This window comes from Mesorhizobium sp. B2-5-11 (assembly GCF_006440835.1).
Taxonomy (GTDB): domain Bacteria; phylum Pseudomonadota; class Alphaproteobacteria; order Rhizobiales; family Rhizobiaceae; genus Mesorhizobium.
The window spans coordinates 719,999-766,614 of the sequence record NZ_VFUK01000002.1 but is presented as its reverse complement, the minus strand read 5'-3'; the positions used below and the strand labels follow the sequence as shown (position 1 = coordinate 766,614).

General features: G+C 64.4%; 46 protein-coding genes (1 of these 46 cut by a window edge). 32 read left to right on the top strand and 14 right to left on the bottom strand.

The annotated features are described in order from the left end of the window. Positions 1 to 129 precede the first annotated feature (129 nt). The 8 genes from FJ490_RS11020 (at position 130) to FJ490_RS10985 (ending at position 5,054) form a co-directional block, all read left to right on the top strand. On the top strand, positions 130 to 618 hold the full coding sequence (locus tag FJ490_RS11020) for a DUF29 domain-containing protein (RefSeq protein WP_140491324.1): 489 nt from the start codon (positions 130 to 132) through the stop codon (positions 616 to 618). Between the two features lie 50 nt (positions 619 to 668). Continuing rightward, on the top strand, positions 669 to 1,262 hold the full coding sequence (locus FJ490_RS11015) for a hypothetical protein (protein ID WP_140491326.1): 594 nt from the start codon (positions 669 to 671) through the stop codon (positions 1,260 to 1,262). A 45-nt stretch (positions 1,263 to 1,307) separates the two neighbouring features. Beyond that, on the top strand, positions 1,308 to 1,913 hold the full coding sequence (locus tag FJ490_RS11010; protein ID WP_140729571.1) for a glutathione S-transferase family protein: 606 nt from the start codon (positions 1,308 to 1,310) through the stop codon (positions 1,911 to 1,913). Continuing rightward, the gene (locus tag FJ490_RS11005) at positions 1,910 to 2,470 is read left to right on the top strand and encodes an urease accessory protein UreE (RefSeq protein WP_140729570.1); all 561 of its coding nucleotides are present in this window, start codon (positions 1,910 to 1,912) and stop codon (positions 2,468 to 2,470) included. The genes FJ490_RS11010 and FJ490_RS11005 overlap by 4 nt, the downstream gene beginning before the upstream one ends. Further along, positions 2,463 to 3,134 carry an urease accessory protein UreF gene (locus FJ490_RS11000; RefSeq protein WP_140514382.1) on the top strand — a complete coding sequence of 224 codons (672 nt, stop codon included), beginning with the start codon at positions 2,463 to 2,465 and terminating at the stop codon, positions 3,132 to 3,134. The genes FJ490_RS11005 and FJ490_RS11000 overlap by 8 nt, the downstream gene beginning before the upstream one ends. Continuing rightward, positions 3,131 to 3,571: a DUF3995 domain-containing protein gene (locus FJ490_RS10995; RefSeq protein ID WP_140514380.1), complete on the top strand. Its 441-nt coding sequence runs from the start codon at positions 3,131 to 3,133 to the stop codon at positions 3,569 to 3,571. Before FJ490_RS11000 ends, FJ490_RS10995 begins: the two co-directional genes overlap by 4 nt. Then, entirely contained in the window at positions 3,568 to 4,209 is a 642-nt protein-coding gene (ureG, locus tag FJ490_RS10990; protein WP_140491334.1) for an urease accessory protein UreG, read from the top strand. Before FJ490_RS10995 ends, ureG begins: the two co-directional genes overlap by 4 nt. A gap of 77 nt (positions 4,210 to 4,286) precedes the next feature. After that, the gene (locus FJ490_RS10985) at positions 4,287 to 5,054 is read left to right on the top strand and encodes a class II aldolase and adducin N-terminal domain-containing protein (RefSeq protein ID WP_140491336.1); all 768 of its coding nucleotides are present in this window, start codon (positions 4,287 to 4,289) and stop codon (positions 5,052 to 5,054) included. A 3-nt stretch (positions 5,055 to 5,057) separates the two neighbouring features. Here the strand turns inward: FJ490_RS10985 and FJ490_RS10980 are convergent, their stop codons facing one another. Beyond that, positions 5,058 to 5,690, bottom strand: coding sequence for an HAD family phosphatase (locus FJ490_RS10980; protein ID WP_140491338.1), 633 nt, complete (start codon positions 5,688 to 5,690; stop codon positions 5,058 to 5,060). 255 nt (positions 5,691 to 5,945) lie between these two features. On the opposite strand from FJ490_RS10980, the gene FJ490_RS10975 reads away from it, so the two are divergent. Beyond that, a complete protein-coding gene (locus FJ490_RS10975; protein ID WP_140491340.1) occupies positions 5,946 to 6,905 on the top strand; it encodes a sugar-binding transcriptional regulator in 960 nt (319 codons plus the stop codon). Positions 6,906 to 6,952: 47 nt separating this feature from the next. Here FJ490_RS10975 and FJ490_RS10970 read toward each other — a convergent pair whose 3' ends face one another. Then, on the bottom strand, positions 6,953 to 7,138 hold the full coding sequence (locus FJ490_RS10970) for a hypothetical protein (RefSeq protein ID WP_140493424.1): 186 nt from the start codon (positions 7,136 to 7,138) through the stop codon (positions 6,953 to 6,955). A gap of 110 nt (positions 7,139 to 7,248) precedes the next feature. Between FJ490_RS10970 and gcvA the strand changes: the two genes are divergently transcribed. From gcvA to FJ490_RS10925, 9 genes are all read left to right on the top strand, one after another. Next, complete coding sequence (gcvA, locus tag FJ490_RS10965; protein ID WP_140491342.1) at positions 7,249 to 8,154, top strand: transcriptional regulator GcvA; 906 nt, start codon at positions 7,249 to 7,251, stop codon at positions 8,152 to 8,154. A gap of 212 nt (positions 8,155 to 8,366) precedes the next feature. Then, on the top strand, positions 8,367 to 9,677 hold the full coding sequence (locus tag FJ490_RS10960) for a sugar ABC transporter substrate-binding protein (RefSeq protein WP_140491344.1): 1,311 nt from the start codon (positions 8,367 to 8,369) through the stop codon (positions 9,675 to 9,677). 125 nt (positions 9,678 to 9,802) lie between these two features. Further along, complete coding sequence (locus FJ490_RS10955; protein ID WP_140491346.1) at positions 9,803 to 10,675, top strand: sugar ABC transporter permease; 873 nt, start codon at positions 9,803 to 9,805, stop codon at positions 10,673 to 10,675. An 11-nt stretch (positions 10,676 to 10,686) separates the two neighbouring features. Beyond that, the gene (locus tag FJ490_RS10950) at positions 10,687 to 11,511 is read left to right on the top strand and encodes a carbohydrate ABC transporter permease (RefSeq protein ID WP_140491348.1); all 825 of its coding nucleotides are present in this window, start codon (positions 10,687 to 10,689) and stop codon (positions 11,509 to 11,511) included. Positions 11,512 to 11,574: 63 nt separating this feature from the next. Next, a complete protein-coding gene (locus FJ490_RS10945) occupies positions 11,575 to 12,579 on the top strand; it encodes an ABC transporter ATP-binding protein (protein ID WP_140514369.1) in 1,005 nt (334 codons plus the stop codon). Further along, positions 12,576 to 13,346, top strand: coding sequence for an L-iditol 2-dehydrogenase (locus tag FJ490_RS10940; RefSeq protein WP_140729569.1), 771 nt, complete (start codon positions 12,576 to 12,578; stop codon positions 13,344 to 13,346). The genes FJ490_RS10945 and FJ490_RS10940 overlap by 4 nt, the downstream gene beginning before the upstream one ends. Positions 13,347 to 13,506: 160 nt before the next feature. Continuing rightward, positions 13,507 to 14,985: a mannitol dehydrogenase family protein gene (locus FJ490_RS10935; protein ID WP_140729568.1), complete on the top strand. Its 1,479-nt coding sequence runs from the start codon at positions 13,507 to 13,509 to the stop codon at positions 14,983 to 14,985. 9 nt (positions 14,986 to 14,994) lie between these two features. After that, positions 14,995 to 15,678: an HAD family hydrolase gene (locus FJ490_RS10930; protein ID WP_140729567.1), complete on the top strand. Its 684-nt coding sequence runs from the start codon at positions 14,995 to 14,997 to the stop codon at positions 15,676 to 15,678. Further along, complete coding sequence (locus FJ490_RS10925; RefSeq protein WP_140729566.1) at positions 15,675 to 17,261, top strand: FGGY-family carbohydrate kinase; 1,587 nt, start codon at positions 15,675 to 15,677, stop codon at positions 17,259 to 17,261. The genes FJ490_RS10930 and FJ490_RS10925 overlap by 4 nt, the downstream gene beginning before the upstream one ends. An 8-nt stretch (positions 17,262 to 17,269) precedes the next feature. On the opposite strand, the gene ugpC is transcribed toward FJ490_RS10925, so the two are convergent. The 6 genes from ugpC to FJ490_RS10895 form a co-directional block, all read right to left on the bottom strand. Further along, positions 17,270 to 18,358: a sn-glycerol-3-phosphate ABC transporter ATP-binding protein UgpC gene (gene ugpC, locus FJ490_RS10920; RefSeq protein WP_140671580.1), complete on the bottom strand. Its 1,089-nt coding sequence runs from the start codon at positions 18,356 to 18,358 to the stop codon at positions 17,270 to 17,272. 2 nt (positions 18,359 to 18,360) lie between these two features. Continuing rightward, positions 18,361 to 19,407, bottom strand: a complete 1,047-nt coding sequence (locus FJ490_RS10915; RefSeq protein WP_140671579.1) for an NAD(P)-dependent alcohol dehydrogenase — start codon at positions 19,405 to 19,407, stop codon at positions 18,361 to 18,363. A gap of 15 nt (positions 19,408 to 19,422) precedes the next feature. Further along, positions 19,423 to 20,235 carry a carbohydrate ABC transporter permease gene (locus FJ490_RS10910; protein WP_140729565.1) on the bottom strand — a complete coding sequence of 271 codons (813 nt, stop codon included), beginning with the start codon at positions 20,233 to 20,235 and terminating at the stop codon, positions 19,423 to 19,425. Between the two features lie 11 nt (positions 20,236 to 20,246). After that, positions 20,247 to 21,113, bottom strand: a complete 867-nt coding sequence (locus FJ490_RS10905; protein ID WP_140671577.1) for a sugar ABC transporter permease — start codon at positions 21,111 to 21,113, stop codon at positions 20,247 to 20,249. 98 nt (positions 21,114 to 21,211) lie between these two features. Continuing rightward, entirely contained in the window at positions 21,212 to 22,483 is a 1,272-nt protein-coding gene (locus FJ490_RS10900) for an extracellular solute-binding protein (RefSeq protein ID WP_140729564.1), read from the bottom strand. A 242-nt stretch (positions 22,484 to 22,725) separates the two neighbouring features. Continuing rightward, positions 22,726 to 23,643: an AraC family transcriptional regulator gene (locus FJ490_RS10895; protein ID WP_140524196.1), complete on the bottom strand. Its 918-nt coding sequence runs from the start codon at positions 23,641 to 23,643 to the stop codon at positions 22,726 to 22,728. A 284-nt stretch (positions 23,644 to 23,927) separates the two neighbouring features. On the opposite strand from FJ490_RS10895, the gene FJ490_RS10890 reads away from it, so the two are divergent. Then, on the top strand, positions 23,928 to 25,331 hold the full coding sequence (locus FJ490_RS10890; protein WP_140524197.1) for an MATE family efflux transporter: 1,404 nt from the start codon (positions 23,928 to 23,930) through the stop codon (positions 25,329 to 25,331). Between the two features lie 48 nt (positions 25,332 to 25,379). On the opposite strand, the gene speB is transcribed toward FJ490_RS10890, so the two are convergent. Then, complete coding sequence (gene speB, locus FJ490_RS10885; protein WP_140491375.1) at positions 25,380 to 26,435, bottom strand: agmatinase; 1,056 nt, start codon at positions 26,433 to 26,435, stop codon at positions 25,380 to 25,382. Positions 26,436 to 26,629: 194 nt separating this feature from the next. Between speB and pncB the strand changes: the two genes are divergently transcribed. From pncB to FJ490_RS10845, 7 genes are all read left to right on the top strand, one after another. After that, on the top strand, positions 26,630 to 27,934 hold the full coding sequence (gene pncB, locus FJ490_RS10880) for a nicotinate phosphoribosyltransferase (protein ID WP_140554616.1): 1,305 nt from the start codon (positions 26,630 to 26,632) through the stop codon (positions 27,932 to 27,934). A 200-nt stretch (positions 27,935 to 28,134) separates the two neighbouring features. After that, entirely contained in the window at positions 28,135 to 29,574 is a 1,440-nt protein-coding gene (locus tag FJ490_RS10870) for a hypothetical protein (protein ID WP_140729563.1), read from the top strand. A 156-nt stretch (positions 29,575 to 29,730) separates the two neighbouring features. Further along, positions 29,731 to 31,035, top strand: a complete 1,305-nt coding sequence (locus tag FJ490_RS10865) for an ABC transporter substrate-binding protein (protein ID WP_140514345.1) — start codon at positions 29,731 to 29,733, stop codon at positions 31,033 to 31,035. Between the two features lie 184 nt (positions 31,036 to 31,219). Then, on the top strand, positions 31,220 to 32,101 hold the full coding sequence (locus FJ490_RS10860) for a branched-chain amino acid ABC transporter permease (RefSeq protein ID WP_140662403.1): 882 nt from the start codon (positions 31,220 to 31,222) through the stop codon (positions 32,099 to 32,101). Next, the gene (locus FJ490_RS10855; RefSeq protein ID WP_140582854.1) at positions 32,098 to 33,060 is read left to right on the top strand and encodes a branched-chain amino acid ABC transporter permease; all 963 of its coding nucleotides are present in this window, start codon (positions 32,098 to 32,100) and stop codon (positions 33,058 to 33,060) included. Before FJ490_RS10860 ends, FJ490_RS10855 begins: the two co-directional genes overlap by 4 nt. Continuing rightward, positions 33,057 to 33,782: an ABC transporter ATP-binding protein gene (locus FJ490_RS10850; RefSeq protein ID WP_140582852.1), complete on the top strand. Its 726-nt coding sequence runs from the start codon at positions 33,057 to 33,059 to the stop codon at positions 33,780 to 33,782. The genes FJ490_RS10855 and FJ490_RS10850 overlap by 4 nt, the downstream gene beginning before the upstream one ends. Next, positions 33,779 to 34,501, top strand: coding sequence for an ABC transporter ATP-binding protein (locus tag FJ490_RS10845; protein WP_140582849.1), 723 nt, complete (start codon positions 33,779 to 33,781; stop codon positions 34,499 to 34,501). The genes FJ490_RS10850 and FJ490_RS10845 overlap by 4 nt, the downstream gene beginning before the upstream one ends. A 49-nt stretch (positions 34,502 to 34,550) precedes the next feature. Here the strand turns inward: FJ490_RS10845 and FJ490_RS10840 are convergent, their stop codons facing one another. After that, a complete protein-coding gene (locus FJ490_RS10840) occupies positions 34,551 to 35,933 on the bottom strand; it encodes a sodium:proton antiporter (RefSeq protein ID WP_140493430.1) in 1,383 nt (460 codons plus the stop codon). A gap of 73 nt (positions 35,934 to 36,006) precedes the next feature. Beyond that, positions 36,007 to 36,621, bottom strand: a complete 615-nt coding sequence (gene pncA / locus FJ490_RS10835; protein ID WP_140729562.1) for a bifunctional nicotinamidase/pyrazinamidase — start codon at positions 36,619 to 36,621, stop codon at positions 36,007 to 36,009. 332 nt (positions 36,622 to 36,953) lie between these two features. Between pncA and FJ490_RS10830 the strand changes: the two genes are divergently transcribed. From FJ490_RS10830 to FJ490_RS10805, 6 genes are read left to right on the top strand one after another with little or no spacing between them, the layout of a single operon-like run. After that, positions 36,954 to 37,817 carry a xanthine dehydrogenase family protein subunit M gene (locus tag FJ490_RS10830; protein ID WP_140554622.1) on the top strand — a complete coding sequence of 288 codons (864 nt, stop codon included), beginning with the start codon at positions 36,954 to 36,956 and terminating at the stop codon, positions 37,815 to 37,817. Beyond that, positions 37,814 to 40,639 carry a molybdopterin-dependent oxidoreductase gene (locus tag FJ490_RS10825; protein ID WP_140729561.1) on the top strand — a complete coding sequence of 942 codons (2,826 nt, stop codon included), beginning with the start codon at positions 37,814 to 37,816 and terminating at the stop codon, positions 40,637 to 40,639. Before FJ490_RS10830 ends, FJ490_RS10825 begins: the two co-directional genes overlap by 4 nt. Next, the gene (locus tag FJ490_RS10820; RefSeq protein ID WP_140729560.1) at positions 40,636 to 42,177 is read left to right on the top strand and encodes a 6-hydroxynicotinate reductase; all 1,542 of its coding nucleotides are present in this window, start codon (positions 40,636 to 40,638) and stop codon (positions 42,175 to 42,177) included. The genes FJ490_RS10825 and FJ490_RS10820 overlap by 4 nt, the downstream gene beginning before the upstream one ends. Before the next feature lie 2 nt (positions 42,178 to 42,179). After that, positions 42,180 to 43,061 (top strand): UPF0280 family protein, encoded by an 882-nt coding sequence (locus FJ490_RS10815; protein WP_140628833.1) that lies wholly within the window; start codon positions 42,180 to 42,182, stop codon positions 43,059 to 43,061. After that, on the top strand, positions 43,054 to 43,638 hold the full coding sequence (locus FJ490_RS10810; protein WP_140554625.1) for an amino acid synthesis family protein: 585 nt from the start codon (positions 43,054 to 43,056) through the stop codon (positions 43,636 to 43,638). Before FJ490_RS10815 ends, FJ490_RS10810 begins: the two co-directional genes overlap by 8 nt. Beyond that, positions 43,635 to 44,096, top strand: coding sequence for a MarR family transcriptional regulator (locus FJ490_RS10805; protein WP_140493433.1), 462 nt, complete (start codon positions 43,635 to 43,637; stop codon positions 44,094 to 44,096). Before FJ490_RS10810 ends, FJ490_RS10805 begins: the two co-directional genes overlap by 4 nt. 200 nt (positions 44,097 to 44,296) lie before the next feature. Here FJ490_RS10805 and FJ490_RS10800 read toward each other — a convergent pair whose 3' ends face one another. The 3 genes in view from FJ490_RS10800 to FJ490_RS10790 are tightly spaced (each overlapping or abutting the next) and all read right to left on the bottom strand, a layout consistent with a single transcriptional unit that may run on beyond the window. Further along, positions 44,297 to 45,265, bottom strand: a complete 969-nt coding sequence (locus FJ490_RS10800) for a substrate-binding domain-containing protein (protein ID WP_140491405.1) — start codon at positions 45,263 to 45,265, stop codon at positions 44,297 to 44,299. Beyond that, complete coding sequence (locus tag FJ490_RS10795) at positions 45,262 to 46,572, bottom strand: ABC transporter permease (protein WP_140554626.1); 1,311 nt, start codon at positions 46,570 to 46,572, stop codon at positions 45,262 to 45,264. The genes FJ490_RS10800 and FJ490_RS10795 overlap by 4 nt, the downstream gene beginning before the upstream one ends. Next, positions 46,569 to 46,616: the end of a sugar ABC transporter ATP-binding protein gene (locus FJ490_RS10790; RefSeq protein WP_140655302.1), read on the bottom strand. 1,536 nt of this gene lie beyond the right edge of the window; 48 of the gene's 1,584 nt are visible here — the last part of the coding sequence; the start codon falls outside the window, past its right edge — the gene reads right to left on this strand; it ends in the stop codon at positions 46,569 to 46,571. The genes FJ490_RS10795 and FJ490_RS10790 overlap by 4 nt, the downstream gene beginning before the upstream one ends.

Here is a 46,616-nt window from a genome sequence, read left to right as displayed (position 1 = left end):
CCCAGCCTCCATCCGCTGGCGATAAAACCGGACAACTCACGTGCTACCTAATCCGGACAACTCATCTGCTTACGACACTCGTTCTCCGCGGGCTTGGAAATTGTGCACTTTGGGAGCAATATCTCCTCAATGAACAAGATATTTCGCAAACAGCAATTGACGCCCTACGAGGCCGACTATGCTCAGTGGTGCGCCGAGCAGGGCGCGTTGCTGCGCGAAGGTCGTCTTTCCGACCTCGATCGTGAGAATGTTGCCGAGGAGATCGAGAGCTTGGGGCGGAGCGACAAAAGGGAAATTGCGAGCAGGCTTGGCACTTTGGTCCTTCACTTGCTAAAATGGGAGTTTCAGTCTGAGCAGCGCAAAACGGGCTGGTTGCTGACAATTCGGGAGCAACGGCTTCGGATTGAGGGCCTGCTTGATGAAAGTCCGAGCCTCAAAAAATATCCTGCGCAGGTGCTCGATCGAGAGTTCAAGATAGCAAGATTAAAGGCCTTGGACGAAACAGGCCTGAGAGATCGGGATTTCCCTGTCCATTGCCCCTATGGGATCAAGGAAATCTTGGACGATGATTATTTCCCAGGATCACCGTGGTCTTCAGACAACCTTATGCGCGAATAGACTGATAGTGGTGTGTTGACGGACGTTCCATCACCTGGCGAGCATTCGGCATGGCCACCGAAATAGCTTCGCCCCACGACATCTTCCCGCATATCCGCATCGTCATGGGCATGGTGATCGGGCTCGGCGTCGCGCGCCTGTTGTCGGGGGTGGCGCGCATCGTCCAGCATCCCGGCCAGTACCGGCTCTATACGGTGCATCTGGCCTGGGTCGCTTCGGTGCTGTTGATGCTGGTGCATTTCTGGTGGTGGGAGTTCGGCCTCTACGCCATCGAAACATGGACCTTCGGCAAGTACCTGTTCATCATCTTCTACGCCATCACCCTGTTCCTGCTCTGCGCGCTGCTGTTTCCGGATTCGATGCTCGACTACACCAGCTATGAGGATTTCTTCTATTCGCGCCGCGCCTGGTTCTTCGGCCTGCTGGCCGCGACCTACGTGCTCGACGTGATCGACACGCTGCTGAAGGGGCCGGAGCATTTCGCCCGCTTCGGCAACGAATATCTGTTCCGCACGCCGGTCTTCGTCGCGCTGTGCATCGCCGCGATCCTGGTGCGCGACCGCCGCTTTCACATCGCCTTCGTCGCCGCGGCGCTGATCTATCAGATATCGTTCATCCTGCGGCTGTTCGACACGATCGTATGACGGCCGCGGATGCTCTAGGCTGACCGGGAAAGGCAGGGTTCAACCATGTACAAGGCCGTCGGATCGCGTGGATCCCGGGTCAGCCGTGTTCTGTGGATGCTCGAAGAACTCGGGCAGGCCTATGAATTCGTCGAAATTCCCCTGCGCTCGCCCGAAGCCTATGCGCTCAACCCCTCGGGCAAGGTGCCGATCCTGATCGACGGCGAGCTGACGCTGACGGATTCGGCGGCGATCTGCGTCTATCTCGCCGATAAGCACGCGGACAAGGGCATGGGCGCCAGTCCCGGTCTCGCAGGCCGCGCCGAAATGGATTCCTGGATGCATTTTGCCCAGAGCGAGTTCGAGGCGCCGCTGTGGAACAAATTGCGCCACCGCTTCCTGCTGCCCAGGGAAGTCCGGGTCGACGTCGGCCCCGCGGCCGCTTACGATTTCGCCTCCGAGGTCAAGGCGCTGGAGCGCCGGCTTGGCGACAAGCCTTTCGCGCTCGGCGACCGGTTCTCGGCTGTCGACGTGCTGCTCGGCGACATGGGCGGCTGGGCGCGCGCCGGCCGGTTCCCGGTCGAATCCGACCGCGTCAACGCCTATTTCGACCGCGTGCTTTCACGCCCTGCCCGTGCCCGGGCGCAAGCCAATGGCGGAGCCATGAAATGAAGCTCAACCTCAACACCGACTTCACGAAGTTCCCGCGCGCCATCTCGGTGCTGACCTCCGGCAATGCCGGCACCACGGCGCCATCCGGTCGTGCTGTTCTTGCCCATGACGAGCGGCATCTGCGCCGCCGGGCGATCGAATTGTCCGACGGCAGCAAGGTGCTGGTCGACCTGTCGGAGCCCGTCGCACTCAACGACGGCGACCGGCTGGTGCTGGAAGACGGCCGCCACGTCGAGATCATCGCGGCGCCGGAGGAGGTCTATGATATCCGCGCCCGCGACGCCGTGCATCTGGCGGAACTGGCCTGGCATATCGGCAACCGCCATCTCGCGGCGGCGATAGAGGCGGAGCGCATCCTCATCCTGCGCGATCATGTCATCAAGGCGATGCTGGAGGGGCTCGGGGCCACGGTGCGCGAGGTCTCCGAGCCGTTCAAACCGGTGCGGGGCGCCTATTCCGGCGGCCATGACCACGGCCATGCGCACGCCCACAGCCACGCCGAAGCGCATTCGCACAGCCATTCGCATTCGCACGACCATCACGATCATCATGACTGACCAGCCATCCGGGGTCGCCCTGCTGCGATTGATGGCGTGGCTGTCGCCGGTCTTTCCGGTCGGCGGCTTTTCCTACAGCCATGGCCTCGAGCGCGCCGCGCATGATGGGCTGGTGACCGATGCGGCGAGCCTCGCCGCTTGGCTTGAAACGCTGGTCGAGATGGGCTCCGCCTGGAACGATGCCGTGCTGTTCGCGGAGAGCTGGCGCAACGCCCGCGACGGCGGCGATCCGGCCGAAGTCGCCACACTGGCGGAGGCGTTGGCCGGGTCGCGTGAGCGCCATGCCGAGACCATGCTGCAAGGTGCGGCTTTCCTCAAAGCGGCCGCCGCCTGGCCCACTCCCGTGCTGGAGCGCTTGCCCGCCGATTGTGCGTACTGCGTCGCCGTCGGCGCTGTTGCCGGCGGCAATGGTATCGCGCTTCAGGACGCGCTGTCCGCCTTCCTGCAGGCCTTCTTCTCCAATCTCGTCCAGGCCGCGATCCGGCTGGGCGTCATCGGACAAAGCGGCGCGACCAGTTTGCTCGCCGGCTTCGAGCAGCTGGCCCTTGCGACCGCCGCCCGCGCATCCCGCTCGACATTGGACGATCTCGGCGGTTGCGCCTTTGTCTCTGATATCGTGGCGATGCAGCACGAAACCCAGTATTCGCGATTGTTCCGCTCATGATCGTCCTTGCCTTCATCCTCTCATTCGTCCTGCTGGTGATCACCGCGTTGCACGTTTATTGGGGCATTGGCGGGATATGGCCGGGCAAGGATGCAGCGTCCTGCGCGCATGCGGTCGTCGGCTTTCGCGGCGTCGACGAGATGCCGGCGCCGTTCGCCTGCTTTGCCGTCGCCGCCTGCCTGGCGCTGGCAACGCTCTGGCCGATGGCTCTGGAGGGTGTGTTTGCCTCGCCCTTTCCCAGGGAAGGCCTCGCCGCCACCGCGCTGCTGATCGGGCTGGTGTTTCTCGGACGCGGCATTGCCGGCTTCACGCCCCGGTGGCGCCGGCTGGCACCGGAACAGCCTTTCGCGCGGCTCGATAGGAGCCTTTATTCGCCGCTGTGCCTGCTGATCGGGCTCGGCTTCGCAGTTCTCGCCATCACGGAGTTCCCGACATGACGCAGCCCAACGGTCCTCTTCGCATCGGCATTGGCGGCCCCGTCGGTTCGGGCAAGACGACGCTCACCGAGAAACTGTGCAAGGCGCTGCGTGAGGAATTCTCCATCGCCGTCGTCACCAACGACATCTACACAAGGGAAGACGCCATGATGCTGGCGCGGCTGCAGGCGCTGCCGGAAGAGCGCATCGTCGGCGTCGAGACCGGCGGCTGCCCGCACACCGCCATCCGCGAGGACGCCTCGATCAATCTGCAGGCGATCGCGGAGCTCAACCGCAAATTCCCCGATCTCGACATCATCTTCATCGAATCCGGCGGCGACAACCTTGCCGCCACCTTCTCGCCGGATCTCGCCGATCTCACGCTCTATGTCATCTCCGTCTGCCAGGGCGAGGAGATCCCGCGGAAAGGCGGTCCGGCGATCACCCGTTCCGATTTCCTGATCATCAACAAGAGCGACCTGGCGCCCTATGTGAACGTCAATCTCGACGTGATGGAGAGCGACGCCACCCGCATGCGCGGCAAGCGGCCGTTCGGCTTCACCGACCTGTCGCGCGGCAAGGGGTTGCGGGAGGTGATCGATTTCATCGTCGAGCATGGCGGCTTGAGGCTCGGGACCGCCGCAAGCACGGCGGCGTGAGCCGGCTGCACCAACCGAAACCGGTTGCGGGCACAAGCAGGGCACGGCATTGTTCCTAAAACCCGGAGGATTTTTCGATGAGCATCGCCCGCCTGCAAAAGGAACCGCTGACCAACCTGCCCTTCTACGAGGAGCGCGTCGATCTTGCCTGCGCCTTCCGCTGGACGGCGCGGCTCAACATGCACGAGGCGGTGGCCAACCATTTCTCGCTGGCGGTCAACGAGGACGGCACAAAATTCCTGATGAACCCCAATCAGGTGCACTTCTCGCGTATCAAGGCGAGCGACCTTTTGATGATCGACGCCAACGATCCCGAGACGCTGTCCGGCCCGAATGCGCCCGACCCGACGGCGTGGGGCCTGCACGGCGCCATCCACCGCAACGTCCGTCATGCGCGCTGCGTCATGCATGTGCATTCCATCCACGCCACCGTGCTGGCCTCGCTCGCCGATTCGAGGCTGCCGCCGATCGACCAGAATTCGGCGATGTTCTTCAACCGCCATGTGGTCGACGCCCATTATGGCGGTCTGGCCTTCGAGGAAGAGGGCGAGCGCTGCTCGCAGCTCCTGACCGACCCCAAGGTCAAGGTAATGGTGATGGGCAATCACGGCGTGCTGGTCATCGGCGACACGGTGGCCGACGCCTTCAATCGCATGTTCTATTTCGAACGCGCCGCCGAGACCTACATCAAGGCGCTGTGGACCGGGCGGCCGCTGCGCACGCTTTCCGACGCCATCGCCGAGAAGGCGGCACGCGAAATGGACGACTATCCCGGCCAGGCCGAGCGGCATCTCAGCGAACTGAAGGCGATCCTCGACGAGCAGGAGCCGGTCTATCGGAACTGAGGTTTAAAGCCCCAGTTCAGCCCGCAATTCCTCGGCGCTGTTGATGACCACCGCACCGGGCGGGCCGTCCATCGGTTTTTCCGGCCAGAAGATCGTCTTCATGCCTGCCGCCAGCCCCGCCATGGCGCCCGGCCAGCTGTCGTCGACCGCCACCGCGTTCGCGGGATCGACATCGGCCAGATAGGCGGCGCGCAGGAACGGCTCGGCTTGCGGCTTGCCTTCGCGCACGTCGTTGCGGCTGATGGTCTTCATGCCTGGATAGATCAGGCCGACCATGTGCAGATTGGCGTCGACGATCATGCGGTCGGAATTCGAGACCACGGCCTGCTGCACGCCAAGTGCGCGCAATTCGTTGAAGATCTCGATCGCACCGGGGCGCGGCTTCAATGTCGTGACAAGCGGCAGATAATGCTCGTATTTATGGACGATCCACTCGTCGAAGGGCAGATCCAGGCCGAACTCGTCGCGCATCATCAGGTAGACCGGCCAGGCAGCGACCCCGAGAACGCGCTCATGCAGGTCGGGCGGAGGCTGAAGGCCGACATTGCGCATCGCCGCCACCAGGGCTGCTTCGTGCAGCGGTTCGCTGTCGACCAGCGTGCCGTCCATGTCCCAGAAAACCGCTTTCGGTGTCATGCAACGCTCCTTTTGGCGTTCCCTTAAAGGGTTTACCCCGCGAGATAAACCATCCGGACGGCAGAACGTGCCACCTGTCGGAACGGAAATCCTCCTTTTGCCTGCCGTGGAATCCCCAGGCCGACGATGATCCGGCCGATCCCACGCCCGCATGCGCAAGCAATTGCCCTGGCGATTTGACAATTGCGCAGCGCGCGGTTCCCTGCGAAAGTAGGCGCGACCGGTTCCATGACCGGCGGTTTCGGGAGGCAGGACGTGAACAACCGGCAGGAGGGGGGCAGCAACAGGTTGGACGATGCCGCGCGCGCGGGCTGGCTTTATTACGTCGCCGGCAACACGCAGGACCAGATCGCCGCCACGCTCGGCATCTCGCGGCAGACTGCACAGCGGCTGGTGTCGCTGGCAGTGTCGGAAGGCCTGATCAAGGTGCGCGTCGACCATCCGATCGCCAACTGCCTCGACCTCGCCGCCCGCCTGAAGTCGCGCTTCGCGCTCGACCTGGTCGAGGTGGTGCCGAGCGACCCGACCTCGTCGTCGACGACGATCGGTATCGCCGAGGCGGCGGCAGCGGAAATCGAGAGGCGGCTGAGATCGCCGGCGCCGATCGTGCTGGCGATCGGCACCGGCCGTACGCTGAAGGCGGCGATCGAGCAACTGCCGCCGATGGAGTGCCCGCAGCACAAGGTGGTGTCCCTGACCGGCAATATCTCGCCGGACGGTTCGGCCGCTTTCTACAACGTCATCTTCACCATGGCCGACAGGGTCAAGGCGCGGTCGTTCCCGATGCCGTTGCCGGTCATCGCCTCCTCGCCGCAGGAGCGCGAGATGCTGCTCAGCCAGCCGATGATCCAGCCGACGCTGGCGCTGGCCGCGGAGGCCGACGTCACCTTCGTCGGCATCGGCGACCTCGGCCCGAAGGCGCCGCTCTATGAGGACGGCTTCATCTCCGACGCCGAGCTGAAGGCGCTACAGAAGGCCGGCGGCGTCGCCGAAATTGTCGGCTGGGTGTTCGATCGCGACGGCCGCATGATCGAGGGCATCACCAACGACCGGGTGTCGTCGGCGGCCCTGCCGTCACGCGAGAAGTCGCTGGTCATCGCGCTCGCCATGGGTGAACGCAAGCTGCCGGGCATCCTGGCGGCCGTGAACCGCCGGCTGGTCAACGGCCTCATCACCGACGAACGAACCGCCGCCGCCCTGCTGGCGAGCGGGTGAGCCAAAAGCCTCGAGGCAACATCGATTTGCGATAAAATCCGGGCCTGCTATCCATGCCGTCCGAAAGGATCGTTGCCGTCGAGGAAGCCAAGGTCCCGCTGCAGGTGCGGCGACAGGTCCCTGATGTCGAGATGCGCCTTTTTCCTGGTCGCGAACCAGCCGAATCCGTCCGCAAGCCATGAAATCCAGCGATGATCCGGAGCGGGAGTGCATTTTTGCTGCGCCATGGTCATGATCGTCAACCTTCGCTATCTTCAACCCGAGTGACGGGCTGAGGATGAATGTCGGTCTTGCCGGCCGCCTTTGCCAATCGAACGTCGATAAGGACCCATAAGGAGGCTTTATGCCGGATCTCGGCTCGCGACAGGTTGCGCAGCTTCCGCCGCTGCAGGCGATCCGGGTGTTCGAAGCGGTGGCGCGGCATCTGTCCTTCACCAAAGCGGCCGAGGAACTGGCGATGACGCAGGCAGCGGTCAGCTATCAGATCAAAGTGCTGGAGGAGCGGGTCGGCGCGCCGCTTTTCCTGCGCCGGCCGCGGCAGATCGAACTCACCGAAGCCGGACAGCGCCTGGCGCCGGCGGTCAGCGAAGCCTTCGCCTTACTCGGGCAGGCCTATGCGGCGGCCCGCGGCGGGGCGGACGGTCTGCTGTGCGTCACCACGGTGCTGACCTTTGCCTCCAACTGGCTGGCGCATCATCTGGGTTCGTTCCAGATCGCGCATCCCGCCCTTGCCGTGCGGCTCGACACATCCAGCCGCCTGACCGATTTCGCCCGCGAGGATGTCGACCTTGCCATCCGCTCGGGCGGCGGCAAATGGCCGGGACTGGAGGCCTACAAGCTGCTCGACGCCGATTTCACGCCGATGCTCAGCCCCAAGCTCGCCGCGAGCATCGGCGGCGTCAAGGAACCGGCCGATCTGCTCAAGCTGCCGATCCTTGATCCCGGCGACATCTGGTGGACGCAATGGTTCGAGGCCGCGGGAGTGCAAAGCCATGACCTTGCCAAGCGCCCCGGCAGCAGCATGGGCGCGCAGGCTTATGAGGCCAATGCGGCCATCGCAGGCCATGGCGTGGCGATCCTGACCAGGGCGCTGTTCAAGGCGGAACTCGCCGACGGCCGCCTGATCCAGCCCTTCGACCTGGTCGGCGACGACGGCCACGCCTACTGGCTGGTCTATCCGGAGGCGCGCCGCAACGTGCCGAAGATCCGCGCTTTCCGCGACTGGATCCTGGCCGAGATCGCCTGCTGACCGGCTAACTCCAGGATCAAAACCGCGCTCCATCCAGATCGCCGTTGTCGCCCGGTCCGCGCCTGCGGGACGGCCATTTGCAACGCGCCAGGTCGGCGCTCCTCCATCGAGTGTGCGCTGCACCATCGAATCTGGCTTGACATAATTCATTCTTAGTGAGTAATTGCTCACAGCCAAGGCAAATGCTCATCTTGGTCCATGGGAGGAATTTGATGAAACTTCGTACGCTCATCCTGGGCTTGTGCTCGGCCAGCGCGCTCGCGTTCGCGGCACATGCCGAATCCATCACCATCGCCACCGTCAACAATGGCGATATGGTCCGCATGCAGAAGCTGACCGACGACTTCACCAAGGCGAACCCCGACATCCAGCTCAACTGGGTGACGCTGGAAGAGAACGTGCTGCGCGAGCGCGTGACCACCGACATCGCCACCAAGGGCGGCCAGTATGACGTGATGACCATCGGCACCTACGAGGTCCCGATCTGGGCCAAGCAGAGCTGGCTGTTGCCGCTCGACAAGCTCGGCGACGACTACGACGCCAAGGACATCATCCCGGCGATCGCCGGCGGCCTCTCGGTCGACGGCAAGCTCTATGCCGCGCCCTTCTACGGCGAAAGCTCCTTCGTCATGTACCGCAAGGACCTGATGGAGAAGGCAGGGCTGAAGATGCCCGACGCGCCGACCTGGGACTTCATCAAGCAGGCCGCCGACAAGATGACCGACCGCGCCAATGGCGTGAACGGCGTTTGCCTGCGCGGCAAGGCCGGCTGGGGCGAGAACATGGCCTTCCTGACCGCCATGTCGAACTCCTTCGGCGCGCGCTGGTTCGACGAGAACTGGAAGCCGCAATTCGACCAGCCCGAATGGAAGAACACCTTGCAGTTCTATGTCGACCTGATGAAGGCCGACGGGCCGGAGGGCGCGTCTTCCAACGGCTTCAACGAGAATTTGGCGCTGTTCCAGCAGGGCAAGTGCGGCATGTGGATCGACGCCACCGTCGCCGCCTCCTTCGTCTCCGATCCCAAGGCCTCGCAGGTCGCCGACAAGGTCGGTTACGCATTGGCGCCTGACAATGGGCTCGGCAAGCGCGGCAACTGGCTGTGGGCGTGGTCGCTGGCCATTCCCGCCGGCACGCAGAAGGCCGATGCCGCCGAGAAGTTCGTGTCATGGGCAACCAGCAAGCACTATGCAGAACTGGTCGCCTCGAAGGAAGGCTGGGCCAACGTTCCGCCGGGAACGCGCTCCTCGCTCTATGCCAATCCAGAGTACCAGAAGGCGGCTCCGTTCGCCAAGATGACGCTGGACTCCATCAATGCCGCCGACCCGACGCATCCGACCGTCAAGCCGGTGCCCTATGTCGGCGTGCAGTTCGTCGCCATCCCCGAATTCCAGGGCCTCGGCACCACCGTCGGCCAGCTGTTCTCGGCAGCCCTTGCCGGCCAGTCGAGCGTCGACGACGCGCTGAAGCAGGCCCAGGACGCCGCAACCGCGGCGATGACCGAGGGCGGCTACATCCAGTAAGGCTCCTCCCGGTGCCTAAGGCCGGTCGCCGACCATGGCCGGCAACGGCCGCCCGAAACCCAGTTCGGGCGGCCACTTCCCGACAGCTCGAGAAAATTCCGTCCGATCCTTGAAGGGTGACCGTCATGGCTACTCAGCAGACCCGTTCGCTTGCCCGTTTCATGATGGCGCCATCCGTCGTCCTGCTGCTCGTCTGGATGGTCGTTCCGCTGGCGCTCACGCTCTGGTTCTCCTTCCAGCAGTACAATCCGCTCAATCCGATCCGCGACGGCTTCGTCGGCTTCTCCAATTACGCGTTGTTCTATTCCAACCCGGCCTTCCTGCAATCGATCCTGAACACGCTGCTGATCGTCGTCAGCGTGCTTGTGATCACCGTGGTCGGAGGCATCCTGCTGGCGCTTTTGATCGACCAGCCGATGTGGGGCCAGGGCATCGTGCGCATCCTCGTCATCTCGCCGTTCTTCGTCATGCCGCCGGTGGCGGCACTGGTCTGGAAGAACATGATCATGCATCCGCAATACGGCGTCTTCGCCGACATAGCGCGGTTCTTTGGCCTCCAGCCCATAGACTGGTTCGGACAATATCCGCTGACCGCCATCATCATCATCGTCGCCTGGCAGTGGCTGCCTTTCGCGACGCTCATTCTTTTGACTTCGCTTCAGTCGCTGGACGGCGAGCAGAAGGAAGCCGCCGAGATGGACGGCGCCGGCTTCATCAGCCGCTTCATCTACCTGACGCTGCCGCACATGTCGCGCGCGATCACCGTCGTCATCCTGATCCAGACGATCTTCCTGCTTTCGGTCTATGCCGAGATCCTCGTCACCACCAATGGCGGCCCGGGATACGCCTCCACCAACCTGCCCTTCCTGGTCTACCAGAAGGCGCTGCTCGAATTCAAAATCGGCCAGGCCTCCGCCGGCGGCATCATCGCGGTCATTCTCGCCAACATCGTCGCCTTCTTCGCCATGCGCGCCGTCGGCAAGAACCTGGACAGATAAGGGAGGAAAAGATGGCACGCGCAGTCACAACCCGGCACAAGACGATCGCGACGGCTGCCGCCTGGATCGTCGCCTTGCTGATCTTCTTCCCGATCCTCTACACGATCATCACCTCGTTCAAGTCGGAACAGGAGGCGATCCAGGGCTTCAACCTGATCCCGTCCGGGACCTTCGAGAGCTATTCCGAGGTCCAGGCGCAGAACGGCTATTTCAAGTTCTTCCTGAACTCGGTGCTGCTCTCGGTCGGCTCGACCATCCTGGCCCTGCTGGTCGCCATTCCGGCGGCCTGGTCGATGGCGTTCTCGCCGACCAAGCGGACCAAGGACATTTTGATGTGGATGCTATCCACCAAGATGATGCCGGCCGTGGCCGTGCTGTTTCCGATCTACCTGATCTTCCGCGACACCGGCCTGCTCGACAGCCGCATCGGCCTGATGGTGATGCTGATGCTGATCAACCTGCCGATCGTGGTGTGGATGCTCTACACCTATTTCCGAGAAATCCCCGGCGAGATCCTGGAAGCGGCGCGCATGGACGGCGCCTCGCTGTGGAACGAGATCATCTATGTGCTCACACCCATGGCGGTGCCGGGCATCGCCTCGACCATGCTGCTCAACATCATCCTGGCCTGGAACGAAGCGTTCTGGACGATCCGGCTGACCACGACGGAAGCAGCACCCTTGACCGCCTTCATCAGCTCCTTCTCCAGCCCGCAAGGCCTGTTCTGGGCGAAGCTCTCGGCCGCCTCGACGCTGGCGATCGCGCCGATCCTGATCATGGGCTGGTTCAGCCAGAAGCAACTGGTGCGCGGCCTGACCTTCGGTGCGGTGAAGTAGGGGCGGCGCCGTGAAGTAGCAGCGTGCGCCAGGCGGCGGACGGAAATCCACCGGGAGGAAAGCATGGGAAATATCACGCTCAAGAACGTCTCGAAATCCTTCGGCTCGACGTCGATCATTCCGAACATCGATCTCGTCATCGAGGACGGCGAGTTCGTCGTCTTCGTCGGCCCGTCGGGCTGCGGCAAGTCCACGCTGCTGCGCCTGATCGCCGGCCTGGAGGACACCAGCGGCGGCACCATCAACATTGACGGTCGCGACGTCACCGGCGAGGCGCCGGCCAAGCGCAAGCTTGCCATGGTGTTCCAGTCCTATGCGCTCTACCCGCACATGACGGTGGCCAAGAACATCGCCTTTCCGCTGAAGATGGCGGGCGAGGACCAGGCGACCATCGACAGGAAGGTGAAGGACGCCGCGCGCGTGCTCAACCTCACCAATTATCTGGAGCGCCGCCCCGGCCAGCTTTCCGGCGGCCAGCGCCAGCGCGTCGCCATCGGCCGCGCCATCGTGCGCCAGCCTTCGGCCTTCCTGTTCGATGAACCCTTGTCCAACCTCGACGCGGCACTCCGCGGCACGATGCGGCTGGAGATCAGCGAACTGCACCACCAGCTCAAGACGACGATGATCTACGTCACCCACGACCAGGTCGAGGCGATGACCATGGCCGACAAGATCGTCGTGCTGAATGCCGGAAATGTCGAGCAGGTCGGCTCGCCGATGGAGCTCTACAAGACGCCGAAGAACCTGTTCGTCGCCGGCTTCATCGGCTCGCCGAAAATGAACCTGATCGAAGGCGCCCCGGCGGCGAAGTACGGCGCCAAGACCATCGGCATCCGGCCCGAGCACATGGCGATCTCGACCACGGCGGGCGATTGGAAGGCAACAGTCGGCGTTGCCGAACACCTGGGATCCGACACGTTCCTGCATGTCCAGGCCGACGGTGTCGGCCCGCTGACGGTGCGCGCCGACGGCGAACTCAGCGTCCACCATGGCGACAGTATTTATCTCACGCCCGACAAGGCCAAGCTGCATCGCTTCGGCCCCGACGGCAAGGCGTCGGCGGCATGAGGCTGAAAGGCAAATCGGCGCTGATCACCGGGTCGGCGCGCGGCATCGGCAAGGCCTTCGCCGAAGCCTATGTCGGCGAAGGCGCCGCCGTTGCCATAGCCGACATCAACCTCGAGGCGGCGCAAAAGACGGCCGCCGAGATCGGCGGCAAGGCCTATGCGGTCAAGCTCGATGTCACCGACCTCGCTTCCATCGACGCGGCGGTGAAGGCCGTCGAGACCAGGACCGGCGGTCTCGACATCCTGATCAACAACGCCGCTTTGTTCGACCTGGCGCCGATCGTCGACATTACCAAGGCGAGCTACGACAAACTGTTTTCCGTCAACGTCGCCGGCACGCTGTTCATGCTGCAGGCGGCCGCCCGCTCGATGATCGCGCGGGGCAAAGGCGGCAGGATCATCAACATGGCGAGCCAGGCCGGGCGGCGCGGCGAACCGCTGGTCGGCGTCTATTGCGCCACCAAGGCCGCCGTCATCTCGCTGACCCAGTCGGCGGGACTCGACCTGATCAAGCACCGCATCAACGTCAACGCCATCGCGCCCGGCGTCGTTGACGGTGAGCACTGGGATCATGTCGATGCGCTGTTCGCCAAGTTCGAAAACCGGCCGAAGGGCGAGAAGAAGAAGCTGGTCGGCGAGAGCGTGCCCTATGGCCGCATGGGCACGGCCCAGGACCTGACAGGCATGGCGGTCTTCCTCGCCAGCAGCGACGCCGAATATATCGTCGCCCAGACCTACAATGTCGATGGCGGCCAGTGGATGAGTTGAGGCGGGGGCGGCCTCTTCTCCCCGTGCCTCCGCGGGGAGAAGAGGCCAACATCAAGGTGGCGGCCGCATCGCCTCGGAAGGCATGTGCCGCTTCCTACCCTCTCCCGGTGAAGGGGAGAGAAGGGTAACGAAGGCCGCAACCCGGCCAAAGGGTAAACAGATGACCGTGAAACTCTCTTCCGCCAATCTCGCCAACCTGCCGGCCAGGGTCGCAGGTCCGAAATACGACCGCGCAGCGCTGAAGGCCGGCATCGTGCATTTCGGCGTCGGCAATTTCCACCGCTCGCACCAGGCCGTCTATCTCGACGACCTGTTCAACCATGGCATCGGCCATGACTGGGCGCTGGTTGGCGCCGGCGTGTTCGAGGGCGAGAAGACCGGCCGCGGCAAACTGGAAGAGCAGGACTGGCTGACGACGGTGGTCGAGCAGGATGAGGGTCATATGAGCGCCCGCGTCACCGGCGCCATGATCGACTTCCTGACGCCCGGCGATGCCGCCGCCATCATCGAACGGCTGGCCGATCCGGCGATCAAGATCGTGTCGCTGACCATCACCGAAGGCGGCTATTTCATCGATCCTGCCTCCGGCGTGTTCAACCCGACGCATCCCGATATCGTCGCGGATGCGCAGCCGGACGCGACGCCGAAGACCGTGTTCGGCATCATCCTCGCCGGCCTGGTGCGGCGGCGCGGCGATGGCATCGCACCGTTCACGGTGATGTCCTGCGACAACATTCCCCACAACGGCCATGTCACCTCGGATGGCGTCATCGGGCTGGCCCGCCTGATCGACGAGGATCTGGCGGCCTGGGTCGGCGGCAATGTCGCTTTCCCGAACGCGATGGTCGACCGCATCACGCCGGCCACGTCGGACCGCGAACGCGCGATCCTGGCCAAGGATTTCGGCGTCGAGGACAATTGGCCTGTCTTTTGCGAACCCTTCCGGCAATGGGTGCTGGAAGACCATTTCACCGACGGCCGGCCGCCGCTTGAAAAGGTCGGCGTGCAGTTCGTCAAAAACGTCGCGCCCTACGAGCTGATGAAGATCCGCATGCTCAATGGCGGCCATGCCACCATCGCCTATCCGGCCGGGCTGATGGACATCCATTTCGTGCATGAGGCGATGCAGGAGCCGCTGGTGCGCGGCTTTCTCGACAAGCTCGAGCATGACGAAATCATCCCGACTGTGCCGCCGGTGCCGGACACGGTCCTGGAGGATTATTACCAGCTCATCGAAAAGCGCTTTTCCAACCCCAAGATCGGCGACACGGTGCGCCGGCTCTGTCTCGACGGTTCCAATCGCCAGCCGAAATTCATCATCCCGACCATCGCCGACCGCTTGAAGGCGGGAAAGAGCGTCGCCGGCCTGGCACTTGAATCGGCGCTGTGGTGCCGCTACTGCTTCGGCACGACGGACAGCGGCGCGGTCATCGAGCCCAACGATCCGAACTGGGACCGCATGCAGGCGACGGCAAAGGCGGCAAAGGACGCGCCCGCCGCCTGGCTTGCGATGGAAGACATCTATGGCGATGTCGGGCGCGCCACCGCGTTCGTCGAGGCTTTCGCGCATGCATTGAACCTGCTGTGGACGGATGGCACGCGCGCCACGCTGACGCGCTACCTCGCCGGCAAGCTCTGAAACGGGACCATGGCGCCGGAACTGGTCATTTTCGACTGCGACGGCGTGCTGGTGGACAGCGAGGCGCTGTCGGTCTCGGCACTGCTCGGCATGATCGCGCTTGCCGGCGGCAGTATCGGCGAGGATACGGCCTACGAGCATTTCCTCGGTAAGAGCATGAAAAGCGTGCGCGAGATCCTCGCCCGCGACTTCGGCCTGCCCATCACCGATCAGCACCTGACCACGATGCGTGTCGAATTGATGCGCAAATTCCGCGAGGAGCTGAAGCCAATCGCCGGCGTCAAGGAAGTGCTGCCGAGGCTCGGCTTGCCGTTCTGCGTCGCCTCCTCGGGCACGCTCGACCGCATCCGCTATACGCTCGACGTCACCGGCCTGCTCGGATTGATGGAGCCGCATCTGTTCAGTGCCGGCATGGTGGTCAGGGGCAAGCCGGCGCCCGACCTGTTCCTTCATGCCGCCGCCTCGATGCGGGCGCATCCGCGCAAATGCCTTGTGATCGAGGACAGCCCCGCCGGCGTCGCGGCGGCGCGGGCGGCTGATATGCGCGTGTTCGCCTTCACCGGCGGCGCGCATGCCGGCAACCCTGCCCTGAAAGCGCGGCTTGCGTCGAGTGAGCCGGACTTTATATTCGCTGACATGCTGCAATTGCCCGATCTGATTGCAGGCCTGGGAGCGAGAGACAGAGCATCTTGACGAAACAGTTCGTTTGCGCGGTCGATGTCGGCACCGGGAGCGCCCGCGCGGGCATTCTCGACACCAGTGGCACCTTGCTCGGCCGCGCCGAGCACCCGATCGCCATGCACCAGCCGAAGGCCGATCACGCCGAGCATGATTCGCGCGATATCTGGTCAGCCGTGTGCGCCGCGGTGCGTGCGGCCCGCGAAAAATCCGGTGTTGCCGCCGAGGACATTGCCGGCATTTCCTTCGATGCCACCTGCTCGCTGGTCGTGCGCGACAGGCAAGGCGGCCAGCTCAGCGTTTCGGTGACCGGAGAGGAGCGCTGGGACACCATCGTCTGGCTCGATCACCGCGCCATCGCCGAGGCCGACGAATGCACGGCGAGCGGCCATGAGGTGCTCAACTATATCGGCGGCGTCATGTCGCCGGAAATGGCGACGCCGAAGCTGATGTGGCTGAAGCGAAACCTGCCGAAGACCTGGAATGAAGCCGGCTATCTATTCGACCTCACCGACTTCCTGACCTGGCAGGCGACGGGGTCGCTGGCCCGCTCGCAGTGCACGCTGACCGCCAAATGGACCTATCTGGCGCACCGGGAACCCGCATGGCAGCGCGATTTCTTCGAACTCGTCGGCCTCGGCGACCTCTTCGAGCACGGCAATCTGCCCGAAAGAGCCAGTCCGGTCGGCGCTTACATCGGCTCTTTGAGCGCGCAAGCAGCGGCGGAGCTCGGCCTGACGGAGACATGCCGGGTCGGCGCCGGGGTGATCGATGCCTATGCCGGTGCGCTTGGCGTGCTCGGCGGGTTTGCCGGCGACGAGCGGAATATCGGCCGTCATTTGGCGCTGATCGCCGGCACATCCTCCTGCGTCATGGCGATGTCACCCGATCCGCAGCCCTTCGCCGGGGTCTGGGGGCCCTATTACGGCGCCGCGCTGCCGAAGCTGTGGCTGTCGGAGGGCGGCCAGTCGGCCACCGGCGCCCTGCTCGACCACATCATCCGCTGGCACGGCGCGGGCGGCGAGCCGAACGCGGCCATGCATGCGAGGATTGCAAGCCGCGTCGCCGAGCTGCGCGCGGCGGAGGGCGATGCCCTTGCCGGCCGGCTGCATGTGCTGCCCGACTTTCACGGCAACCGCTCGCCGCTCGCCGACCCGCATGCGGTCGGCGTGGTCAGCGGCCTTACGCTGGATTCCTCCTTCGACAGCCTGTGCCGGCTTTACTGGCGCACCGCCGTGAGCATCGCGCTCGGCGTGCGCCATGTGCTGGAAGCGCTGAACGAGAACGGCTATCTCATCGACACGCTGCATGTCACCGGCGGCCACACCAAAAATCCCCTCTTGATGGAACTCTATGCCGACGCCACCGGCTGCACGGTGGTCGAGCCGCTGGCCGACGAGGCGGTGCTGCTCGGCACAGGCATGGTGGCTGCGACCGCCGCCAGGCTTTTCCCCGACCTCAACGCGGCCTGTCTGGCCATGCAGCAGGGCGGCAGGACCCGCGCCGCCAACCCGGCCGCCGGCGCCCGCTTCGATCGCGACTACCGGATTTTCCTGGAGATGCACCGGCAACGCCAGACGCTCGACGCGATCCAGTAGAACGCGCCTTACCGTGTCAACAAGGATAGGCCGGACTTGGCATCGAACAGGTGCATATCCGATTCGTCAAACGTATAGCGGACATCGCTGCGGATAGTTGGGCAGACGCGGCTGGGAACGAGTGCGCTGATCTCCTTGCCGCCAAGAGCGAATGTCACCAGTGCATCGTTGCCATGAAACTCGATGAGATCGGCCGTTCCCGCCAGGAAATTTCCGGCGCTGCCGGGGGTCGCGGGCTTGAGATCCGGAGGCCTGATGCCAAGCACCGCCTGCTCGCCATGTTGTAGCTTGAAGCGCGAGCCGTCGAGGGTGAAGACAGTTCCGCCATTGGTCAGCGTCCAGCCATTTTCTTTCCGGGCCACCGTCACATCGATGAAATTCATGTTCGGCGTGCCGATGAAGCCGGCAACGAACAGATTGCCCGGCCGCTCGTAGATTTCCGCCGGCGAGCCGACCTGCTCGATGACGCCGTCCTTGAGCAGCACGATGCGGTCGGCGAGCGTCATCGCTTCGAGCTGGTCATGGGTGACATAGACGGTGGTGGTCTTCAGCGACTGGTGCAGCCGCGCGATCTCGACGCGCATGTGGTTGCGCAGCTTGGCGTCGAGATTGGACAGCGGCTCGTCGAACAGGAACACTTTCGGCGTCTTGATCATGGCGCGCGCGATCGCCACGCGCTGCTGCTGGCCGCCGGAAAGCTCGGCCGGCTTGCGGCCGAGATAGGGTTCCAGCCCGAGCGTCCTTGACACCGCTTCGACCCGCTTCTGGATCTCGGCCGCCGGCACTTTCTGGCGCCGCAGCCCGAAGGCGATGTTGTCGAAGATCGTCATGTGCGGGTAAAGGGCGTAGTTCTGGAACACCATGGCGATGCCCCGGTCGCCCGGATCGAGATCGTTGACCACCTTGCCGCCGATCGAGACCTCGCCGCCGCTGATGTCCTCCAGCCCCGCCAACATGCGCAGCAAGGTCGACTTGCCACAGCCGGACGGGCCGAGGAACACGACGAACTCGTGCTCCTCGATCGAGAGGTTGAGGTCGCGGATGACCGTCGTGGCGCCATAGGCCTTGTCGACATGGGAACAGGTGATCGCGGACATGGTCAGCCCTTTTCGCCGCTAAGCAGGATCTGCAGCTTGACGTCCTGCGGATGCGCCGCCGCCGCACGCTCGAAAGCCTCGATGCTGTCGGAGAAGGGATAGGTGCCGGTGATCAGCGGCTTGAGATCGACCTTGCCGGAAGCGATGAGCTGCAAAGCGCGGTCGAAAATGTTGGCATAGCGGAACACGGTTTCGATGCGCACTTCCTTCGATATGGCCGCCGGCACGTTGAGCGCCACCGGCTCCACCGGCAGCCCGACGAGCACCACCGCGCCGCCAGGGCGCACGATATCGAACAGATTGGCGAACGCCTTGGGGCTGCCGCTGGCCTCGAAGACGATGTCCGCGCCCCAATTGTCGGTCGCCTCCGCCACCGCCTCGGCCAATGACTGCTCGCCGATGTTGACCGGAACGACGCCGGGATAGCGCCCGGCAATTTCGAGCTTGGGCGCGGAGAAGTCGGAAATCAGCACTTTCGAGCAACCACCGGCCAGGGCGGCCAGCGCGATCATGATGCCGATCGGGCCACAGCCGACGACAGCCGCCACGTCACCCGGAACGATGCGCGCGCGCGCCGCCGCCTGCATGCCGATGGCGAAAGGTTCGACCATCGCGCCTTCGGCGAAGGAGACATTGTCGGGCAGCCTGTAGGTGAAGGCGGCCGGATGCACGGCTTGCGGCGCCAGAATGCCATGCACCGGCGGCGTCGCCCAGAAGGTGACGTCCGGGTCGACATTGTAGATACCGAGCTTCGTCGCCCGCGACGACAGGTTCGGCACGCCCGGCTCCATGCAGACGCGATCGCCGACCTTCAGCGTCCGGACATTGGCGCCGATCTCGACGATCGTTCCGGACGCTTCGTGGCCGAGCACCATCGGCGAGCGCACGACATAGCTGCCGATGGCGCCATGGGTGTAATAATGCACGTCGCTGCCGCAGACGCCGACCGTGTGGATGGCGATCCTGACGTCGTCCGGCCCGACCTCGAGCGGCAACGCGATTTCGCGCAGCGACAGCTCGCCCTTTTTCTCAAGCACCAGTGCCCGCATCGTGTCGTCCTCGCTTCAAGTCTTTTTTTGCCGGAAAACGGAATTCAGGAAGCCGCTGAGCACGCCGAGAAACAACAGCGGCGGCAGCGACAGAAGCACGACCGAGGCGTTCAGGATTCCCCACGGCACGTTCATGCCTTGCTGGGAGAGTTCCGAGGCGACGATCGGCAAGGTCTTGGCGTTGGAGCTCGACAGCATCAGCGCGATCAGGAACTCGTTCCAGACCAGCACGAAACTGAAAGCCACCGCACCGATCAGCGAACGCGCCGCGACCGGCAGCGCAATCCTCCAGAACACCGAATAGGCGCCGTAGCCATCGACGAAGGCCGCTTCCTCGACCTCCTTCGGCACGGCCTGGAAGGCGGGAATGGCGAGCCACATGATCACCGAGATGGTGAGCAGGCAATAGGTGACGATCAGCGCGGCGAGCGTGTCGTAAAGCCCGACCTGCAGCCAGATCACCATCAGCGGAATGGCGACCGCCACCGGCGGCAGGAAGCGAAGCGACAAAACGAAGAACTGGATGTCGCCGGCCCAGCGGTTCGGGTAGCGCGCCACCGCGTAAGCCGCCGGCAGGCCGAGCACCACGCCGATCAGTACCGCGCAGCCGCAGGCGACGACCGAATTGTAGAGGCCGGTCATGACGCTGTCGCGGCCGACGATATAGCTGATGTTAGCCAGCGTCGGCGTGAACACCAGGCGCGGGACGCGGGTGATGATGTCGACATTGTTCTTCAGCGAATTGAGCGCCGTCCACAGCAACGGAAACACGGCCATGAAGCCGGCAAACGCCAGCACGGTCTTGCCGATCAGGCGGCCGGGTCTCATGCGATATGGTCTCATGCCTGCACCCGCTTCCACAGCATGGTGAAGGTGATGACCGTGGCGATCATCATCAGCACCGCCATCGCCGAGGCGTAGGAGACCTTGCCGGACTCGATGAAGCCTTGCGAGAAGGCGTACATGTCGAGCGTTTCGGTCGCCACGCCCGGACCGCCGCGGGTCATCACATAGATCAGGTCGAAGGAGCGCAGCGACTCGATCATCTTGACGAACATCAGGCTGATCAGCGGCGCCTTGAGCATCGGCAAGGTCACATAGGCGTGGATCTGCCAGCGTTTGGCATGGTCGAGCCGGGCCGCCTCGATCGGCTGCGGCGGCAGCGTTTCCAGGAGCTTCAGCACGATGACGGCGAAGAACAGGCCCCATTGCCAGACGTCGACCGAAGCGACGGCGAACAGCGCCGTCGACGGCTTGGACAGCGGATCGAAGATCAGCCCACCGGTCAGCAGCCGGTAGGGGTAAGTGGCGATGCCGTAGAGCGGATGGTAGGCGAACTTCCAGACGAAGGCCGCCGAGACGCGCGGCAGCAGGACCGGGATGATGAACAGCAGGCAATAGACGTTGCGAAGGCGCGGCGAGGCGACCTCGAACATCAGGACGCCCAGTCCGATGGCGACCGTCATCGTCGCGATAACCGTGACGAATTCCCATTTCACCGACACCCAGACGGCGTTGAGAAAGCGGCGGTCGGCGAACAGGTCGGCGAAGTTCGAGAACCAGACATAGGAATAGGCTGTCGAGCTGAGTTCACGGTTCTGCAGGGCGATGACGACCGCGTAGAGCGTCGGCACCATCGACAGCACCAGAAGGATGGCGAGTGTCGGCACGACGAAGGTGACCGGCAGGGATGAGCGTCGCGGCATCTGTCTAACCTCTGCTATGATGAAACCAGGACCTGCGGCGCACAGGTTCCGGCGCTCCACCGAATGCCGTGGACCGCGCGCCGCAGGGGGAGGATGGCTTATTTCTTCACCAGCTCGTTGGCATAGGCCTCGAGTTCGTTGAGGCCGCCCTTGATGTCGGTGCGGGTACCGGTGACCAATTCCTCGAGGATGATACCCCAGCGGTCGCCGAGATCGGGCCAACGCGGGTCCTGCCAGAAATTGACCGCCGTGACCTTGCCGGTTTCGGCCAGTGCCTGGCCGAGATCGGCGCCGTAAATATCGGCGAATTCCTTGCTGGCCAGAATGCTGGTGCGGTTCAGCTCGCCGAACTGGTGGGCGTCGAGCCGGCGCTTCTCGTTTTCCTTCGATGTTGCCCAGGCGATGAACAGGCCGGCGCATTTCTTCGAGGCGTCGTCGGCATTGGCCTTCGCTGCGATGGCGAGGCCATGGCCGTAACCGCCGCCGGGCAGTGGCGACGGGGGCGGCAGGAAACCTATGTTGCCGACGACCTGCGAGGTCTTCGGGTCGACCGCCATGCCCGACAGCGGCGTCGATTCGACCAGGATCGCGACCTGGCCCGACAGGAAGGCGCCGGTCGATTCATCCCAGCTGCCGGTCTGCGTGCCGGGCGCCGAATCCTTGAACAGTTTCAGGTAGGTCTCGGTCGCCTTGACCGCGGCGTCGGAATTGAAGACCGGCTTGTCGCCGTCGAACCACTGGCCGCCATAGGTCTTGAAGAACGGCATCCAGCGCCAGACATTGGCGCCCGAACCGCGCGCGCCGCGCAGCGCGATGCCATACATGCCCTTGTCCGGATTGGTCAGCTTCGGCACGTCGGCGATCAGCTCGTCGAGCGTCTTCGGCGGCTGGATGCCGGCTGCCTCCAGCACGTCCTTGCGATAGACCATCAGGTCGCCGCCGCCGGTCAGCGGCGCGAACCAGACCTTGCCATCATAGGTGGCGACCTTCTGGCGGCCCGGATCGAAATCGGCATAGTCGTAGTCGGCCGGATAGTAATCGCTCAGCGGCACGATCCATTTCGAGGACGCGAACAGCGCGACATTGGCTTCGTCGACATAGTAGACGTTGTAGTTGCCGACCGTGGACGCATCGGCGCGCGATTTTGCGCGGCGGTCGTTCTCGTTGAGGTAATCGATCTGGAAGCCGGCGCCGGCAAGCTTCTCGAACTCGGCCTTGGAGTCCTCCAGAAGCGTCAGGCCGTCACGTGGTTGCGCCAGCACCTTGACCGGCGCCGAGCAGACCGGCGCCTGCGCTAAAGCGATGGTTGAAACGGTAGCGGAAAGCATGAAAGCTGCACCAAGGCTGGCAGCGAGCCGAATTGGTTTCATTATTTTCTCCTCCAGGAACACGTCGCAGGAAGCGGACGTCCTCGGGTTGCGCGATCCTCACCATCGCCCGAGCGACTTGCCACCCATCGCCAAAATGCGGAGTTGCAGCGGCTCGCGCTAGAAGCCCCGTTGCAGAAGACCTGTACTTTTATGCATTGTGCGGCGCAAAAACCGGCATCCGGTTGCGGCCAATCTCACATGAGTATCGATCGGACTCGGAGGCGGTGGTTTTTAGGGCGTGCTTACGCGCGCATCGCCAGCCGCTGCCGCGACAGCTTGCGATAGGATGACGGCGTCATCTTGTGCTTGCGCATGAAGGCGCGGTTGAAATTGGAGATGTTCATATAGCCGACCTGGAAACAGATGTCGGTGATCGGAATATCGGTATCGGCCAGCAGCTTGCAGGCCTGCCACAGCCTCAGCTTGGCAAGGTGGTCACTGAAGGAATTGCCGGTGTTCTTCTGGAAGAAGCGCGAGAATGTGCTCTCGGTCATTCCCGCGAGCGCCGCCACATCAGGCAGCTTCAGATCTTCGGCGAAATGCTGAAACAGATAGGTCAGCGTGCGCTGGATGATGTCGAGCGAGGCGGCATCCAGAACAGGGGAGAAATCCGGCGAAGACAACAGCTCGTATTCGTCGGTCCTGGCGAGGAGATCGACGAGATTCAGGAACAGGCAGAACCTGGTTAGCCCGCTGACGTCCCCCATCCGTTCCATCAACTCGGCGCCTTCCAGTGCCGTGCGGCCATGAAAAACCATGCCGCGCAGCGACCGCTCCAGGAACGGCTCCAGTTCGCGTAGTTCGGGCAACAGGCCAGCCGACCCGCGCAGCCTCTCGGCATCGAACTGGAGGACGATGTCGCGGCCTTCGATCAGCTCGCCCGGCTGCACCGCCGTCACCCAATCATGCGGCAGCCCGCCGCCGACGATGGTGAGATAACCCGGTCCGAATTCGCCGATGTGGTCGCCGACCAGCACGACGCCGGAAGATTTTCGCAAGAGGTGGATTTCGTACTCAGGATGGAAATTCCAGACATTGCGCTCCCAGGGATAGTCGTCCAGCCGCCACAGGAAACTGTCGCTCGCCTCGGTGACGATATGTTCGAAGGCCGGCGCCGTGCGAAGCGTCGCAACCGGATTCCTTCTGCGCCTGAACTGCATCCTGCCTCCTGCAAATTTGGGTTCCGTGGCACCTCGCTCGTCCTTGCAATGCGTAGCAGCCTTGGGGCCATGTGTGAAATGGGCCGTCGGAGAGCGTCGGTCACGAGGCTTCAGCGTCATCGGCGATCCGACTGGATCAATCCGTTCCCGCCCCTCCTCCCTTGCCTTCATGTCGCGTTTCGTACAAAAGCTGACGTAAACGCCGCGAAACCGAAGGTCTCGCCGTTTGCAATGCGGCTTCCGGCTTTTTTGCCGATGCGCCGCAACCTTGAAAGAGCGGAATAATGTCTGCGATCGAAGCCGGCGCTCGCGCGCCGGAAAATCTTTGGCGTCAGGAAATCAGGGCGACTTTGGCGCTCGCCTGGCCCATGGTGCTGACCAATCTCGGCCAGACCGCCATGACGGCCACCGACGTCATGATGATGGGCAGGCTGGGGGCGGACACGCTGGCCAGCGGCGCGCTTGGCGCCAATCTCTATTTCATGCCGCTGATCTTCGGCCTGGGCCTGATGCTGGCGACCTCGCCGATGATGGCGACCGAGCTCGGCCGCCGCCGTCATTCGGTGCGCGACCTGCGCCGCACCGTGCGCCAGGGGCTGTGGCTGGCGATCCTCATCTGCATTCCGATCTGGATCTTTCTCTGGCACGGCGAGAACGTGCTGCTCGCCATGGGCCAGGAGCCCGCTCTGGCGCATAGCGCCGGCATCTACCTGCGCTGGCTGGAATGGGCGGTGCTGCCCTTCTACGGCTATATTGTGCTGCGTTCCTTCATATCGGCGCTGGAGCGGCCGGGCTGGGCATTGATAATCGTCTTTGTCGCCGTCGCCTGCAACGCGCTCTTCAACTGGGTGTTCATGTTCGGCAATCTCGGTGTTCCGGCCATGGGCATATCAGGCTCGGGCCTTGCCACCTCGCTGTCCTCAACGCTGATGTTCGTCGGCATGGCCGCCGTGGTGATGTGGGAGAAGAAATTCAGGCGCTATCATCTGTTCGGCCGCTTCTGGCGGTCCGACTGGCCGCGCTTCAAGGGCCTGCTGCGGCTCGGCCTGCCGATCGCGGGCATCCTCGCTTTCGAGGTGACGATCTTCAACGCTGCGGCGCTGCTGATGGGCCTGATCGACGCGGATTCGCTTGCCGCGCACGCCATCGCCATCCAGATCGCGTCGATCTCCTTCATGGTGCCGCTCGGCCTCAACCAAGCGGTGACGGTGCGCGTCGGGCTTGCGCATGGCGCCGGCAATCCGGAAGGCGTCTCGCGCGCCGGCTGGACCGCCTTCGTCATCGGCGTCTCGTTCATGGCCCTGATGGGCCTGATAATGATCCTGTGGCCGCATCTCCTGATCAGCGCCTTCATCGACCTGGCCAATCCGGCCAATGCCAGGGTGATCACGCTTGCCGTATCGTTCCTGGTCTTCGCGGCCCTGTTCCAGGTCTTCGATGGCGCGCAAGCGGTTGCCGCCGGCATGCTGCGCGGCCTGCACGACACCAAGGTGCCGATGATCTATGCCGCGATCGGCTATTGGGGCGTCGGCCTGCCGCTGGGCGTGCTGCTCGCCTTCCCTTTCGGCTTCCATGGCGTCGGCATCTGGATCGGGCTGTCCAGCGGACTGGCGGTGGTGGCGGCGTTGCTTCTGGCGCGCTGGCTACGGCGGGATCGCCTCGCGCCGCCGCTGGTGTTCGAACACTGATGCAGAGGGCCGCCGGGTTGTCCGGTGGCCTTTCCGTCATTGTCGGCGTCAGCTGTTTTTGAGCGCCGGGCTGAACACCATCAGGCTCAGTATTTCGAACAGCACCTGGGCGCCGGCATGCGCGGTGTTGGTGGTCGCATCATATTGCGGCGCCACCTCGACCACGTCGCCGCCGACGATGTTGAGGCCTTTGAGGCCGCGCAGCAGTTCGAGCACTTCCCGAGTCGTCAGGCCGCCGACTTCCGGCGTGCCGGTGCCCGGCGCGAAGGCCGGATCGACGCTGTCGATGTCGAAGGAGACATAGGTCGGTCCGTCGCCGACTATTCTGCGCGCCTTCTCGATAATGGCGGGGATACCGAGGCCGGTCACCTCCTCGGCATGGATCACGGTCATGCCGGATTCGTAGGTGAACTCCCACAGATATTCGGCCGAGCCACGGATGCCGATCTGGATGGTGCGCGTCGGGTCGAGCACGCCATCGAGCACCGCGTTGCGGAACGGGCCACCATGGTGAAACTTGGTCATGTCGAACAAGCCGCTTGTATCGCAATGGGCGTCGATGTGGATGAGGCCGACCGGGGCCTTCTTGCCGACGGCCTTCAGGATCGGATGGCTGATCGAATGGTCGCCGCCGACCGACAATGGAATGACGCCGGCATCGACGATCTGGTTGGTGCGGCGCTCGATGTCCTCATGGCAGGTCTCGAGCCGGTAGCGACTCTGGAACGGCACGTCGCCGATGTCGGCGACCCTGAGCTCATGCGTGGGAGCGCATTCCAGCACGTGATTGTAGGGGCCGATGCGCTCGATGGCGCGCAGCGCCCGCGGCCCGAAGCGGGAGCCCGGCCGGTTGGTGACGCCGAGATCCATCGGCACGCCTGTTATCGCCACCTGCAAATCGCCGAAATCCGGGTTGTCGGCCGATATTTCGCGATAGGGCGCGGCGAGGAAGGTGGGGATACCGGAATAGGGCGCCAGCCGCGTGCCCGACTTGGAAAATATCTTGTCGGCGACCTTGCGGAACTTCGGGTCGAACATCTCGCCGCCATGGCTCTCGCCATATTTGCGGCGCAACGCGTCGAGCTTGCCGCTGTCATAACCCATGTCGGTTTTCTCCTGTCTGTCTCTCCGGAGTGTCCGGTAGCGCTTTGGAAAAATCAATTGCGTTCGGACGGGTTGGCTGCCGCAGGTCTTTCTTTTTGTCGGGCCAGCCTGAAACCGGGCAGCGCTTTTGCCAATTCGATGCTATGAGGCCTGTCGCGATCATGGGCGGCAGGCAGCGAAGGCGGTAACGAGACATGGCCAGGACCGATATTGCGCGGCGCGTCTACAACCATACCTGGAAGCTCGACCCGATCGTGCGCAGCCTGCTGGACACGGATTTCTACAAGCTTCTGATGCTGCAGATGATCTGGGGCATGTACCCCAAGGTCGACGCCACCTTTTCGCTGATCAACCGCACCACTTCGGTGCGGCTGGCCGAGGAGATTGACGAGGGCGAGTTGCGCGAACAGCTTGACCACGCCCGCACCTTGCGCTTCTCCAAGAAGGAGATGATCTGGCTGGGGGGCAACAATTTCTATGGCCGCAAGCAGATCTTCGAGCCGGAATTCCTGGCCTGGCTGGAAAATTTCCGGTTGCCCGAGTACGAGCTTTCCAGGCGCGGCGGGCAGTATGAGCTCTCCTTCAGCGGCCCGTGGATGTACACCACGCTGTGGGAGATTCCCGCGCTCGCCATCATCAACGAATTGCGCTCGCGCGCCGCCTTGCGGTCGTTCGGGCCTTTCACGCTCGACGTGCTCTACGCCCGCGCAAAAGCCAAGATGTGGGCCAAGACCGAACGGCTGAAGGCGCTGCCCGGCATCCGTATTTCCGACTTCGGCACGCGCCGGCGCCATTCCTTCCTGTGGCAGCGCTGGTGCGTGGAAGCGCTGAAGGAAGGCATCGGCGAGGCTTTCACCGGCACCTCCAACGTGCTTCTGGCCATGGACAACGACCTCGAGGCGCTGGGCACCAACGCGCATGAACTGCCGATGGTGTTCGGAGCGCTGGCCAATTCGGAAAAGGAATTGAAACAGGCGCCCTACAAGGTGCTGCAGGATTGGCAGCGCTACTATGGCGGCAATTTGCTGATCGTGCTGCCCGACGCCTTCGGCACGGCTTCCTTCCTGCGCGACGCGCCGGACTGGGTGGCCGACTGGACGGGCTTTCGCCCCGACAGCGCGCCACCGATCGAGGGCGGCGAGAAGATCCTGTCCTGGTGGCGCGAGAAGGGCAAGGACCCCAGGCAGAAGCTGCTGATCTTCTCCGACGGGCTCGAGGTCGAGACCATCGAGGAGACCTACCGCCACTTCAAGGGCAAGGTGCGCATGTCCTTCGGCTGGGGCACGAACCTGACCAATGATTTCGAGGGCTGCGCGCCTACGGCAACCGACAGCCTCGACGCCATATCGCTGGTCTGCAAGGTGACCGAGGCCAACGGCCGGCCGGCCGTGAAGCTCTCGGATAATCCAGCCAAGGCGACGGGTGACCTCAAGGAGATCGAGCGGTATCTGCGCATCTTCGGTGAAAAGGACCGGGTGGAGCAGTTGGTCAAGGTGTGAGGGCACGACCGGTGCTTCCGGCATCGCCATACGAGACGGCAAAGTCGGATAGGCTGAGTTCCTTGGCGCCCCCCTCTGTCCTGCCGGACATCTCCCCCTCAAGGGGGGAGATCATGCTGTCATCTTCGTCTTCGCGAACCTCCGGCGTTGCAAGGGAAGCGCCGACAGAGAAACCGCCAATCTCCCCCCTTGAGGGGGAGATGTCCGGCAGGACAGAGGGGGGCGCCGTAGAGTGCCGTCGTCGGTCATTAGCATTTTTGCCTATCGCTCTATTGCTCCTCTCACCCACCCCAGCCTTCGCCCACGCCTCGGACCGCGGCCACGTCCTGCTCCTGCCGACCGGCTATTACCTGATCGGCGGCGCTTTCGCCGTGGCCGCAAGCTTCCTCGTGCTGGCGCTGCTGCCGGCGCATCGGCTCGATCGTTTCTGGCGGCGGCGCCTGCCACTGTTCACACTGGGTGATGATGCCCGCACCGCTGCCAGCCTGATATCCTTTGCCGGCTTTGCATTCCTCATCTCCGCCGGCTTTCTCGGCAGCCGCGATCCGCTCTCCAACCCGCTGCCTCTGGTGATCTGGACACTGCTGTGGGCCGGCTTCACGCTGCTGCAAGGTTTCCTTGGCGACCTCTGGTCCTGGCTCAATCCCTGGTACGGGCCGGTGCGTCTCCTGTTGCGTCTGACCGGCAGAGGCGATGAAGCGGCCTGGCGCCTTCCGCCATGGCTCGGCTGCTGGCCGGCTGTCGTCCTGTTCTTCGCTTTTGCCTGGTTCGAGCTCATCGATCCGGCGCCCGACGATCCGACGCGGCTGGCCCGGGCCGCCGGCCTCTACTGGTTGTTCACCTTGCTGGCGATGCTGTCGTTCGGTTATGGGGCGTGGGCCCGCAGCGGCGAATTCCTCACCGTCTTCTTCTCGATGGTGGCACGCTTCGCGCCGGTCGTGCGCGACGAACGCGGCCGGCTCGCGCTATGCTGGCCGGGCGCCAAGCTGCTGACCGCCGCGCCTTTGCCGGCAAGCGGCGTGGCCTTCCTGCTGCTCGCCCTGTCCTCGGTTTCCTATGACGGCCTGTCGAAGACCTTCTTCTGGCTGGGCCTGTTCGGCATCAATCCGCTTGAATTCCCCGGCCGCACGGCGGTGATCGGCAGCGGCAGTTTTGGCCTCGTCCTGACATTCATGCTGCTTGCGGCGGTCTTCCTGCTTGCCGTGGTCGTCGGCCAGAAGCTCGCCGGCGACGGCCACAGGCTTGGCGAGGCGACGGGGCTGCTGGTCTGGTCGATCGTGCCGATCGCGCTCGCCTACCACATCGCGCATTACCTGACGGCGCTGCTGGTCGACGGCCAGTATGCGCTTGCGGCACTGTCCGATCCGTTTGCGCTCGGCTGGAACCTTTTCGGCACCGCCGACATGCAGATCGAAGCCGGCATCATCGCCGGCGCGGGCTCGGCATGGTGGCTGTGGAACATCCAGGCCGGTGCCATCATTCTCGGTCATCTGCTTGCCGTGCTCGTCGCCCACGGCTTCGCCGCACGCCTGCATCCGGTTCCCGCCCGCGCCGCGCTCAGCCAGTTTCCGCTCACCTTGCTGATGATCGCCTACACCGTCTTCGGCCTCTGGCTGCTCGCCACGCCGACCGTTGGCTAGACGCGGTGGAAATAAACCGGGATCCCCCTGGGGAAACGGCATTGCCGTGTCCGGACTTTGGTGATTTAGTTTGTACACATGCAATTTCGGCCGTCCGCAGGACGCGGTCTGCTACGTTCCAGCCATTGGTCAAAACTCAAAAACAGGGGAACTGCCGTGACTGACAAGAATGGGTTTTTCGATCTCTCCAAGGCCGGTCTCACCCGCCGCACCGCGCTGAAGGGTCTGGCCGCCGGCGCCGGCCTGGCGGTCGCGCCCGGTTTCGTCCGCTACTCCCAGGCGCAAAGCTCCGCCCCGATCAAGATTGGCTTCCAGTCGCACCGAACCGGCATCGGCGCCGCCTATGGCCGCTGGTACGAGAAGACCACGGCCGCGGCGGTCAAGGCGATCAACGCGGCCGGCGGCATCAATGGCCGGCCGGTCGAGGTCATCATCGAGGATGACGGCACCGATCCCGGCCGCGGTGCCGAGGTGGTCGGCAAGTTCGCCACCCAGCACAAGACCGACATCGTCTTCGGCACCTTGTTCTCGCATGTCGTCATCGGCTCGGCACCCGCCGCCGGCGAAGCCAAGATGCCCTATTTCGTCGTCAGCGAAGGCCACCATGTCGCCTCGACCAAGCTCAACCGCTATGTCTTCCAGCCCGGCATCACCGACGTAAAGAGCCAGATCCAGTCGATGGCGCCGTGGATCGCGGCCAATGCCGGCAAGAAGGTGACGCAGATCTTCCCCGATTTTGCTTTCGGCTACGACCACCGCGACTACCTCCCGCCGGCGTTGAAGGCGCAAGGCGCAGAGGTCATCGCGCAAATCGCCATTCCACCGACGGAGAGCTCCTTCACCAAATACTTCCCGCAGATCCCTGCCGAGACCGAGGTGATCTACCACGTCATGGTCGGCCCGGCGGTGCTCACCTTCGTCAAGGAGCTTGGCGAGTTCTACGGCTCCAACCGGCCGCAGCTGTTCGGCTTCATCGATTCGCTCGAAGCCGTCGACATCAACAGCCCCGGGCTCGAATTCCTGGACGGCAGTCATTTCTGGGAAGGCTCGCCGCGTTATGCCCAGGCGGACGATTCCGAGGCGCAGAAGACCTATCGCGCCGCCGTCGGCATCGACGACAATGGCGCGGCCGTCGGCGACCCCAAGGATGTCTCCACCGCCGCGCACATGTTCGGCTGCTGGGAGACGCTCTACGTCGTCAAGAAAGCGATGGAAGACGCCGGCTACAAGGGCCCGGAAGACCGCGCCAAGCTGGTCGAGGCGACCGAGGCGCTGACCGAATTCGCCGAAGGTCCGGAGCATCCGCAGGGGCCAAAAACCTTCAACGGCAAGATCCACCAGTGCTTCGGCATCCAGAACATCTCCAAGGTCGACGGCGGCAAGCTCAAGGTGGTGCACAAGACCAAGATCGAGGACGGGCTTTACGAGGCCGAGGGGGATTATACGACGCAGGCGTTGTAGGCTTAGCCATCTAACAAGCGTGAGCGCCAAGCCGCCCCCCTCTGTCCTGCCGGACCCGGCCCTTCGCTGTCGCTCCGGGCGTTCGTCGTTCGGAAAGCCAAGCAATTGGCTTTCCGTCCGCTGCGCGGACCACTTCTCACCCCCCTCAAGGGGCGCGATTGCGCTATCGGTGAGTGCCTAACCCATGCATTTCGGACCCCACCTCCTCCTTGCCGCCCTCGAAGGGCTCGTCACATCCGCCGTGCTGGCGCTGACCGCGCTCGGCCTGTCGCTGGTGTTCGGCGTGATGCGCGTGGTCAACGTCGCGCATGGCGAGTTCTTCATGCTGGGAGCCGTGCTCGCCTGGACGATCACGACTGCGATCGGAGGCCATCCGGCGCTCGGGTTCCTGGCGGCACTTATCATCGCACCGCTGGTCGTCGGCGCCCTTGCACTGGTGGCCGAGCGGCTGGTGCTGCGCCGGCTGAACTACAATCCGGAAGCCACCATCGTCGCCACCATCGGCATGCTCTACATCATCCAGCAGCTGGCGCTGACCTTCTATGGTCCGGAAGCGCGCCCGGTAGAGCCGCCCTTCAGCTATCGCATCCTTCTGCCGTGGTTCGGCTATTCGGGCTACAAGCTGTCGATCATCGCGGCATCCGTCCTTCTGCTCGTGGTGACATGGCTGGTGCTGACGCGCACCAGGGTCGGCCTCGTCATGCGTGCCACGCAGTATGACAGCGAGACGGCGCAGGCCTTCGGCATCCCTGTCGATCGAGTCTATGGCGGCGTCTTCGCGCTCGGCGCCATGCTCGCGGCCATCGCCGCGGTGCTGATCGTGCCGATCAGCCAGGCGCATTACCTGATGGGGCAGGACCCGCTGCTGCTGTCCTTCATCGTCGTCATCATCGGCGGCCTCGGCTCGTTGCGCGGAACCGTCATCGCCGCCGTGCTGATCGGCCTGTCCGACGGCATCATCTCGATGTTCTTCTCGCCGACGCTGGCCAAGATCATCGCCACGCTGCTGGTCGCCATGGTGCTGGTGTTCCGGCCGCAGGGCCTGTTCGGGACGACGACGCGATGAGCGAGACCTCGCCGGCAAAAGCCTATGGCTTGCATCTCGGCGTCATCGCGCTGCTTTTTGTCCTGAGCTTCGTGCTGCCGGATTATCATCACGGCCTCGTCGCTCGTATCATGGTGCTGACGGTCTTCGCCATGGGCTACAACATGCTGTTCGGCTATGTCGGACTGCTCAGTCTCGGGCATGCCATGTTCTTTGCCGCCGGCCTCTACGGCGCCGGCCTTGCCGTCATCCAGCTTGGCTGGAGCGTGCCGGCGGCTTTGTTGAGCGGTATCGCCTGCGGCGCGGTGCTGGCACTGGTGATCGGGCTGCTGGCGCTGCGCACCACGGGTGTCGCCTTCATGATCGTCACCATGATGTTCGCGCAGGTCTTTTACCTCCTCATCCTCTATTTTGCCGCGTGGACCGGCGGCGACCAGGGCATGGTGGTGCCGCAGCCGGCACGCGTCCTGAATTTCGGCGCGACGTCGCTCGATCTCACCAATCCGACGGTGCGCTACATGAGCGCGCTGGCTCTGTTCTCGCTCGTGCTTCTGGTCACGCTGGCCGTCGTCCGCTCCCGATACGGCCGCGTGCTGGTCGCCATCCGCGAGAACGAGGAACGGACCAAAATGCTGGGGTACGACACCTTCTCCAACAAGCTCGCCGCCGTGGTCGTCTCCGGCGCCATCTGCGCGGCGTCGGGCGCTGCCTATGCGCTGCTGTTCGGCTATGTCGGCTCGAGCTTCGCCTCGGTACAGTACTCGATCCTGCCGCTGCTGTGGGTGCTGCTCGGCGGCGCCGCCACCACGCTCGGACCGCTGATCGGCACGCTGTTCATGTACTATGTCATCGACGTCACCAGCGGCTTCACCTCCGCCTACCTGTTGATCGTCGGCGTCGCGTTGATCCTGCTGGTGCTGTTCTTCCCGAAAGGCATTCTGGGCAGCATCCGGCAGCGCTGGCTCGGATGGCTGCCATGACGCCGCTTCTGACCACCAAAGGCCTGTCGCGCAATTTCGGCGGCCTGCGCGCCGTCGACAGCGTCGATTTCACCTTGGTGCCGGGCGAAATCTGCGCCGTCATCGGCCCCAACGGTGCCGGGAAGACCACTTTCGTCAGCCTGATCAGCGGCCGTATCCCGCCCTCGTCCGGATCGATCGTTTTCGACGGCTCCGACATCACCGGCCTGCCGGCCTATGTCAGGGTCCGCCAGGGCATCGCCTACACGTTCCAGATCACCAGCGTCTTCGCCAATCTCAGCGTCTACGACAATGTCGCGCTGCCGGTGCAGCTCACGCTGAGCGACGGCCTTTCGAAGGGCGCGATCAAGGCAGGCGTCATGTCGGCGCTCGAACGCACCGGCCTGGCCGACCGCGCCCATATGCAGGCCGGGCAGTTGTCCTATGGCCACCAGCGGCTGCTGGAGGTGGCGATGGGCCTGGCGCTGAAGCCGCGCCTGCTGATCCTCGACGAGCCGACGCAGGGGCTGGCCGACAGCGAGATCGACAATTTCATCGCACTCGTGCGCGACATCGCCGACCGCGCCACGGTGCTGCTGATCGAACACAACATGCCTGTCGTCATGCAACTGGCCGACCGCATCACCGTCTTCAACGCCGGCAAGATCCTGGCCGAAGGCACACCCGAGGCGATCCGCGAAAACGCGGCGGTGCAGGAAGCCTATCTCGGGACCGCCCCATGACCGAGACGAGCAAGACGCAAGCGTTGCGGATCGCGGGACTGGACTGCTTCTATGGCGAGGTTCAGGTGCTCTATGGGCTCGACCTGGCGCTGAACAAGGGCGAGGTGCTGTGCCTGTTCGGCCGCAACGGCGCCGGCAAGACGACGACGCTGAAAGCCATCATGGGGCTGGTCCGGGCGAGTGCCGGTTCGATCAGCCTCGCAGGCCAGGAATTGACCGGTCTGGCCGCCCACGAGGTGCCTAAAGCCGGCATTGCCTATGTGCCGCAAGGCAGGCGGCTGTTCGCCGAAATGACGGTGGCGGAGAACATCGAGATCGGGCTGATGGCGCGCGGCAAGGGGAAGGCCGTGCGCGAAAACGTGCTCAACCTGTTCCCGGTGCTGCGCCAGCGGCTCAGGCAGCGCTCGGGCACCTTGTCGGGCGGCGAGCAGCAGATGCTGGCCATGGCACGCGCGCTCTGCCTGGAACCGCAGGTGCTACTGCTCGACGAGCCGACCGAAGGGCTGATGCCGTCGATGATCGCAAAAATCCGCGAGACGGTGGCCAAGCTGCGCGAACTGGGCGTTTCCACCATCCTGGTGGAGCAGCGGGTCGATGCCGTGCTGTCGGTCGCCGACCGCGTCGCCTTCATCGAGAATGGCCGCAACCGTGAGACGGTCGACGTAGAGGCGTTGCGCGCCGACCCGTCGGCGGTCAGGCGCTATGTCGGCGTAGGCTGAGGATTTGCCCTCCCCTTGTGGAAGGTAAGGGCCTGGCGTCCTCGCCGGCTCACCCGAAGAACAGGAAGCCCGCCATCAAGAACGTGGGGATCAGCACCGCGCCCGACCATGCCATGTAGCCGAAAAAACCCGGCATGTTCACGCCGCGGTGCCGGGCAATGGCGTAGACCATGAAGTTCGGCGCGTTGCCGATATAGGTGTTGGCGCCCATGAACACCGCACCCGCCGAGATCGCCGCCAAGGTCGAAGCGAGCTCCGTCATCAGATGCCGGGGAGCGCCGCCGGCCAGCTCGAAGAACACCAGGTAGGTCGGAGCGTTATCCAGGAAGGACGACAGCGCTCCGGTCAGCCAGAAATAGGCGAGATCGTTGGGCATGCCCTGCGCTGACGTGACGAGCGCGACCAGCGGCGCAAGCGCGCCTTCGTGGCCGGCCCTCAGGATGGCGACCACGGGCACGATGCAGACGAAGATGCCGGCGAACAGTTTCGCCACTTCCGCGATCGGCCCCCAGTTGAAACCGTTCGCCTGCCGATACTCCTTGCGCGAGACGGCCAGCGAAACGAAGGCAAGCGCCAGGATGACGACATCGCGCACAAGGTTCTGCAACTCGAGGTCCACCCCCTGAATGGAAAGACTGATGCCGGGCTTCCATGTGGCCGAAAGCAGGATCGCACCGATCACGCCGGCCAGCAGCGGCAGGTTGGGCAGGCCGCGGATGCGCACTTTCGTGTCCGGCGTCGGGTCCTTGATCTTTGGCGCGCCCATTTCGCGGCGATGCAGCGTGGTGTCGATCGCCAGGAAGACGGCGAGCACGACGACGCTGACGAACAGGGTCTCGCGCCAGAGGTTGGCGGTGGTCCAGAAGAAATCGACGCCGCGCAGGAAGCCGACGAACAGCGGCGGGTCGCCGAGCGGCGTCAGCGAACCGCCGATGTTGGACACCAGGAAGATGAAGAAGATGATGACATGGGCGTTGAACGGCCGGTTGTCATTGGCGCGGATGAGCGGCCGGATCAGGATCATCGAGGCGCCGGTGGTGCCGATGACGGAAGCAAGCAGGGCGCCGATGAGCAGCAGCCCGGCATTGACCAATGGCGTGCCGTGGATGTTGCCGGCCACGAGAATGCCGCCCGAAATGGTGAACAGCGCGAACAGGAGAATGATGAACGACATGTATTCGGTGAGCAGCGCATGCAGCACCGCTTCCGTTGCCACCGTCGTGCCGAAGGCCGATGCGAGCGGCACCACCACGAGAGCCGCCCAAAATGCAGCAATCTTGCCGTAATGATGCTCCCACACATGGTTGAAAAGCAGCGGTCCCGTGGCGATCGAAAGCAACAGCCCGGCAAAGGGCAGCGCCCACCACAGCGACATCGTCCGGCCTGGCAGGCCGTGCTCTTCCGCGGCGAAGGCCGTTCCCGGTAACAGCATCGCGACAGCCACCACGGCACTTGCCGTCAAAGCCGTCGCCCCTATCGACCCCTTCTCTTCTCCCACGATGAGGTCAGTCCGCCGCGTGGTCTTCGAGCGTCACGCCTGCTTGGCGCATCCTCGCCAGCATCGTCTCGACGGAACCGTTGAGGTCGATCCCGCGGCAGGCATCGAGCCTGACAGTGGTTGTGAACCCCTGTTTGACCGCGTCGAGCGCCGAGAAGGCGACGCAGAAATCGGTCGCCAGGCCGACCAGGGTCAGAGTGTCGATGCCGCGCTCCCTGAGATAGCCGGCAAGGCCGGTCGGCGTCGTGTGGTCGTTCTCGAAGAAGGCCGAATAGCTGTCGATATCAGGCCGAAATCCCTTGCGGATGACCAGCTCGGCCTTGGTCCAGGCAAGACCCGAGTGAAAATCCGAGCCGAGGCTGCCCTGGATGCAATGGTCCGGCCACAATGTCTGCTGGCCGTAGGGCATCTCGATGGTTTCAAAAGGCTGGGCGCCTGGATGGCTTGAGGCAAAGCTCGAATGGCCGGCTGGATGCCAGTCCTGCGTCAGCACGACATGATCGGTTCGCCGGATCAGGTCGTTGACCAGCGGCACGATCTCGTCGCCGCCGGTCACAGCCAACGCGCCGCCAGGGCAAAAGTCGTTCTGCAGGTCGATGACGACAAGCGCTTCTTCGGCCATGGGGTTCCTTCCTGTCGGTATCGGGCGCGGGCTCCCAGGGGGATCCCGGCGAAAGAAAGCCGCTGGCGCGACCGGAGGGAGAAACTTGACCAGATGGCGGGCCGCGTCAACCATTAGAGCGCCGGGCGCAACCCCGAACGCGCAAAGGGCGCCCCAGCACCTAGATTTTGCGGAGAACAAATGCGTGGCGGCGGCAGCCGTGCGGGTGCTGCGCAAACTCCGGCTTTGACAATTTCCGCCGACTTGATATCATTTGCATACGAATGAATTTAAGCCGGGCCCGGACGCCGGCAAGTTCCCTCGGAAAGGCCCTTTTTCTGGGAAGGCAAAGCGTGATCCGTTACGCGAAACCCACCACGGTCGACGAGGCGCTCGCCCTGCTTGGCGAAGCTTCGTGGCGCATCCTTGCCGGCGGCACCGACTTCTACCCGGCGCAAGGCAACAAGCCTTTCCGCGACAATGTGCTCGACATCAACGGGCTGGCCGCGCTGCGCGGCATTGCGGAAACGGAAACGCACTGGCAGATCGGGGCGCGCACCAGTTGGACCGATATCGTTCGCCATCCATTGCCGCCGGCCTTCGATGCGCTGAAAGCGGCCGCGCGGGAGGTCGGGTCCGTTCAGATCCAGAATGTCGCCTCGATCGCCGGCAATCTCTGCAACGCTTCGCCGGCCGCGGATGGCGTGCCGGCGCTGCTGGTGCTCGACGCCGAGATAGAACTGCGCTCGGCGCAAGCGGTGCGCCACCTGCCGCTCCGGGAATTCATCCTCGGCAATCGCCGCACGGACCTGCGGCCCGGCGAGATGGTAACCGCCATCCGCGTGCCGAAAGCGGCCGGCGCGGGTATGTCGGCTTTCGTCAAGCTCGGCGCGCGGCGCTATCTCGTCATCTCGATCGCCATGGTGGGGGCACGCCTGGTCGTGCAGGACGGCATCGTCGAGCAAGCGGCGGTCGCCGTCGGTTCCTGCTCGGCTGTTGCAAAGCGGCTCGGCGGGGTCGAGGCGGCCCTGCGCGGACTGGCGGCGGATCATGGGCTGGCCACAGCGGTCCTCGCCGCGCCGATGGAAGAGCTGTCGCCGATCGGCGACGTGCGCGGCAGCGCCGAATACCGGCAGGACGCGGCGCGCGAAATCGTTGTCCGCGCCGTGCTTGCGGCTGCGGGGCCGGTGAATGGTGACAGGACGGCGGCGGCATGAACAAAGCACAGCCTGACATCAGCCAAGGTCGACCCGGCGGAGCCCTTTCCGACAGTGACGCAGGTCAGCCCGGCCTCGCACGCGCCGAGATTACCTTCGCGGTCAATGGCGCCGCCGTCTCGGTCAACGTGCCGCCGCTGCGCCGGCTGTCCTCGGTGCTGCGCGACGAATTGCTGCTGACCGGGACCAAGGTCGGCTGCGACGCCGGCGACTGCGGCGCCTGCACGGTGCTGGTCGATGGCGATCCGGTCTGCGCCTGCCTGATGCCGGCGGCGTCGGCCGCCGGAGCGTCGGTAACGACGGTCGAAGGGCTCGCCAATGGCCGGCTGTCGGCACTACAGGCCTCCTTCCTGGCGCATGGTGCGGCGCAGTGCGGCATCTGCACGCCGGGCCTGCTGGTGGCGGCGACGGCCCTGCTGGACAAGAAAGCCAGGCCGAGCGAGATCGAAGTGCAGGACGCGCTTGGTGGTGTCCTCTGCCGTTGCACCGGGTACCGGAAGATCGTCGCTGCTGTGATGGATGCCTCCGCCCAGGCTGCAAGCCTGGATTTCCGTCTGCCTCGGTCCGGTCACGCCATTGGCTCCTCCCCGATCCGGCTCGATGGCGTGCCGAAGGTGACCGGCGGTGAGAAATTCGGCGGCGATTCGTTCCCAGCCGATGCGTTGGCGGTGCTGGTAATCCGCTCGCCGCACTACCATGCCAGCTTCGCCTTCGGCGACCTCGACGGCTGGGCAAAAGCTCGTCCCGGCATCGCCGGCGTCTTCACGGCGGCCGATATCCCGGGAAAGAACTGTTTCGGCGTCATCGGTCCGTTTGCCGACCAGCCGGCTCTCGCCGAAGGCTTGGCGCGGTTTCGCGGCGAGGCGGTGGCGCTTGTTGCCGGCGAGCGCGAGGCGATGCTCGATCTCGACCTGTCGGATTTCCCGATCCGCTGGACCGAATTGCCACACCTGTTGCAGCCTTGCGAGGCACAGGCCGAAGGAGCGGCGCTGATCCATGCGAACCGTCCGGCCAACCTTCTGACCAAGGGCTTCGTCGAACGCGGCGATCCCGAGACGGCGCTTGCCGATGCCGCTGTCACCGTGACCGGTGCGATCGAGACGTCCTATGTCGAGCATGCCTATATCGAGCCGGAAGCCGGCCATGCCTATATGGATGGCGACACGCTGGTCGTCGTCGCCTGCACGCAGGCGCCCTATATGGACCGCGACGACACGGCGAAGGTGCTGGGCCTGCCCGTCGACAAGGTGCGCATCGTGCCGACCGCGACGGGCGGCGGTTTTGGTTCCAAACTCGACGTGTCCCTGCAACCGCTGATCGGCCTGGTGGCGATGAGGACCGGGCGGCCGGCGGCGCTTGCCTACACGCGCAATGAATCGATGATGTCGACCACCAAGCGCCACCCGGCGCAGATGCAAGCGACCATCGGCGCCGACGCCGAGGGCCATGTCACGGGCATGATTTTCTCAGGCGATTTCAACACCGGGGCGTACGCGAGCTGGGGACCGACCGTCGCCAACCGCGTGCCGGTGCATGCCTCGGGTCCCTATGCCACCCCGAACTACCGCGCCGAAGGCCGCGCCGTGCATACGCATGGGCCGATTTCCGGCGCTTTCCGGGGCTTCGGCGTGCCGCAGGCGACGATCATGCAGGAGACCTTGTACGACGAGCTGGCCGGCAAGCTCGGCATCGACCGGCTCGACTTCCGCTTGAGAAACTGCCTTCGTAACGGATCCGAAACAGTCACCGGACAGAGACTGGAATCGGGCGTCGGCATTGCCGAATGCCTCGATGCCCTGCGGCCGCATTGGGCGCGTGCAGTGGCTGACGCGGATGCCTTCAACAGTGCCAACGTGGATAAAAAGCGCGGCGTCGGCATCGCCTCCTGCTGGTATGGCTGCGGCAACACCTCGCTGCCCAATCCATCGACCATCCGGGTCGGCATCGCGGCTTCAGGCGAGATCATCCTGCACCAGGGCGCGGTCGACATCGGCCAGGGCTCCAACACCGTCATCACGCAAATCTGCGCCGACGCGCTCGGCCTGCCCTTGGAAAGGTTCCGGCTGAAAAACGCCGACACCGCGATCACTCCCGATGCCGGCAAGACCTCGGCCTCGCGCCAGACCTTCGTCACCGGCAAGGCGGCCGAGAAGGCCGGCCGCGCCTTGCGCGAAAAAATCCTGCGCTTTGCCAATGTCTCGGAAAAAGCGTCGCTTCAGCTCGAAGGTCCGGCGATCGTCATCCGTGAGGGCGAGGCGGTCCGCCGTGTCGATCTTGGCACACTCGAAGCGGATATCCACGGCTTCGTCTTCCGCGCCGAGGAGACCTACGACCCGCCGACGCTGCCGCTCGACGCCAAGGGCCAGGGCAAGCCCTATGCGGTCTATGGTTACGGCGCGCAGATCGCCGAGCTCGAGGTCGACCTCAAGCTCGGCACGGTCAAGCTGGTCAAGATCACAGCCGCGCACGATGTCGGCAAGGCGATCAACCCGCTGCTGGTCGAGGGTCAGATCGAGGGCGGCATCGCGCAAGGCATCGGCATGGCGCTGATGGAAGAGTACATTCCCGGCCGCACCGAGAATTTGCACGATTATCTCATTCCGACCATCGGCGACGTGCCGCCGATCGAGACGATATTGATCGAGGTGCCAGACCCGGAAGGGCCATTCGGCGCCAAGGGCCTGGGCGAACATGTGCTGATCCCGACGGCGCCGGCGATCCTCAACGCCATCCGCCATGCGACCGGCATTACGATCACAAAAGTTCCGGCAACGCCGACGCGCATCCGCGCCGCCATCCGCGAGAAGGAGGCATGCCAATGAGCGAGCTTGCCGAACGCTTCGAAACCCATGATCCCGGCGAGAAGCTGGTGGCGGAGAAGATCCGCTGCGATGCCTGCCCTGTGATGTGCTACATATCAGATGGCCGCACCGGCGCTTGCGACCGCTACGGCAATGCCGGCGGCCGGATCGTGCGCATGGACCCGCTGACCATTCTCGATCATACCGCCGAGATCGGCGGCGCTGTCGTGCCCTTCGTCGCCGAGGGCGAGGCCTGGGACGGCGAACTGGTCAACACCGGCCGCCGCTTCGTCACGGCGATCGGGGCAGGAACCACCTATCCCGACTACAAGCCGGCGCCCTTCATCGTCAGCCAGCAGGTCGAGGGCGTCGATCTCGTCACCGTCGTCACGGAGGGCATCTTCTCCTATTGCGGCGTCAAGGTGAAGATCGACACCGACCGTCATATCGGACCCGAAACGGCTGTCGTGCGGTCGCAAGGCGAGGCGATCGGTCATGTCACGACGGGCGAATATGGCTCGCAGATGCTGTCGCTGGGCGGCGTGCATCATCTGACCGGCGGCTCCAAGGCCGAAGGCCGCGCCACCTGCGATGCGCTGCTCGATCTGTGCAACCGCAAGTCGGTGGAACTGACCATCGATGGCGGCGCCACCGTAACAGTCGAAGCCGGCAAACCGCCCGTCATCGACGGCAAGCAGGAGCACCGCATGCGGGTCGGCTGCGGGTCGGCGACCATCGGCATGTTCGCCACCCAATGGCGCGGGCTGGTTGACGAGGTGGTGGTGGTCGACGACCACATAACCGGCGTCGTCTCGGAGCATCAGGCCGGCAAGGTGCTGGGCTGGCAGGACACGGGGATAAAGATCATCGGCCGCCGCTCGACGCCTGGGCGCTATTTCAAGGTCTCCGAGCCCGGCCTCGGCTGGGGCGGCACCAGCATATCCGACCCGCTGTCGATCCTGGGCGAATGGAACGCCAAGAAGGGCGCGCGGCCCGGCCTGTCGCTGCTGATGGTTTCGACCACCGGCGAGCAGTTCGCCTATTACGAACTCGACGACCAGTTGAAGCCAGTCGAAAAGCCATTCCCCGAACGATTGCAGAAATCCGTGGGGCTGATCGAGGATAATTGCGAACCGGCGCTGTGCACCGTGCTGTTCATCGGCGGCGCCGGCGGTTCGCTGCGCGCCGGCGTCACCGAGAATCCCGTCAACCTGACGCGTTCCGTGCAGGGCCTGACCACCTATGTGACGGTCGGCGGCGCGCCGGTCTATGTCTGGCCGGGCGGCGGCATCACGCTGATGGTGGATGTGACGCGCGTGCCGGAAGGCGCCTTCGGTTATGTGCCGACGCCGGCGCTGGTGGCGCCGATCGAATTCACGCTGCGCCGCGACGATTATATCAGGCTCGGCGGCTACGAAGCCGAGATCCGCAGCGTAGAGGATGTCGTCGCCAAGGGCGGCGAGTATCTGAACGCGCGCCGGGGCGACGGTGCGCCGGCCGGCAACCCGTGGCCACCGCTGGCGCAGTTGCGGCGCACGCCCGCGAACGGGGCCGCGTGACGATGAACGGCCCGCAAGCGCATTGGCTCGGGGATGGCAGGCGGCTACACCTCAATCACGGGCCGATCGACCTGATCGTCGAGGCCTTTGGGACACCAGGCGAATGCCGGCGAGCTTATGAGCAGGCCGTGGCGCGATTCCAGACCATCCTGCCGGAACTGGTGGAGGAATTGCCCGAGTTGCGCCGGCCGGCCACGTTGCGCCCGCGCGCCTTCGCCGGCTCGACGGCGCGGCGCATGGAAGCGGCAGTTACCCCATTGGCGGACGACTTCATCACGCCGATGGCAGCCGTCGCCGGTTCGGTAGCCGACGAAATACTTGCCGCACTGATTGCTGGGCGAAAACTCGATCGCGCCTATGTCAACAACGGTGGCGACAGCGCGCTTCATCTCGGTGCCGGCCAGTCGATCACTCTTGCCATTGCCGGCACCGGCCATGGCCTTGCCGACCGCATCGTCATCAGCGCCGAGGACGGCGTGCAAGGCGTTGCCACCAGTGGCTGGCGCGGGCGCTCGTTTTCCCTGGGCATCGCCGACGCCGTCACCGTGCTGGCGAGGACCGGCGCAGAGGCCGATGCCGCGGCGACCCTGATCGCCAATGCCGTCGACTTGGCCAACCATCCCGCTATTCGGCGTGTGCCCGCGCGTGATCTGGCGCCGGACAACGACCTTGGCGACAGGCTGGTGACGCAAGAGGTCGGGCCGCTTTCTGCCAAAGAGATTGCCACGGCGCTGGACAGCGGACTTGCCGTCGCCGAAGATTTCCGCCGCAGGGGACTGATCGCCGCGTCGGCGCTATTCCTCGCCGGCCAGACCCGCATCGAGGGCTCAATGGCGCTTGCCGCGCCCGACAAAAGTCCAGGGAAGGAAGTTGCCCATGCCTGAGTTTCCGATCCGCAAGATCGTGGTGCTGACCGAAGAGATCTTTCATGAGGGCGGGCCGGTGGCCAAGGTGCCGCGCCGCCGTGCCGCCGCCATGGCACTGGTGAAGAACCCGTTCGCCGGGCGCTATGTCGAGGAGTTGCAGAGCGCCATGGACGATCTGAAGCCGCTTGGCCTGCTGCTTGCCGACCGGCTGATCGCGGCATTGGGTGGCGACGTGAAGCAGATCGACGGCTATGGCAAAGGCGCCCTCGTCGGCATCTCGGGCGAACTCGAGCATGGCGCGCTTTGGCATGTGCCGGGCGGCTACGCCATGCGCGAGCGGCTCGGCGACGCCAAGGCGATCGTGCCGTCGGCCAAGAAGGTCGGCGCCTTCGGCTCGCGGCTGGATGTGCCTCTCGGCCACATCAACGCGGCCTATGTGCGCAGCCATTTCGATGCGATGGAAGTCGGCGTCAGCGACGGACCGCGTCCCGACGAGATCCTGTTCTGCCTCGCCATGACCTGCGGTCCGCGCGTGCACAATCGCATGGGCGGCCTGGCCGCCGACGACATCAAGGCATGGGACGGGCTGCGGTGAGCGGCGAGGACAATCTGCTGAAGCTGGTCGAGGTCGAGGAGGCGGACGATCAGGACTACCACCTGCAGGAGCAGGTCGGCTTCATCCTGCGCAAGGCGCATCAGCGCCACGTCTCGATCTTCGCTGCCCATATCGGCGACCTGACGCCACCGCAATTCGCGGCATTGGCCAAGCTGCGCGATGTCGGCGAGACTTCGCAGAACCAGCTCGGCACGCTGATCGCCATGGATGCGGCGACGGTGAAGGGCGTGATCGACCGGCTGAAGGCGCGCGGCCTTGTCGAGCTCTCCAAGCACGAGGGCGACAAGAGGCGGCTGTTGGTCAATTTGACCGCCGAAGGGCGCGAGGCGATCGAACGCCTGATCCCGCTGGCGCGCGAGATTACCGAGGAAACCTTGGCACCGCTCACGGCCAGGGAGATCGCCACCTTCATGAAGCTGCTGGCGAAATTGGCGTAGGCCGGCGACGAGGTCCTTTCCTCTCCCTCCGGAGGGGAACCACCTGGCAACCGCCGCCAACGGATATTGAAAGGGGACCAGGGCGCAAGAATCTTCCTGCACCGCGCCAAGGGTCGACTCCCACTCCGTCGAGCTTCGCTCGACACCTCTCCCCCGATCGACGGGGGAGAGGACGGGCGCCGCTTATCTCCGGCGAAATCTCAGAGGCCGTTGTCCTTCAGCACCTGGGCGGCGTTTTCCTTGGTGATCTTCTGCGTCGGCAAGGTGATGGTCTTTTCGACCTTCTCGCCATTGAGGAACTTGATCGCCTGCCGAAGGCCCTCGGCGCCCGGGGTGACATAGGTGAAGGTCGCCGTCAGCTCGCCCTTGTTCACCATCTGCACGCCTTCGTTGGGCAGGCCGTCGATGCCGATGAACTTGATGTCCTTCTCGCGGCCGACATCCTTGGCGGCAAGATAGGCGCCATAGGCCATCGGGTCGTTGTGGCCGTAGACGAGATCGATCTTCTCGTTGCTCTTCAGCGCGTTGGCCATCAGATTATAGGCCTGGTCCTGCTTCCAGTCGCCCGACTGCTGGTCGAGCAGGTACTTGATGCCCGGCTCCTTGTCGGTGAACTCATGGAAGCCGTCATGGCGGTCATGCGCCGGCTGGGTGCCCATGCCGCCCCAGATCTCGACGACATTGCCCGATGCCTTGCCCTTGCCGCCGAGCAGCTCGACGGCATATTCGCCGGCCGCGCGGCCGATCAGCTTGTTGTCGCCGCCGACGAACTGGGTGTAGTCCTTGGTGTCGACATTGCGGTCGAGCACGAAGACCGGGATCTTGGCGTCGATCGCCTGCTGCACGACGCCGGTTAGGCCGGCCGATTCCTTCGGCGACACCAAGAGCGCATCGACCTCCTGGCGGATCAGGTTCTCGACATCGGCAACCTGCTTCTCGGTCTTGTCCTCGCCGTCGGTGATGATCAGCTCGACCTCGGGGTGCTTGGCGGCCTCGGCCAGTATGTCCTTGTTGAACTGCGCGCGCCAAGGCTCGATGGTCGTCACCTGCGAGAAGCCGATCTTCCACTTCTTGTCCTGGGCCATGGCGTGGCCGGTGGAGAGCAGCGCGGTGGTGGTCAGCAATGCCGCGCCAAGGGCGGCAAGCTTCAGCGTGTCACGTCGTTTCATTTCTTGTTTCCTCCGAGATTGAGAGACCGGGTCTCTTGCGACGGCCGTTTTGCCGCGGCCGTTTCCTTGTGCGCCGCTCCGGGCAGGCGCAGATAGGCTAGGAGATCACCGGCATTGCGCTCCTGCACGAGCACTGTGCCGATGATGATCATCCCCTTCAGCACCAGCTGAAGGTTCGAATTGATGTTGTGGAGCTGCAATATGTTGGACAGCAGCCCGAAGATCAGCACGCCGCAGAATGTCCCCGTGAGGCTGCCGCGCCCACCCATCAGGCTGGTGCCGCCGATGACCACGGCGGCGATGGCGTCGAGCTCCAGGCCGGCGCCGGCATCGGGCTTGCCTTGCCGGTACTGCGCGACATAGAGCACCGCGGCAATGCCGGCGAGCAGGCCCGAAACGGCGTAGGTGACGATCTTGACCCGGCCGGCGGCGATGCCGGAAAGCCTGGCCGCCTCCTCATTGCCGCCGATGGCGTAGACATAGCGGCCGAACGGCGTGAAGCGCAGCACCGCGCCATAGATCAGGATGGCGCCGAGGAAGAACAGGCCGGGCATCGGAATGACGCCGAACACCATCGAGCGCAGCAGCTCGAAATCCTCGGTGGCGTTCGAGCCGGTATAGACCGGCAGCACAGCATTGTTCTGGCCGGCGGTCAGCCGGGCGATGCCCAACGCCGTCACCATCATCGCCAGGGTGACGATGAAGGGCTGCAGCCGCCCGGCAACGATGATGAAGCCGTTGAGCGCACCGAACAGCAGGCCCACGCATGGCGCGACCAGCAGCACGCCGAGGACGCCGAATTTGGGCTCGACCTGCGGCAGCAGGTACCACAGGGAAAGACAGCACAGGACCACGCCGACGATTGCCGGCGTGACCAGGCCGCGGGCGCGGTCCAGCCTTGCGTCGCGCGAGGCATCGGCGCCGGCGCGCGACTTTTCGATATTGAGGAAGATGAAGCGGGTGACGATGAAGCCGAGACAGAGCGCCACCACGGCGACGGTGGGCACGCCAAGCACCACTCCCGGCGTCACGCCCGGAACCGTCAGCAGCATGGCGCAGACCACCGAACAGATGGCCATCAGCGAACCGACGGAAAGATCGATGCCGCCGGTGATGATCACCGCCGTCATGCCGGTGGCGATCAGGCCGGTGGTCGACACCTGGCGCAGCACGTCGAGCAGATTGCCGTAGGACAGGAAGATGTTGTTGCCCTTGGAGCTGACCGGCGAGCCCAGCACGCCGATCAGGAAGATGGCGATGAGGCCCCAATAGAGCTTGGTGCGGGACAGGAGTTTCAAGGCGGTCATGCGGCAGGTCTCGAAATCGTGCGGCGCGGCGCGGCGAGACGCAT

Coding starts and splice junctions, on each gene's coding strand:
- FJ490_RS11020 (WP_140491324.1), top strand. CDS start 130: ATGAACAAGATATTTCGCAAACAGCAATTGACGCCCTACGAGGCCGAC.
- FJ490_RS11015 (WP_140491326.1), top strand. CDS start 669: ATGGCCACCGAAATAGCTTCGCCCCACGACATCTTCCCGCATATCCGC.
- FJ490_RS11010 (WP_140729571.1), top strand. CDS start 1,308: ATGTACAAGGCCGTCGGATCGCGTGGATCCCGGGTCAGCCGTGTTCTG.
- FJ490_RS11005 (WP_140729570.1), top strand. CDS start 1,910: ATGAAGCTCAACCTCAACACCGACTTCACGAAGTTCCCGCGCGCCATC.
- FJ490_RS11000 (WP_140514382.1), top strand. CDS start 2,463: ATGACTGACCAGCCATCCGGGGTCGCCCTGCTGCGATTGATGGCGTGG.
- FJ490_RS10995 (WP_140514380.1), top strand. CDS start 3,131: ATGATCGTCCTTGCCTTCATCCTCTCATTCGTCCTGCTGGTGATCACC.
- ureG (WP_140491334.1), top strand. CDS start 3,568: ATGACGCAGCCCAACGGTCCTCTTCGCATCGGCATTGGCGGCCCCGTC.
- FJ490_RS10985 (WP_140491336.1), top strand. CDS start 4,287: ATGAGCATCGCCCGCCTGCAAAAGGAACCGCTGACCAACCTGCCCTTC.
- FJ490_RS10980 (WP_140491338.1), bottom strand. CDS start 5,690: ATGACACCGAAAGCGGTTTTCTGGGACATGGACGGCACGCTGGTCGAC.
- FJ490_RS10970 (WP_140493424.1), bottom strand. CDS start 7,138: ATGACCATGGCGCAGCAAAAATGCACTCCCGCTCCGGATCATCGCTGG.
- gcvA (WP_140491342.1), top strand. CDS start 7,249: ATGCCGGATCTCGGCTCGCGACAGGTTGCGCAGCTTCCGCCGCTGCAG.
- FJ490_RS10960 (WP_140491344.1), top strand. CDS start 8,367: ATGAAACTTCGTACGCTCATCCTGGGCTTGTGCTCGGCCAGCGCGCTC.
- FJ490_RS10955 (WP_140491346.1), top strand. CDS start 9,803: ATGGCTACTCAGCAGACCCGTTCGCTTGCCCGTTTCATGATGGCGCCA.
- FJ490_RS10950 (WP_140491348.1), top strand. CDS start 10,687: ATGGCACGCGCAGTCACAACCCGGCACAAGACGATCGCGACGGCTGCC.
- FJ490_RS10945 (WP_140514369.1), top strand. CDS start 11,575: ATGGGAAATATCACGCTCAAGAACGTCTCGAAATCCTTCGGCTCGACG.
- FJ490_RS10940 (WP_140729569.1), top strand. CDS start 12,576: ATGAGGCTGAAAGGCAAATCGGCGCTGATCACCGGGTCGGCGCGCGGC.
- FJ490_RS10935 (WP_140729568.1), top strand. CDS start 13,507: ATGACCGTGAAACTCTCTTCCGCCAATCTCGCCAACCTGCCGGCCAGG.
- FJ490_RS10930 (WP_140729567.1), top strand. CDS start 14,995: ATGGCGCCGGAACTGGTCATTTTCGACTGCGACGGCGTGCTGGTGGAC.
- ugpC (WP_140671580.1), bottom strand. CDS start 18,358: ATGTCCGCGATCACCTGTTCCCATGTCGACAAGGCCTATGGCGCCACG.
- FJ490_RS10915 (WP_140671579.1), bottom strand. CDS start 19,407: ATGCGGGCACTGGTGCTTGAGAAAAAGGGCGAGCTGTCGCTGCGCGAA.
- FJ490_RS10910 (WP_140729565.1), bottom strand. CDS start 20,235: ATGAGACCCGGCCGCCTGATCGGCAAGACCGTGCTGGCGTTTGCCGGC.
- FJ490_RS10905 (WP_140671577.1), bottom strand. CDS start 21,113: ATGCCGCGACGCTCATCCCTGCCGGTCACCTTCGTCGTGCCGACACTC.
- FJ490_RS10900 (WP_140729564.1), bottom strand. CDS start 22,483: ATGAAACCAATTCGGCTCGCTGCCAGCCTTGGTGCAGCTTTCATGCTT.
- FJ490_RS10895 (WP_140524196.1), bottom strand. CDS start 23,643: ATGCAGTTCAGGCGCAGAAGGAATCCGGTTGCGACGCTTCGCACGGCG.
- FJ490_RS10890 (WP_140524197.1), top strand. CDS start 23,928: ATGTCTGCGATCGAAGCCGGCGCTCGCGCGCCGGAAAATCTTTGGCGT.
- speB (WP_140491375.1), bottom strand. CDS start 26,435: ATGGGTTATGACAGCGGCAAGCTCGACGCGTTGCGCCGCAAATATGGC.
- pncB (WP_140554616.1), top strand. CDS start 26,630: ATGGCCAGGACCGATATTGCGCGGCGCGTCTACAACCATACCTGGAAG.
- FJ490_RS10870 (WP_140729563.1), top strand. CDS start 28,135: ATGTCCGGCAGGACAGAGGGGGGCGCCGTAGAGTGCCGTCGTCGGTCA.
- FJ490_RS10860 (WP_140662403.1), top strand. CDS start 31,220: ATGCATTTCGGACCCCACCTCCTCCTTGCCGCCCTCGAAGGGCTCGTC.
- FJ490_RS10855 (WP_140582854.1), top strand. CDS start 32,098: ATGAGCGAGACCTCGCCGGCAAAAGCCTATGGCTTGCATCTCGGCGTC.
- FJ490_RS10850 (WP_140582852.1), top strand. CDS start 33,057: ATGACGCCGCTTCTGACCACCAAAGGCCTGTCGCGCAATTTCGGCGGC.
- FJ490_RS10845 (WP_140582849.1), top strand. CDS start 33,779: ATGACCGAGACGAGCAAGACGCAAGCGTTGCGGATCGCGGGACTGGAC.
- FJ490_RS10840 (WP_140493430.1), bottom strand. CDS start 35,933: ATGCTGTTACCGGGAACGGCCTTCGCCGCGGAAGAGCACGGCCTGCCA.
- pncA (WP_140729562.1), bottom strand. CDS start 36,621: ATGGCCGAAGAAGCGCTTGTCGTCATCGACCTGCAGAACGACTTTTGC.
- FJ490_RS10825 (WP_140729561.1), top strand. CDS start 37,814: ATGAACAAAGCACAGCCTGACATCAGCCAAGGTCGACCCGGCGGAGCC.
- FJ490_RS10820 (WP_140729560.1), top strand. CDS start 40,636: ATGAGCGAGCTTGCCGAACGCTTCGAAACCCATGATCCCGGCGAGAAG.
- FJ490_RS10815 (WP_140628833.1), top strand. CDS start 42,180: ATGAACGGCCCGCAAGCGCATTGGCTCGGGGATGGCAGGCGGCTACAC.
- FJ490_RS10810 (WP_140554625.1), top strand. CDS start 43,054: ATGCCTGAGTTTCCGATCCGCAAGATCGTGGTGCTGACCGAAGAGATC.
- FJ490_RS10800 (WP_140491405.1), bottom strand. CDS start 45,265: ATGAAACGACGTGACACGCTGAAGCTTGCCGCCCTTGGCGCGGCATTG.
- FJ490_RS10795 (WP_140554626.1), bottom strand. CDS start 46,572: ATGACCGCCTTGAAACTCCTGTCCCGCACCAAGCTCTATTGGGGCCTC.